45 protein-coding genes, 1 tRNA gene and 2 pseudogenes are annotated in these 57,671 nt (G+C 70.6%); 26 read left to right on the plus strand and 22 right to left on the minus strand.

Annotated features, from left to right (window positions below; genetic code table 11):
• Together ACFHVL_RS19715 and ACFHVL_RS19720 are read left to right on the plus strand one after the other, a co-directional pair.
• On the plus strand, positions 1 to 1,010 hold a 1,010-nt coding region (locus ACFHVL_RS19715; RefSeq protein WP_416629668.1), incomplete at its 5' end, for a hypothetical protein.
• A 72-nt stretch (positions 1,011 to 1,082) separates the two neighbouring features.
• Complete coding sequence (locus ACFHVL_RS19720) at positions 1,083 to 2,825, plus strand: ArnT family glycosyltransferase (RefSeq protein WP_416629670.1); 1,743 nt, start codon at positions 1,083 to 1,085, stop codon at positions 2,823 to 2,825.
• A gap of 172 nt (positions 2,826 to 2,997) precedes the next feature.
• On the opposite strand, the gene ACFHVL_RS19725 is transcribed toward ACFHVL_RS19720, so the two are convergent.
• Positions 2,998 to 3,420, minus strand: coding sequence for an HIT family protein (locus tag ACFHVL_RS19725; protein ID WP_416629672.1), 423 nt, complete (start codon positions 3,418 to 3,420; stop codon positions 2,998 to 3,000).
• A gap of 18 nt (positions 3,421 to 3,438) precedes the next feature.
• Positions 3,439 to 4,011 carry a hypothetical protein gene (locus tag ACFHVL_RS19730; protein ID WP_416629673.1) on the minus strand — a complete coding sequence of 191 codons (573 nt, stop codon included), beginning with the start codon at positions 4,009 to 4,011 and terminating at the stop codon, positions 3,439 to 3,441.
• Between the two features lie 155 nt (positions 4,012 to 4,166).
• Here ACFHVL_RS19730 and ACFHVL_RS19735 point away from each other — a divergent pair, with 155 nt between their 5' ends.
• Positions 4,167 to 4,736, plus strand: a complete 570-nt coding sequence (locus tag ACFHVL_RS19735; protein ID WP_416629674.1) for a hypothetical protein — start codon at positions 4,167 to 4,169, stop codon at positions 4,734 to 4,736.
• On the opposite strand, the gene ACFHVL_RS19740 is transcribed toward ACFHVL_RS19735, so the two are convergent.
• Complete coding sequence (locus ACFHVL_RS19740) at positions 4,625 to 5,026, minus strand: hypothetical protein (protein WP_416629675.1); 402 nt, start codon at positions 5,024 to 5,026, stop codon at positions 4,625 to 4,627. The two genes, ACFHVL_RS19735 and ACFHVL_RS19740, sit on opposite strands and share 112 nt — an antisense overlap.
• A gap of 58 nt (positions 5,027 to 5,084) precedes the next feature.
• On the opposite strand from ACFHVL_RS19740, the gene ACFHVL_RS19745 reads away from it, so the two are divergent.
• Positions 5,085 to 8,477: a CHAT domain-containing protein gene (locus ACFHVL_RS19745; RefSeq protein WP_416629677.1), complete on the plus strand. Its 3,393-nt coding sequence runs from the start codon at positions 5,085 to 5,087 to the stop codon at positions 8,475 to 8,477.
• A gap of 242 nt (positions 8,478 to 8,719) precedes the next feature.
• Here the strand turns inward: ACFHVL_RS19745 and ACFHVL_RS19750 are convergent, their stop codons facing one another.
• Positions 8,720 to 10,012, minus strand: coding sequence for an endonuclease/exonuclease/phosphatase family protein (locus tag ACFHVL_RS19750; protein ID WP_416629678.1), 1,293 nt, complete (start codon positions 10,010 to 10,012; stop codon positions 8,720 to 8,722).
• Between the two features lie 278 nt (positions 10,013 to 10,290).
• On the opposite strand from ACFHVL_RS19750, the gene pyk reads away from it, so the two are divergent.
• The 4 genes from pyk (at position 10,291) to ACFHVL_RS19770 (ending at position 14,287) form a co-directional block, all read left to right on the plus strand.
• The gene (pyk, locus tag ACFHVL_RS19755; RefSeq protein WP_416629680.1) at positions 10,291 to 11,739 is read left to right on the plus strand and encodes a pyruvate kinase; all 1,449 of its coding nucleotides are present in this window, start codon (positions 10,291 to 10,293) and stop codon (positions 11,737 to 11,739) included.
• Positions 11,740 to 11,798: 59 nt separating this feature from the next.
• Positions 11,799 to 12,686, plus strand: coding sequence for an acyl-CoA thioesterase (locus tag ACFHVL_RS19760; protein WP_416629681.1), 888 nt, complete (start codon positions 11,799 to 11,801; stop codon positions 12,684 to 12,686).
• Positions 12,687 to 12,763: 77 nt separating this feature from the next.
• The gene (locus ACFHVL_RS19765; RefSeq protein ID WP_416629683.1) at positions 12,764 to 13,225 is read left to right on the plus strand and encodes an RrF2 family transcriptional regulator; all 462 of its coding nucleotides are present in this window, start codon (positions 12,764 to 12,766) and stop codon (positions 13,223 to 13,225) included.
• Positions 13,226 to 13,363: 138 nt separating this feature from the next.
• Complete coding sequence (locus ACFHVL_RS19770) at positions 13,364 to 14,287, plus strand: sulfite exporter TauE/SafE family protein (protein ID WP_416629684.1); 924 nt, start codon at positions 13,364 to 13,366, stop codon at positions 14,285 to 14,287.
• Positions 14,288 to 14,319: 32 nt separating this feature from the next.
• On the opposite strand, the gene ACFHVL_RS19775 is transcribed toward ACFHVL_RS19770, so the two are convergent.
• From ACFHVL_RS19775 to ACFHVL_RS19790, 4 genes are all read right to left on the minus strand, one after another.
• Positions 14,320 to 15,864, minus strand: coding sequence for a pyridoxal-dependent decarboxylase (locus tag ACFHVL_RS19775; protein ID WP_416629686.1), 1,545 nt, complete (start codon positions 15,862 to 15,864; stop codon positions 14,320 to 14,322).
• A gap of 12 nt (positions 15,865 to 15,876) precedes the next feature.
• On the minus strand, positions 15,877 to 17,007 hold the full coding sequence (locus ACFHVL_RS19780; protein ID WP_416629751.1) for a substrate-binding domain-containing protein: 1,131 nt from the start codon (positions 17,005 to 17,007) through the stop codon (positions 15,877 to 15,879).
• Between the two features lie 62 nt (positions 17,008 to 17,069).
• Positions 17,070 to 19,988: a glycoside hydrolase family 3 C-terminal domain-containing protein gene (locus tag ACFHVL_RS19785; RefSeq protein WP_416629687.1), complete on the minus strand. Its 2,919-nt coding sequence runs from the start codon at positions 19,986 to 19,988 to the stop codon at positions 17,070 to 17,072.
• A gap of 560 nt (positions 19,989 to 20,548) precedes the next feature.
• Positions 20,549 to 21,778, minus strand: coding sequence for an ROK family transcriptional regulator (locus ACFHVL_RS19790; protein ID WP_416629688.1), 1,230 nt, complete (start codon positions 21,776 to 21,778; stop codon positions 20,549 to 20,551).
• 273 nt (positions 21,779 to 22,051) lie between these two features.
• Here ACFHVL_RS19790 and ACFHVL_RS19795 point away from each other — a divergent pair, with 273 nt between their 5' ends.
• Genes ACFHVL_RS19795 through ACFHVL_RS19805 form a run of 3 tightly spaced genes read left to right on the plus strand, consistent with a single transcriptional unit; the run spans position 22,052 to position 25,745 of the window.
• Positions 22,052 to 23,731, plus strand: a complete 1,680-nt coding sequence (locus tag ACFHVL_RS19795) for an extracellular solute-binding protein (protein WP_416629689.1) — start codon at positions 22,052 to 22,054, stop codon at positions 23,729 to 23,731.
• Positions 23,728 to 24,768 (plus strand): ABC transporter permease, encoded by a 1,041-nt coding sequence (locus ACFHVL_RS19800; protein WP_416629690.1) that lies wholly within the window; start codon positions 23,728 to 23,730, stop codon positions 24,766 to 24,768. Before ACFHVL_RS19795 ends, ACFHVL_RS19800 begins: the two co-directional genes overlap by 4 nt.
• Complete coding sequence (locus tag ACFHVL_RS19805) at positions 24,765 to 25,745, plus strand: carbohydrate ABC transporter permease (RefSeq protein ID WP_416629691.1); 981 nt, start codon at positions 24,765 to 24,767, stop codon at positions 25,743 to 25,745. Before ACFHVL_RS19800 ends, ACFHVL_RS19805 begins: the two co-directional genes overlap by 4 nt.
• Positions 25,746 to 25,801: 56 nt before the next feature.
• On the opposite strand, the gene ACFHVL_RS19810 is transcribed toward ACFHVL_RS19805, so the two are convergent.
• Positions 25,802 to 28,108 (minus strand): TIM-barrel domain-containing protein, encoded by a 2,307-nt coding sequence (locus ACFHVL_RS19810; protein ID WP_416629692.1) that lies wholly within the window; start codon positions 28,106 to 28,108, stop codon positions 25,802 to 25,804.
• 117 nt (positions 28,109 to 28,225) lie between these two features.
• Between ACFHVL_RS19810 and ACFHVL_RS19815 the strand changes: the two genes are divergently transcribed.
• Together ACFHVL_RS19815 and ACFHVL_RS19820 are read left to right on the plus strand one after the other, a co-directional pair.
• A complete protein-coding gene (locus ACFHVL_RS19815) occupies positions 28,226 to 30,280 on the plus strand; it encodes a beta-galactosidase (protein WP_416629693.1) in 2,055 nt (684 codons plus the stop codon).
• Between the two features lie 168 nt (positions 30,281 to 30,448).
• Positions 30,449 to 32,776, plus strand: coding sequence for a cellulose binding domain-containing protein (locus tag ACFHVL_RS19820; RefSeq protein ID WP_416629694.1), 2,328 nt, complete (start codon positions 30,449 to 30,451; stop codon positions 32,774 to 32,776).
• A 182-nt stretch (positions 32,777 to 32,958) separates the two neighbouring features.
• Here ACFHVL_RS19820 and ACFHVL_RS19825 read toward each other — a convergent pair whose 3' ends face one another.
• Complete coding sequence (locus tag ACFHVL_RS19825) at positions 32,959 to 33,954, minus strand: LLM class flavin-dependent oxidoreductase (RefSeq protein WP_416629695.1); 996 nt, start codon at positions 33,952 to 33,954, stop codon at positions 32,959 to 32,961.
• Positions 33,955 to 34,001: 47 nt separating this feature from the next.
• Complete coding sequence (locus ACFHVL_RS19830) at positions 34,002 to 35,849, minus strand: carbohydrate-binding module family 20 domain-containing protein (protein WP_416629696.1); 1,848 nt, start codon at positions 35,847 to 35,849, stop codon at positions 34,002 to 34,004.
• A gap of 180 nt (positions 35,850 to 36,029) precedes the next feature.
• Here ACFHVL_RS19830 and manD point away from each other — a divergent pair, with 180 nt between their 5' ends.
• Positions 36,030 to 37,238 (plus strand): D-mannonate dehydratase ManD, encoded by a 1,209-nt coding sequence (manD, locus tag ACFHVL_RS19835; protein ID WP_416629697.1) that lies wholly within the window; start codon positions 36,030 to 36,032, stop codon positions 37,236 to 37,238.
• A 29-nt stretch (positions 37,239 to 37,267) separates the two neighbouring features.
• On the opposite strand, the gene ACFHVL_RS19840 is transcribed toward manD, so the two are convergent.
• The 5 genes from ACFHVL_RS19840 to ACFHVL_RS19860 all read right to left on the minus strand — a co-directional run bounded on the left by ACFHVL_RS19840 (position 37,268) and on the right by ACFHVL_RS19860 (position 40,931).
• Positions 37,268 to 37,597: a hypothetical protein gene (locus tag ACFHVL_RS19840; protein ID WP_416629698.1), complete on the minus strand. Its 330-nt coding sequence runs from the start codon at positions 37,595 to 37,597 to the stop codon at positions 37,268 to 37,270.
• Positions 37,598 to 37,822: 225 nt separating this feature from the next.
• A complete protein-coding gene (locus ACFHVL_RS19845; protein WP_416629699.1) occupies positions 37,823 to 39,781 on the minus strand; it encodes a M48 family metallopeptidase in 1,959 nt (652 codons plus the stop codon).
• 4 nt (positions 39,782 to 39,785) lie between these two features.
• Positions 39,786 to 40,319 carry a LemA family protein gene (locus ACFHVL_RS19850; protein ID WP_416629701.1) on the minus strand — a complete coding sequence of 178 codons (534 nt, stop codon included), beginning with the start codon at positions 40,317 to 40,319 and terminating at the stop codon, positions 39,786 to 39,788.
• Between the two features lie 197 nt (positions 40,320 to 40,516).
• Positions 40,517 to 40,675 (minus strand): hypothetical protein, encoded by a 159-nt coding sequence (locus ACFHVL_RS19855; protein ID WP_416629702.1) that lies wholly within the window; start codon positions 40,673 to 40,675, stop codon positions 40,517 to 40,519.
• Positions 40,676 to 40,854: 179 nt separating this feature from the next.
• Positions 40,855 to 40,931, minus strand: a tRNA-Leu gene (locus ACFHVL_RS19860).
• A 105-nt stretch (positions 40,932 to 41,036) separates the two neighbouring features.
• Here ACFHVL_RS19860 and ACFHVL_RS19865 point away from each other — a divergent pair.
• Complete coding sequence (locus tag ACFHVL_RS19865) at positions 41,037 to 41,654, plus strand: ANTAR domain-containing response regulator (RefSeq protein WP_416629704.1); 618 nt, start codon at positions 41,037 to 41,039, stop codon at positions 41,652 to 41,654.
• 75 nt (positions 41,655 to 41,729) lie between these two features.
• On the opposite strand, the gene ACFHVL_RS19870 is transcribed toward ACFHVL_RS19865, so the two are convergent.
• Both ACFHVL_RS19870 and ACFHVL_RS19875 read right to left on the minus strand, forming a co-directional pair.
• Complete coding sequence (locus ACFHVL_RS19870) at positions 41,730 to 42,020, minus strand: transposase (protein WP_416629706.1); 291 nt, start codon at positions 42,018 to 42,020, stop codon at positions 41,730 to 41,732.
• Positions 42,021 to 42,131: 111 nt separating this feature from the next.
• Positions 42,132 to 42,302 (minus strand): hypothetical protein, encoded by a 171-nt coding sequence (locus ACFHVL_RS19875; protein WP_416629708.1) that lies wholly within the window; start codon positions 42,300 to 42,302, stop codon positions 42,132 to 42,134.
• 313 nt (positions 42,303 to 42,615) lie between these two features.
• Between ACFHVL_RS19875 and ACFHVL_RS19880 the strand changes: the two genes are divergently transcribed.
• From ACFHVL_RS19880 to ACFHVL_RS19930, 11 genes are all read left to right on the plus strand, one after another.
• Positions 42,616 to 43,740, plus strand: a complete 1,125-nt coding sequence (locus tag ACFHVL_RS19880) for a branched-chain amino acid ABC transporter substrate-binding protein (RefSeq protein WP_416629752.1) — start codon at positions 42,616 to 42,618, stop codon at positions 43,738 to 43,740.
• A 98-nt stretch (positions 43,741 to 43,838) separates the two neighbouring features.
• On the plus strand, positions 43,839 to 44,789 hold the full coding sequence (locus ACFHVL_RS19885) for a branched-chain amino acid ABC transporter permease (RefSeq protein WP_416629709.1): 951 nt from the start codon (positions 43,839 to 43,841) through the stop codon (positions 44,787 to 44,789).
• Entirely contained in the window at positions 44,786 to 45,895 is a 1,110-nt protein-coding gene (locus ACFHVL_RS19890; RefSeq protein ID WP_416629711.1) for a branched-chain amino acid ABC transporter permease, read from the plus strand. The genes ACFHVL_RS19885 and ACFHVL_RS19890 overlap by 4 nt, the downstream gene beginning before the upstream one ends.
• Positions 45,888 to 46,706 (plus strand): ABC transporter ATP-binding protein, encoded by an 819-nt coding sequence (locus ACFHVL_RS19895; RefSeq protein WP_416629713.1) that lies wholly within the window; start codon positions 45,888 to 45,890, stop codon positions 46,704 to 46,706. The genes ACFHVL_RS19890 and ACFHVL_RS19895 overlap by 8 nt, the downstream gene beginning before the upstream one ends.
• Positions 46,696 to 47,406 carry an ABC transporter ATP-binding protein gene (locus ACFHVL_RS19900; protein ID WP_416629715.1) on the plus strand — a complete coding sequence of 237 codons (711 nt, stop codon included), beginning with the start codon at positions 46,696 to 46,698 and terminating at the stop codon, positions 47,404 to 47,406. Before ACFHVL_RS19895 ends, ACFHVL_RS19900 begins: the two co-directional genes overlap by 11 nt.
• A gap of 36 nt (positions 47,407 to 47,442) precedes the next feature.
• Positions 47,443 to 48,342: an ABC transporter substrate-binding protein gene (locus tag ACFHVL_RS19905; protein WP_416629716.1), complete on the plus strand. Its 900-nt coding sequence runs from the start codon at positions 47,443 to 47,445 to the stop codon at positions 48,340 to 48,342.
• Positions 48,343 to 48,359: 17 nt separating this feature from the next.
• Positions 48,360 to 49,379 carry an amino acid ABC transporter permease gene (locus tag ACFHVL_RS19910; protein WP_416629718.1) on the plus strand — a complete coding sequence of 340 codons (1,020 nt, stop codon included), beginning with the start codon at positions 48,360 to 48,362 and terminating at the stop codon, positions 49,377 to 49,379.
• Complete coding sequence (locus tag ACFHVL_RS19915) at positions 49,376 to 50,161, plus strand: amino acid ABC transporter ATP-binding protein (RefSeq protein ID WP_416629720.1); 786 nt, start codon at positions 49,376 to 49,378, stop codon at positions 50,159 to 50,161. Before ACFHVL_RS19910 ends, ACFHVL_RS19915 begins: the two co-directional genes overlap by 4 nt.
• 69 nt (positions 50,162 to 50,230) lie before the next feature.
• Positions 50,231 to 52,918 carry a DNA polymerase I gene (gene polA / locus ACFHVL_RS19920; protein ID WP_416629722.1) on the plus strand — a complete coding sequence of 896 codons (2,688 nt, stop codon included), beginning with the start codon at positions 50,231 to 50,233 and terminating at the stop codon, positions 52,916 to 52,918.
• A gap of 56 nt (positions 52,919 to 52,974) precedes the next feature.
• Positions 52,975 to 54,588 (plus strand): peptide chain release factor 3, encoded by a 1,614-nt coding sequence (locus tag ACFHVL_RS19925; protein WP_416629723.1) that lies wholly within the window; start codon positions 52,975 to 52,977, stop codon positions 54,586 to 54,588.
• Positions 54,589 to 54,617: 29 nt separating this feature from the next.
• Entirely contained in the window at positions 54,618 to 55,352 is a 735-nt protein-coding gene (locus tag ACFHVL_RS19930; protein ID WP_416629724.1) for a spermidine synthase, read from the plus strand.
• A gap of 26 nt (positions 55,353 to 55,378) precedes the next feature.
• Here ACFHVL_RS19930 and ACFHVL_RS19935 read toward each other — a convergent pair.
• From ACFHVL_RS19935 to ACFHVL_RS19950, 4 genes and pseudogenes are all read right to left on the minus strand, one after another.
• Positions 55,379 to 55,741: pseudogene (locus ACFHVL_RS19935) on the minus strand (DUF3140 domain-containing protein); the annotation flags it as partial.
• Between the two features lie 7 nt (positions 55,742 to 55,748).
• Complete coding sequence (locus ACFHVL_RS19940) at positions 55,749 to 56,018, minus strand: DUF2945 domain-containing protein (protein ID WP_416629725.1); 270 nt, start codon at positions 56,016 to 56,018, stop codon at positions 55,749 to 55,751.
• 50 nt (positions 56,019 to 56,068) lie between these two features.
• Positions 56,069 to 56,704 (minus strand): Uma2 family endonuclease, encoded by a 636-nt coding sequence (locus ACFHVL_RS19945; RefSeq protein WP_416629726.1) that lies wholly within the window; start codon positions 56,702 to 56,704, stop codon positions 56,069 to 56,071.
• Between the two features lie 85 nt (positions 56,705 to 56,789).
• Positions 56,790 to 57,623 (minus strand): annotated as a pseudogene (locus tag ACFHVL_RS19950) (class I SAM-dependent methyltransferase); the annotation flags it as partial.
• Between the last annotated feature and the right edge of the window lie 48 nt (positions 57,624 to 57,671).

Consider the following 57,671-nt stretch of genomic DNA (forward strand, 5'->3'; position numbering starts at 1 on the left):
CGCAACTCGCCTCGTGTCCGGTTCTCAACACGGACAGAACCTCTCAAGCCGGAACAACGCCGGGGCCGTGGGGCGCCACCATCACCGCCGACGACCTGAACGGCGACATCTATCCGCATCTGTACCGGGTGTCACCGACCAACGCAGACGAGGTGGCTGTCGGCCTGCGACATCTCCAGAACCTGGTGGATCCGGCGGAGGCCAACGCATACCTGTTGACTGTCGGCGGTCAGAACGACACCTATGTCGCGACATTGAAGGACGCGTTCCGATCGACGTTCCAGGACGATTTCTCGACCCGGACCCTCGATCCGAGCGAAACCGGTCACCACCAGGCGCTGGAAGGGTTGGCTGGTGACCTCTGCGCTCCCGGTCCACCCGTGGTCGCCTATTTCGCGGGCCGGTCCAGCTCGCTACGGATCTTCCTCATGTCGCTGGCAGAGCAGTGCCCGCAGAATCACTCGGTGACCGTCCTCTCCGGCGACGACGCCAGTGCCCTGGTCGGGCGCATCGCACCCGAGCAGACCACGGTGCCTGATGGAAAGGCGATCAGGTTCTTCTACACCGGGCTGACCCACCCGGAACAATGGGAGACGGAGCCGGTGGAGCTGGGCAACCTCCGGGAGATCCTGACCGACAGGACGCGGTACGCGACCGCCGATCTCGCCGCCGGTGGAGCCATCATGGCCTACGACGCGGTGACGGTGGCTGTTCGGGCCCTCTTCAACGTCGCACCGTTGAACAACGAGCTGGACAAGCTCGATTCGCTCCGAAACGGTTTCGCGCAGATCAACGACGATTCACCGTACTGCGGTGCGTCCGGTCCCATCGCGCTGGAGGCGAATCGACCTGAAGCGGCCGGAAACACTGTCAACAAGCCCATCCCCGTCATCGAGATCACCCTCGCCGGGATCGCGCAGGTCCAGATGCTGCTGTCCCCGGTGGAGCCGGAGAACGGCGGCGTCTCCTGGGACGGGAAGTGCGGGGATCAGCAGGGTGTGGAGAACTGACCGCTGGGGCGTCTGCGAGCCGTGACGCACGGTAGGGCCGTCCCGGCGACTGGCGCGGTAGGCTACCTGCCCGTGAGTCTTCTGCGCTGGCCTTCGCGAGCCCTCGACCGGGACGCGCCCGTCACTGTCGGTGGCGGTCCGACCGCGGCGGCGCCGGAACCGGGTTGGCGCGGGTGGTCGCGGCGCCACCAGCGCTGGTGGTATCCGCTCGTGGTGTTCGTGCTGCTGGCGCAGATGGCGTTCGCGATGGTGACCACCGCGGTCGCCCAGGCCCCGACCATCGACGAGCCGGTGTACGTGGGTGCGGCGGCGCTCTACTGGCAGGGCGGTGGCCTGCAGGCCAACCCGGAGCATCCACCGCTGGGCAAACTGATCATCGGGGCCGGCCTGGTGTTCGCCGAGCCACGCATCGATCCGCAGTTCCAGGGGAACCAGACCGATCTCGGCCGGCACGTGCTGTACGAAGCGGGAAACGACGCCGATCTGTTGTTGCTGCTGGCCCGGTTGCCGATGATCCTGCTGACCCTCGCGTTCGGGTTGGTGGTCTTCGCGTTCGCCCGCGACATCACCGGCCGGGCCGGTGCCCTGATCGCTCTGGCGGTGTACGCGTTCACGCCCGACGTGATCGCGCACGGCTCGCTGGCCACCCTGGACGTGCCTACCGCCGGGTTCCTGCTGGCCTCGACCTGGCTGCTGTGGCGGGCCCGGCGGCGGCCGTGGGTCTACCTGCCGTTGGCCGGACTGGCGCTCGGCGCGGCGCTGGCCACCAAGATGAGCGCGCTGGCGGCGGTCCCGGTGTTGCTGCCGTTGGCCGCCTGGTCGGTCTGGCACGCCCGCCCGGCCTGGCCGACCCGGCCGTCGTCACCCCGGGTCCGGCGGTTCGTCGTCGCCGGTGTGGCCGCGACCGCGATGGGGCTGCTCGCGATCATGACCGTGTGGGTCAGCTACCTCGTCGTCGACGTGCGGCTGCAGACCGTGCCGCCTGGCTCGGTGGCGGCGATCGACGGGCTCCGTGGGACAGTGATCGATTGGCTGCCGTTTCCCGAGCCGTTCCGCGACGGTATGCGGATCCAGTTCGGTTTCGAGGACTGGGAATGGGGCGGGTACCTGTTCGGCGAGACGTACTCCGGCCACCGGTGGTATTACCTGCCGGCCGCGCTGCTGGTGAAGACCCCGCTCGGCGCGCTGGTGCTCTGGCTCGTCGGCGCGGTCGCGATGCTGGCGGTGCCCCGGCTGCGCCCGGCCGCCGCGTACCTGCTGCTGCCGGCGGGGGTGCTGCTGGCGGTGGCGATGACCGGCTCCCGCGACCTGGGCGCGCGGTACGCGGTCTTCATCCCGGTGTTCCTGGCAGTGGCCGCTGCCGCCCTGACGGCCGTACGGTGGCCGGCCGGGCGCGTGCGGCCCGCCCGGATCGCGGCGGTGACCCTGGTCGCGCTGGTCGCGATCAGCTCGGTCCGCGCCTTCCCGTTCTATCTTCCGTACGCCAACGAGGCGTTCGGCGGCCCGGCCGGCACCTACCGCCACCTGCACGACTCGAATGTGGACTGGGGGCAGGATCTGGAGCGGTTGGCGGACCGGCTGCGCCAGCGGTACCCGGACGAGCAGGTGTGGCTGGCGTACAAGGGCGCCGGCGTGCCGGAGTACTACGGCATCGTGGCGGCCGACCCGCATGAGGTGCCACCGGCGCAGGTACGCGGCCTGCTGGTGGTGTCGAACACCTGGGTCGCCACGGCCGGCGGCGAGCTGCGCGAGCTGATCGACGGCAGCGAGCCGATCGACCAGGTCGGTCACTCGATGACAATCTTCCGCCGTTGACCGCTGCAGCCGGCCCGACACCAGCTCCAGATCGCGGATCTGCCGACTCGGCAGCGGCTGCGCCATGTGCAGCCGCCGTTCGGCGGCCGTGACCTGCTGATGGTCAACCTCCAGTACGGGGCGACCGAGCCGGTGCCGCCGTACACGGTGGTGCGCCCGACCACCCGCTGAGTCAGGCGGTCGGGGGCAGGGCTGCGGCGATCCGGTCGGCGTACCGCTGGGCTTCGGCGGCGTCGGCGTAGCGGGTACGCGGCCAGAAGAAGCCGCGCAGCCCGTCGCCCTTGGTCCGGGGCACCACATGGGTGTGCAGGTGCGGCACCGACTGGGACACCCGATTGTTGATCGCCACGAAGGAACCGCCCGCGTCGAGTCCTGTCTCCACCGCCGCCGCCACCCGCTGCACCAGCGCGAAGTAGTCCGGCAGCGTGGTCGGCGGCAGGTCGGTCAGCGTGACCAGGTGTGGACGTGGCGAGACCAGCACATGCCCACGGAACACCGGACGGGTGTCCAGGAACGCCACCCCGGCCGAGGATTCGGCGACCCGCCAGGCGGGGGCGTCACCGGTCACGATCCGGCAGAACACGCATCCGCTCACCGTCGCAGGGTAGCCCGGCTACTGCTCGACGAGCAGGCTCCACCGTACGTCCGGGCCGGTCTCGACCCGGACGCTGGTCGGCCCGCCGAGATGGTCCTGATCGAGATTGCGGGTCAGATACACCTCATCGGTGGGGCATTCGAGGTCGAACCGCGGCCCCGGCTCCAGGATGAGCGCCAGGTCGCCGGGGCCGTCGTCGGCGATGCAATCGAGGGTGATCCACAGCCTGCCGGGGTGCAACTCGACGGTGTCGACCGCCGCCGGCCCACGGGTGGCGGTGACCGCGACCACCGGCTCGTTGCTGGTGGCCGGGTCCGGCAGCGCCGCCAGCGTCGGTGCCGGGCTCGCCTGCGCCGGTGGCTGGTCGGTCGGTGCCGGTGCCGGTGCCGTCGGCCCGGCCGGCGGGGCGTCGGCCGGCCCGGCCGTGCAGCCGGTGAGCGCCACCGCGCAGCCGACCACCAGCAGGCCGACCGCCGGCGCGGTGGTCGAGCCCGGTGCGCGGCGGCGGTCACCGCGCTCACCGGTACGCCTGGCGGGTAGCGACGTCCGTAGCCACCCACAGAGGATCATGGAACTGACGAAGAGTGCCATCGCGCCGATCGTCATGGTGACCGTCCCCAGGTGTCGGTGTCCGTGATTGGACAAGCAACGTACCGCAGTTGTCCCAGGTGTCGGCAGCCCCACAGGGGACGTTCGGTTTGAACACGGTCGCTACCGTGATTGACCTACCTGAGAGAAGGGACGAGATGTCCTTGCTGGACCAGGTGTCGACGATTCTCGCGGTCGCCGTCGGTGGAGTGCTGACCTACGTCGGCACAGGGCTGACCGAGCGTAACCGGTGGCGTCGAGAGCTCTCCGTGCGCTGGGACGAGCGTCGACTGGCCGCCTACGTCGATTTCGCCGCCACCGCGAAGCACATCGCGCTGCTCACCTCACGCGTACTGGCCAGCCGGGGAGTGGTCACCGCGATCAGCCCGATCGGCCGCGACGAAGGCTTGGCCCTGCTCGGGCAGGCCGAGTCCGACCGGTCGGTGCGCTTCGAGTCGATTCTGCTGCTGGCCGACGAGCCGACGATCGCCGCCGCGCAGGCGTTGACCGAGACGCTGTGGCGGCTGGAAGGGTTCGCCGCAGGCGAGGAACCGGTCGACGAGCAGACCTGGCGCGACGGCTTCGCCGACTACCGTCGCGCCCGCGCCGAGTTCTATCAGCAGGCCCGCGCCGACATGGGGGTCTGCTCGGCGCGGATCCCGCTGACGGCGGTCGCTGCGCCGGGCGCCCGGCCACCGGGCTCGTTGGCCGCCACCGGCACCGACTGACATACCGGCTGGCCGGCTGCGGTGACATACCCCGGTCGGGTCGAACCGCCCCGGTGCACCGCCACGGCGCGCGCCGCCGACTGGAAGCTGGTCCTGGCGACACCGACGACCGCAGTGCCCAGTGCGTCGTGGACGTGTCGGCCCAGACCCGGCCGCCCGTGCGGATCCAGGTCGACGTAGCCGTCGACGACCAGCACGTCGAGCGGTGTGGCGGCCACCACGAGCGCCGCGCGGGCACCACCGTCGGGCGGATAGTGCACGTCGACCGCCCCGTACCGTCGCTGCCGCATCGCGCCATTGTGCCGGCCGGCACCCGAACGGTTGACCACCGAGGGCAGACTGTCCGCTGTGACCGAACGTGGACCCAGCGTCGATCTTCGCGTGGACGGGCGCGAGCTGCTCGCCCAGGGACGGTACGCCGAAGCGCTCGCCGCAGCCTCGACGCCCTCGCCCACCGCCCAGGACTATCCGGCGGCCCGGTTGCTCGGTCTGCGTACCCTGCTGGAGCAGGCCCGCTTCGGCGACCTCGCCGACTGGCTCGCGGTCACCGACCCGGTTGCGTTCGCCGCGCCCGGGATCGGCGCGGAGCTCACCTGCTGGCGCGCGTACGCGGGGATGCGCACCCTGACCGGCGACGACCCGGCCGGTACGGCGGACCGTCTACTTGTCGGACTGCCTGCCGACACCGAGGTGGACCCGGCGGCGGAGCAGGTCGTCGCCGCCGACCTCGCCGCCCGGGTGATCCGGCTGCGGGTCGTCTACGCCGAGTCGCCGGTCACCGCGCTGCCCGCCGCCGCCGACGCGTTCGCCGGGGTCGCCACCGCGTACCGGCGGCTCGGCCGGCACCACGATTCCTGGCAGGCGACCTTGGCACAGGCCGCCGCGCTGCGGGCGATCGCCTACCAGCCGACCGGCCCGGTGCTGCACCTGCTCGACGGCCTCGTCGCGCGGACCGGCGCGGCCGGTGACCGGCTCGCCCAGGCCGAGGCCCGCATCGCCCGGTTGGAGCTGACCACCACCGAGCTGCTGGCCACCCCGGGTGCGGTCGACCTCACCGCCGCGATCGCCGAGACCGAAACGATCGAGCGGTTGCTCGTCGACGGCGGTCATGTCTGTCCCGCTGCCCGCGCCGGCTGGCCGCTCACCTCGGCGCTGCTGCGGCACGGTGCCGAGCCGGCCGTCGAGCTGGCCCGACAGTGCGCCGAGCAGTTCGCCGAAGCCGGGGCCGACCATATGGCGCACGAGGTGTGGTGGGCCCTGCACCAGTGGCACGCCTGGCGTGGTGAAACCGCCGAGCAGCGGGCCGCGGCGGAGCACGCCGGGCGGACCGGCGCCGGTCAGAGCTGGCAGACGTTCGACCTGATCGACACCGTCGGCACCGCCGATGGACTGTTCCGTGCCGGGCAGGACGGCAAGGCCCGCGGTCTGGTTGCCGACGCGCTGCGGCGTGCGCCGCACCGCGCCGCCCGCACGGCGCTGCGGGTGATGCTGGCCGCCAACCTGTCGTCGGTCGGCCGCGACGTCGACGCCCGGGCGACGCTCGACGCGGCCCGCGCCGACCTGGCGCAGGTCGGACCGACTTCGCTGAGCGCCCAGGTGTCGGCCCAACTCGCCGCCCTGTCCGCCGGCACCGACCCGGCCGCCGCGCTGCGCCGGTGCGGCGAAGCCGTCGAGTCGGCGTCGGCGCTGGCGGACCACGCCGAAGCCGGCCGGCTGCTGGCGCAGCGGCTGCTGCTGCGGGCCCAGCTCCGGTACGCCGCCGGCCTGCGCCCGGTCGTCGACACCGACGGCGAGGACGACTTCGCCGCCGCGATCGCCGAGGTCGAACCGTTGACGACGATCGAGGGCCGGCGGGCGCTCGCCGCCGCGCATCAGATCCGTGGCCAGGTGGCGTTCCTCGACGACGACCCGCCGACCTGGTCGCGGCACTTCGCCGCCGCCAAGGGTGTCGCCCGCGCCTACCAGTTGCGCCCCGAACTCGGCCTCACCCTGGCGTACGAGGCGATGACCGGGTTCGTTCTCGCCCGCCGGTTGCGCGATCCGGCGGCGTTCGACGAGGTTTCCGCCGTTCTGCGCGAGGCGCACCGGGCGTTTCGCGAGGCCGACCTGAACGCGGTGGCCTGGCGGGCCCGCTGGCTGGCCGCCGACGCGCAGATGGAAGCGGCCGAGCACGATGCGGACCCGGACCGGGCGGCGCGGCGGCTCGCCGAGGCGGCGGCCGGATTCGAGGAGACCGTCTGGGAGATCGACGTGCTGCGGGGGGCCGCGGCCGGGACGGACCCCACCAACCCGTTGGAGGACCAACTCACCCGGATCGGTTTCGGCGTCGACAAACAGCAGGTCTACCGGGCCGGATTCAAACTCGCCGTCGACCACCTCGCGGACGCGGCGCTGGCGTCACGGTGGCTGGAGCGGATGAAGGGCCGGGCGTTGCTCGACGCCCTCGCGGCGGCGGCCGTGGCACCCCAGCCCGGCACCGACCACCGGCTGCTCGCCGCCGAGCGTGAGCTGCACGCCGAGACCCGCCAGGCCACCCGGTACGCCCAGCTGGCCGAGCTGCATCGCCGGTTGGACCAGCTACTCGACCAACTGGCCGCCGATCCGGCGACCGCCGGGTACGCTGCGCTGCGCCGCAGCCAGCCACCGGACTGGCCGCAGGTCCGGGCCGCGTTGGCCGCCGAGTGGGCGCAGCCGTCGGGGCGTCGGCTCGTCGTCGCGCAGTACCACTGCCCGGCGGACGGGCCGGCGATGCTGATCGGGTCGGCCGCCGACTGGGAGACGCCCCGGCTGGTCCGGCTCGACGTGGACCTGCCGGCGCTGACCGACTTCGCCGCCGGCGTGTTCCGTACCTCCGGCGGGGTGCGGATGCTGTTGCAGGACAGCCCGGACGGCGGGTACGCCGACTGGGCCCGGTTCGCCGGGCTGGTTGCGCCGCTGACCGACTGGGCCGGACCGGACGATGTGGTCTACCTGGTGCCGCACGGAGTCCTGCACGATCTGCCGTTGCACAGCCTGCCGGTCGACGGCCGGCCCGGCGGGTTGCCGCTGGGGCACCGCAACCCGGTCTGCTACACGCCGAGCCTGTCGGTGCTGCTGCACACCCTGGGCCGGCCGGGTCGGCGTGCGACGGCGCTGCCGGCCCCGGCCCCGCCGGTCGTCGCGCCGGCCCCGGGGCGGCATGCGGTGATCTTCGGCGATCCGGGCGGTGACCTGCCGTGGGCGTCGGCCGAGGCGACGGCCGTCGCCGAGACGTTGGGCATCGGCGACGTCGTCGGTGCCGGGGCGGTGACCCGCGACGCCGTGCTGGCCGCGCTGCGCGACGCCGCCACCGTCCACTTCGCCGGTCACGCCCGGGCGTCACTCACCGATGGACTCACCGCCGGGGTCGCCCTCGCCGGCGGGGAGGTGCTGACCGCGGCACAGGTGCTGGCCGCCCCGGTCGGCGCGGACCTGGTGGTGCTCAGCGGATGTGAGACCGGGGTCAGCCAGCGGCGGCCCGGTGACGAACTGCTCGGTCTGGTCCGGGCGCTGCTGCACGGCGGGGCCCGGGCACTGGTGACCAGTCAGTGGCGGGTCGGCGACCACTCGGCGCAGCAACTGCTCACCGCGTTCCACCGGCACGACCGGACCTGCCATCGGGCGGACGCGATGCGTCAGGCGATGATGGACACCGCGGCGCTGCCGGAGCGGGCACATTTCTACCACTGGGCCGGGTTCGTACTCACCGGCGACTGGAGGTGACCAGGTGGACGAGTGGCTCGACGTGCGGCACCGCCGGTTCGATGGCCGTGACGCTGGACGCCGACGACGACGCGTTGGCCGAGCGGGGGACGCTACCCGGCGACCCGGTGTCACCCGGATCCGGACCTCCGTCGATCGACCAGGAGCTGCCCCCGCGCGGGCAGGTCGTCCTCGACGAGGCGTTGCGGGCGCTGCTGCGGGAGAACCGGCTGTCGCTGGGGCGCGGCGAGCCGATCGTGGCATCATCGATGGATGTCGAGCCACACCAGCCGGTGGTCGGAGGTGGGGAAGCCACCCGGCAGCGTCGGGTCGTAGTCACCGACCAGCCGGAACAGCGGATCGCCCGGCACCGGCCAGAACACCCCCGCACCGCGTACCGGCAGCCCTCGGCGGGGCAGCAGGTAGTCGACCCGTAGGTTGCCCGGCGTACCGTCGGCGAAGTCGGCGGTGTCCAGGCGCGGATCGCCCCGCTGGGTCAGGTTCGCGCCGCCCTGGCGGTCGGCGGCGGCCGGCCCGCCCGTGCTGGCCGGTGGGCGTCGGTCGTCGACCAGCGGATGCCCGGTGACCTGCTGGGCGGCACCGGGGATGCTGTCACCGTCGAACGGGTCGGAGTTGAGGTCTCCGGCGATGACGAACCGCGCACCCGGGCGTAGCCCGCCCCGGCGGCCCCGGTCGTCGTAGACGTAGCCGGACCGGGCCGGCGAGACGTAGTCGGCCCAGAACCGGATCTCGTCGTGGTTGCGCCGGCCGTTGCGGTCCTCCGGCCCGTCGAACACCGGCGGTGTCGGATGGCTGGCCAGCAGATGCACGGTCCGCCCGCCGACGCGCACCGGCACGTCCCAGTGGCTCTTGGACGACAGCCGTACGTCGGCCAGCGCCCCGGGGGTGAACCAGTCGGCCGGCTCCGGGGTCGCCGGGTCGTCGGGCAGCAGGGCGCCCGGCATGTCCGCCCACCGGAACGTCTGGAACGTGCGCAGTGACCGCAGGTCGATCGGGTAGCGGGAGTAGACCGCCATGCCGTACTGGCCGGGGAAGGTCCCGAATCCGTACGCGTCGTCGGGGCCGCCGACCGTACCGTCGCGGTTGAGGTCGTGCCCGGAGGGCACGCCGGTGTTCGACGGGGCGCTGAAACGGTACGGGTAGTGGATCGCCGCCGCCCCGCCCTGCCCCCGGGACAGATAGTTGTGGTGGAACAGCTCCACCGCGCGCCCGGCGGCGTCGTGGTCGAATTCGTTGATCAGCAGCACGTCGGGGCGGACCCGCTGGATCACCTCGGCGACGTTGGCCGCCTGCGCGTCGCCGGGGCTGGACAGATCGTCGACCAGGCCGCCGTCGACCGCCCGGTTGAGCGAGGCGTTGAAGGTGGCGAACCGGACGTCACCGCCGCCGGGTCCGCCGGGTCCGTGCCTCCCGGCGCCGTGCCCTCCAGCGCCGGGCCCGTCGCCGGTCGCCGCCGTCGCCGGTGCGGGACCTGCCACCAGCGCGGCAACGATCGCCGTCGCCGTCACCGTCCGGGTCCGAATCCGCTGCGTCATCCCGCCGCCTTCCGCTCGTGTGCGGACCAGTTAACCGGATCAATGTGACGGGCCGGCGAATCATCGCCGAACGTACGGGCGTCGGCCGTCCGGGCGTACCGCGATGGTCAACAGGCGCGCTACCCTGAGTCGCGCGGTCGTCGATGCCCGCCTGGTCCATCACCACCGAGCCGCCGGCCAGTACGATGTCCCGCGGAGCGTCGGGCGCTGGTGGGCACTTTCGTTCGGACATCTGACAGGGTCGGCCGGTCGGCCGGTTCAGGGGAGAGACTAGCCTCATGGGCGTGACACGCCGCGCAAAGATCGTTTGTACGCTTGGCCCTGCGACATCGTCCCCGGAGCGCATCCGGGGTCTGGTCGAGGCGGGGATGGATGTGGCCCGGCTGAACTTCAGCCACGGAAGCCACGACGACCACCACCAGGTGTACCGCCTGGTCCGGGAGGCCGCTGAGGCCTCCGGACGGGCCGTCGCCGTTCTCGCCGACCTGCAGGGCCCCAAGATCCGTCTCGGCCGGTTCGCCGACGGGCCACACGAGTGGCGCACCGGCGACTCGGTCGTCATCACCAGCGAGGACATCCTCGGCACCCGGGAGCGGGTCTCCTGCACCTACGGCAAGCTGCCGCAGGAGGTACGCCCCGGTGACCGGCTGCTGATCGACGACGGCAAGGTCGCCGTCGAGGTCAGCGCGGTCGACGGACCCGACATCCGGGTGCTGGTCGTCGAGGGCGGGCCGGTCTCCAACAACAAGGGTGTCTCGCTGCCGAACGTCGCGGTCAGCGTGCCGGCCATGTCGGACAAGGACGCCGAGGACCTGCGGTTCGCGCTCAGGCTCGGTGCCGACATGATCGCGTTGTCCTTCGTCCGCTCGCCGGAGGACATCAAGCTGGTCCACGCGATCATGGACGAGGAGGGCGTGCGTCGCCCGGTTCTCGCCAAGGTCGAGAAGCCCGAGGCGGTCACCCACCTGGAGGCCATCGTCGACGCGTTCGACGGGGTGATGGTCGCCCGGGGCGACCTCGGTGTGGAGTTGCCGCTCGACGAGGTGCCGCTGGTGCAGAAGCGGGCCGTGCAGCTGTGCCGGGAGAACGCCAAACCGGTCATCGTGGCGACCCAGATGCTCGACTCGATGATCGAGAACTCCCGTCCCACCCGGGCGGAGGCCTCGGACGTGGCGAATGCCGTGCTCGACGGCACGGACGCGGTGATGCTCTCCGGTGAGACCAGCGTCGGCAAGTATCCCGTCCTCACCGTCAGCACCATGGCCAAGATCGTCACGACGACCGAGAACGGCTCGATCTCGGTGCCCCGGCTGCAGCACGACCCTCGTACCCACGGGGGTGCACTGACCTCGGCCGCGTCGCAGATCGCCCGGGCGATCAACGCCAGGGCGCTGGTCGCCTTCACCCAGACCGGCGACACCGTGCGCCGGCTCTCCCGGCTGCACTGCGACCTGCCGCTGCTGGCCTTCACCCCGGTGGCCGAGGTGCGTGACCAGCTCGCGCTGTCCTGGGGGGTGGAAACCTTCCTGATGCCGTTCGTGCAGCACACCGACGACATGTTTCGCCAGGTCGACCAGGCGATGCTCGGTCTCGGCCTGGCCACCCCCGGCGAGTACGTGGTGATCGTCGCCGGTAGCCCGGTCGGCACCCCCGGCTCGACCAACACCCTGCGGGTGCACCAGCTCGGCAGCCTCGTCGACGTCGCGGCGGCCCGGGCATTGCAGTGACGGCAGGTGCTCAACCGCCGGTCGGGCGGCCCCCGGCCGGCGGTGATTCCCACCCCGAGGTGCCGGCGGATTCCGGGCCAGTCAGCGGCCAGGCCGCCGTCGACCACCTGCTGGAAGTTCTCGACCTGGCGCGGACCGGCCCGGCGGCGTTTCGCGGGATCAGTCCGAAGGTCGGGCCGCAGCGGGTCTTCGGCGGGCAGGTCGCCGGCCAGGCGCTGGTGGCCGCCGGTCGCACCGTCGACTCCGAGCGGCTGGTCCACTCCCTGCACGGCTACTTCGTCCGACCCGGCGACGGCACCGAGCCGATCGACTACGTGGTGGAGGACATCCGGGACGGTCGGTCCTTCTCGGTCCGTCGTTCGGTGGCGTACCAGCACGGCAAGCCGATCTTCTTCATGTCCGCGTCGTTCCACCGGCCCGAGGACGGTCTGGAGCATCAGGCCCCGCAGCCGCCCGACGTGCCGGCGCCGGACGCCGTGCCGACGATGGCGCAGCGACTCGCCCGATACCCCGAGCGGCTCGGCGTCTGGGCGGTGATTCCCCGCCCGATGGACGTCCGGTACGTCGGCGAGCCGGGCCTGGTCGCGCCGGGCGACCGGCCCGCCGACCCGTACCAGCGGGTCTGGATCCGGGTGGACGGCAAACTGCCCGATGACCCGTTGCTGCACGCCTGCGTGCTCACGTACGCCTCCGACCTGACTCTGCTCGACTCGGTGTTGTCCGTGCACGGCGAGGTGTGGGGGCCGGGGGGAGTGGTGGGGGCGAGCCTGGACCACGCGCTGTGGTTCCATCGGCCGTTTCGCGCCGACGAGTGGTTCCTCTACGATTGCTGGAGTCCGTCCGCTGCTGGTGGGCGGGGTCTGGCCACTGGTCGGATGTTCACCCGCGACGGCCGGCACATCGCCAGTGCGGTCCAGGAAGGCCTGGTCCGCCGGATCGGCCACTGACCTGATGGGCAGGGCCGGTTCAGGTCGAGGCCGGCCGGCCGGTATGAAACTGGAAACCGTGCCGTAACCTCACAGGTATGCGCCTTTCCGCTCGGGTCGACTATGCGCTTCGTGCCGTCGCCGAGCTGGCGCTGGCGGCGACCTCGCCGCCGAGGGCGGTGCTCACCGCCGAACAGGTCGCCCGGTCCCAGGGCATTCCGCCCAAGTTCCTGGAGAGCATCCTGCTGCAGTTGCGCCGGGCTGGCGTGGTGCAGTCGCAGCGTGGGCCCGACGGCGGCTACTGGCTCGCCCGCCCCGCCGAGGAGATCAACCTCGCGGAGATCATCCGGGTGATCGACGGTCCGTTGGCGAACGTGCGCGGGCATCGGCCGGAGGACCTCGGCTATCAGGGACCCGCCGCGGCGCTGCAGGAGGTCTGGATCGCGCTCCGGGCCAGTGAGCGGGAGATCCTCGAGTCGGTCTCGGTCGCCGATGTCGCCACCGGGAAACTCCCGGACCGGGTGCGTGACCTGACCGCGGATCCTCGCGCCTGGAGCTGATCCGTTCCACCGCGTCGCCGGCGTGCCGACGGATGGTCGGTACGCGTCGTGCCGGCCCGCGACCGACTGTTGACATCAGGCCGTCGCCGCACAATACTCTACTAAGTCTGTAGGTTTGATCGTAGAAGTAGGTGGAGTGTGCGTAGGCTACTGATCCTCGCGTTGGTGGGACTGGTCGCGCAGTTGGTCGACGGCGCGTTGGGGATGGCCTACGGTGTCACCTCGACCACCCTGCTGTTGGTCGCCGGGGTGGCGCCGGCCTCGGCCAGTGCCTCGGTGCACCTGGCTGAGATCGGCACCACCCTCGCCTCCGGTACGGCGCACTGGCGATTCGGCAACGTCGACTGGCGGGTGGTGGCGCGCATCGCCGTACCGGGCGCGGTGGGCGCGTTCGCCGGGGCCACCGTGCTGAGTTCGATCTCCACCGAGACCGCCGCTCCGTGGATGGCCGGCATCCTGCTCGCGCTCGGCACCTACCTGCTGATCCGCTTCGCCCGACCGGTCGCGGCCCGGCCCGGCGGCCGGCCGCTGCGTACCCGGTTCCTCGCCCCGCTCGGGTTGACCGCCGGGTTCATCGACGCCACCGGTGGCGGAGGCTGGGGCCCGGTCGCCACCCCGGCGCTGCTGGTGTCCGGGCGGATGGCGCCCCGCAAGGTGATCGGTTCGGTCGACACCTCGGAGTTCCTGATAGCCGTGGCGGCCAGCATCGGGTTCCTGATCGGCCTCGGCTCGCAGGGCTTCATCTTCCCGATCGTCGGAGCGCTGCTCGTCGGCGGCCTGATCGCCGCGCCGATCGCCGCCTACCTGGTGCGGATCGTGCCAGCGCAGCTGCTCGGTGCCGCCGTCGGCGGGCTCATCGTGCTGACCAACTCCCGTACCCTGCTGCGGGTCTTCGAGGTGTCCGACGGCGTCCGCTACGCCGTCTACCTGGCGGTGGTCGCTGCCTGGGCGGTCGCCTTCTGGCTGGCGCTACGGGTGCTGCGGCGTACCACCCGATCCGAGCCCACCCCCACCCCTCATGATCACGACGATCTTGCGCTTATCGATGCACAAAAGGGGTAGGAGCTCTCGACAACCGCAAGATCGTCGGTGACTCAGGGGCTGAGCAGGTCGGTGGCCGCCTCGGTGATCAGGTCCCAAGCCGCCGCGACGTGGCGCCGTTCGGTACGCGGCGCGCCCACCGCCAGTCGCAGGGTGAACCGACCGGCGACGCGGGTGTGGGTCAGGAACACCTGGCCGCTCGCGTTGATCCGGTCCAGCAGCGCCTCGTTGACCTGATCCATCAGCTCCTGGCCCCGCGCCGTATCGACCTGGCCCGGCTGATCGCGCAACCGGAAGCAGACCAATGAGAACGGTCCCGGCATCACCACCTCGAACCGGTCGTCGGCGCGTACCTGCCCGGCGAACCAGGCCGCGTGCGCCACCCCGCTACGGACGTGCGTCCGCAGGCCCTGCACGCCGTAGCTGCGCAGCACGAACCACAACTTCAACGCGCGGAACCGCCGACCTAACGGCACCTGCCAGTCCCGGTAGTCGATCACCGCGCCCGAGTCGGTGACGGCGTTGCGCAGATACTCCGGCATCACCGTCAACGCCTCGACCAACTCTGCCCGGTCGGCCACCCAGAACGCGTCACAGTCGAAGCCGGTGAGCAGCCACTTGTGCGGATCGAAGCAGTACGAGTCCGCCCGATCAAGCCCGGCGTGCGTCCAGCGCAACTCCGGACAGACCGCAGCCGCACCGGCATAGGCGGCGTCCACGTGCAGCCACACCCCGTACTCGGCACAGATCTCGCCGATCGCCTCGACCGGGTCGATAGCGGTGGTGGAGGTGGTGCCGATGGTGGCCACCACGATCGCCGGGCGGCGGCCGGCCGCCAGGTCCGCGTCCAGTGCGGCACGCAGCGCGTCCGGGCACATCGCCAGCGTCCGCGGATCGACTTCGACCAGTTGTACGCCCCGCTCGCCGATACCCGCGATCCGGGCCGCCTTCTCGATCGACGAGTGCCCCTGCGTCGAGGTGTAGACGGTGTATCCGGCGGTGGTGGTGCCGGAGTCCCGCCAGGTGCCGCCGCTCGCCCGGTGCACCGCGACCAGGGTGGCCACCAGCGTCGCCGACGACGCCGAGTCCTGGATGACGCCGCCGCCGGCACGGTGGGAACGGAACTGGTCCGGCAGGTCCAGCAGTTGGGCCAGCCAGTCCAGCATCACGGTCTCCACCTCGGTGCACGCCGGGCTGGTGGTCCACAGCATGCCCTGGACTCCGAGCCCGGCGCTGACCAGGTCGCCCAGCACACTCGGCGCCGACGTGTTGGCCGGGAAGTAGCCGAAGAAGCCGGGATGCTGCCAGTGAGTCAGGCCGGGGACCACCACCCGGTCCAGGTCGGCGAGGATCACGTCGAATGACTCGCCCTGCTCCGGCGGCGCCGCCGGCAGCGCTCGGGTGACCGTGCCAGGCGGCGTCGCCGTCTGCACCGGGTGCTTCTCCAGCGACTGCCAGTAGTCGGCGATCCAGTCGACGACCGCGTGTCCGGCCCGGCGGAACTCGTCCGCCGACAGGTGGGTGCCGCCCGGCGTCTGGTCCGATCCGGCCGGGTGCCCGGCCGGCGTCTGGTCCGATCCCTGCGCACGTGCTGCCATCTGCCGAGTCGATCAAGAATCGGTACGGCAGGCAAGCACTTCTCGTGGGTCAGTCGGTGCGGGTCGGCCGCCACCGGCGCTGGCGGCCCGCGACATTGGGCGGCCCGGGCGCGGCCCGGTGGCGATGCTGGCCGGCGGGACGCTCGCCGGCGCCGTACTGGCCCGTACGGTCAGCCTCGGGTCGAGCAGAGTGGCACCGGGGACGGTCTCCCCGGCGACCTTGCGCATCAGCAGGCTCACCGCCTGGCGGCCGACCTCCTCCGCTGGGATCAGCACCGAGGTCAACGTCGGGCCGGAGCGCTCGGCCACCTCGTCCGGGCAGATCGCCACCACCGAGATGTCATCGGGTACCCGCCGGCCGAACGTCGGCAACGCGGCCATCACATGACCGACGGCGGCCTCGTTGTGGACCACCAGCCCGGTCAGCCCGGGATGGCGGTGCAGCAACCCGGCCAACTCGCTGCGCACCGCGTCGTAGCTCTCCTCGCAGGGTTGGGTGACGGCGAGAACGTCGTGTCGGGCCGCTGCCTCGGTGCATCCGGCCCGGGTCCGGTGGGCGAAGCCGGTCTCCCGTTCGTAGACCACCGCCGGCGCGCCGAGCAGGGCGATCTGACGGTGCCCGAGTGTGACCAGGTGCTCCACGCATGCCGTCCCGGCACGGTAGAAGTCCAGGTCCACGCAGGTCAGCCCGTCTGCGTCGGCAGGGAAGCCGATCAGCACGCTGGGGCGTTCGAGCTCGCGTAGCATCGGCACTCGGGAGTCGCGCATCTCGACATCCATCACCACGATGCCGTCGACCATGGCGCTTGCTGCGATCCGGCGTAGCCCGGACGGTCCTTCGTCCGCGGTGACCAGCAGGACGTCGTGGTCGAACTGCCGGGCGGTGGTCACCACACTGGTGGCGAACTGCATCAGCACCGGCAGGTGCATCCCGGAACGCAGCGGCAGGACCAGGGCGATCACGTTCGCCCGCCGGCTGGCCAGCGCGCGGGCGCCGGCGTGCGGGTGGTAGCCGAGCACCTGGATGCTGGCCAGCACCCGTTCCCGGGTGGTCGTCGAGATCGCCCGCTTGCCACTGAGTACGTAGGACACTGTGCTGACCGCGACGCCGGCGTGCCGGGCCACGTCGGCGATCGTCACCATGTCGGCGCGCTTGCCGGCGGCGGGTGTCGGATCGCCGTTGGTCAACCCTGACGGAGTGGACACTAGGCTCCTCCATCCTTGTCCTCACCCGGGCCACTTCCGACGGCACCAGCGAAACTCAGGTAGCTCACCGTAGCGCCTGCGGTGCTGAACAGCAGATACAGGTCTCGTATTCCGGACAGACCATGCAATTCCGTCCGTACCTCGGCCCAGTTGTCCCGGCCCCCCGTCGCGGGTACCGGCAGCGTACCGGCCACCGGCCCGATCAGCGGATCGTCCAGCCGCAGGGTCACCGTCGACCCGCCGGACTGCGGGTCAGCGGCGTGATGAGCGACCCGGGCGGTGACCGCCGTCGGCCCGCAGCCGAAGTCGACGCCGGCGAACGCGAGCCAGCCACCGTCCTCGGCCGCGACGACCGTGGCCCGCCCGCCCGCGTGGTCGGTCGGGACCATGCCGGCGTAGTCGTCGTTGTCCGCCGCCCACAGCGGACCGGCCATCGGGTCGCGTGGGCCGATCTGCTCACCGCGTACCACCAGGGTCGTGGTCGCCAGCAGATCGGCGCTGGATCGGCCGACGGCCACGGTGTGCCGGGCATCCTCCACCACCAGCCGGTTCTGGGTGACGTCCCAGGTCGCCAGGTCGGCTGCGGCCAGCCGCAGCCGGAGGGTCGTCTCCGCCGCCGGCGCCAACCTGATCTTGCCGAAGCCGCGGAGCTGGCGTAGCGGTTGCTTCGCCCGGGAGTGCCGTTGCCGGGTGTAGAGCTGCACCACCTCGGTTCCGTGGCGGGCACCCGTGTTGCGTACCGTGACGCTCACCTCGACCTCCCCGTCGGCCGCCACCTCGTCGGCAGAGAGCACCAGGTCACGATACTCGAAGGTACTGAAGCTCAGTCCGTGGCCGAACGGATACAGAGGGTCACCGCGATAGTAGAGGTACGTGGCGTCCGAGGCGATGATGTCGTAGTCGAGCAGGTCGGGCAGGTCCGCCGCGCTGCGGTACCAGGTCTGGGTCAACCGCCCACCCGGATCGGCGTCGCCGCAGAGCACCTCTGCCAGCCCGGTGCCATGCTCCTGGCCACCGTGCGACGACCAGACGATCGCCGGCACGTGCCGGTCGGCCCAGTCCACCGCGTACGGGTAGCTGCTCGTCAGCACCAGCACGGTACGCGGGTTCGCCGCGTACACCGCCCGCAGCAGCTTGTCCTGCGCTTCGGGCAGCGTCAGGTCGGTGCGGTCCTGGGTCTCCCGACCGCAGACCATCGGGTGGTTGCCGAGCACCACCACCGCCACGTCGGCGTCGCGGGCCAGCGCAGCCGCTTCCCGGGCGCCGTCGCTGACCGGTTCGACGGTGAAGGATGTGGCCGCGTCGACGCTGGTGGCGGCGGCGCGCAACGACCCGTCGGGGTCGATCACGACGTACCGGTCCCGGGCTAGGTGGTGCAGCGCCTGCCGGCCACTGCCGGCGCGTACCAACCGGAACGTCTCGTTGACCACCCAGCCGCCGGGCCCGGTACGGTCGTTGATCAGCACGCCGTCGTCGCCGGCAGCCAGGTAGCGGCCGTTGGCCACACTGCGCAGTGCGACCACACCGTCGCCCCAGCTGAAGACGTCGAACCAGCTGTCCGGGACCGCCTCCGGGGCGGTGGCCAGCAGCGGGCCGCCCGCCGGCGCGTCGCTGGCCCGCAGGTAGGTGGTGCCGGCGCCGACCCGCAGCGCGACCCGGTCGACGCCCTCGTGGTGGGTGACGGTCGTCCCGGCCAGCCGGGTGGCGAGTCCGGCGCGCGGGGTGACCGCGTACGGCAGGGTGCCGGAGTACCAGTCGGTGTGGGCGGTGTCGGCCAGCGGGCCGACCACCGCGATCCGCCGGATGCCGGCCGGGTCCAGTGGCAGCAACGGCGTCCCACCGGCCTGCGTCGGCTCGTTGCGCAGCAGCACCACCGATTCACGGACCGCTGCCCGGGCGAACTCCTGGTGCGCCGGGCAGTTGACGACGGCGGTGCCCGTCGCCGCGTACGGGTTGGCCTCGACCGGGTCCAGGTCGCCGAGCCGGATCCGCACGGCGAGGATGCGCCGGACCGCGTCGTCGATGTCTGCCTCGGTGAGTAGCCCTTGGGCCAGCGCGGCGCTGATCCGTCCGATCGTCGGGGCCGAGTCGGCGTCGTCCTCGGTGAAGCTGTCGATCCCGGCCCGCAGCGCCGCCGCGTAGCCGGTGACGTGGTCCGGGTGGTAGCCCTGGGTGCCGGCGATGTTGGTGGCCGCACCCGCGTCGCCGACGACCAGGACGTCGTCGGCGCTCCACCGGCGCAGCTCGTCGTTGATGAGTGGGCTGAGATGCGCCGGACGTCCGTTGACCAGGTTGTACGAGGCCATCACGCCGACCGCCGCGCCGGCGGCGATCGGTGCCCGGAAGGCGGGCAGTTCGTACTCGTGCAACACCCGGGGCGGCAGGTTGCTGCTGGTGGTGGCCCGGTCGGTCTCGTTGTTGTAGCCGAGGAAGTGTTTCAGGGTGGGCGCGGTCCGCAGGTAGCGTGGGTGGTCGCCGCGCAACCCGAGCGCGTACGCGGTGGCCAGTTCGCCGGTCAGCCACGGGTCCTCGGCGTACCCCTCCTCGTTGCGACCCCAGCGCGGATCACGCAGCGGGTTGACCACGGGAGCCCACACGTTCAACCCGGCACCGCCGGGGTCCTTGTGGTGCAGGGCGCGTACCTCGTCACCGACCGCCTCGCCGATCTTCCTCAGCAGGTCCGGATCCCAGGTGGAGCCGAGTCCGATCGCCTGGGGGAAGACGGTTGCCGGCCCGAGCCAGGCCACGCCGTGCAGGGCCTCGGTGCCGGTGCGGAAGCCGGGCAGCCCGAGCCGGGGCACCGGCGGCTGGTGCTGGTGCAGCAGGCCGATCTTCTCGTCCAGGGTCAGCCGGTCGAGCAGGTCGGTGACCCGGGCGCGGAGGGGCTGTTCGGGGTCGCGGAACGGGCTGTCGCTCATGTGGATCGCCTTCCGGGGTCGGCAATGGGCGCCCGTTTCGGGAGAGACCCTGGCGGCTGGTGAGTCGCTCAGGTCACCCGTGCCGCGGGCACGCGGGGGCGCGAAGTGGAGACAGGTCGCCTGCCCGGGAAGCGTTGGCTCGAAGCGCTTCGACGACCGGCTGAAAAATGCTCCACCGTTGACACGGTTTCACACGTGTTAACCGCGGAGCCCTTCGAGGTTGACATCCGTCAGTACGAGCGGTCAAGGCCCCACCGCGACGAATTGACGTCAGTCAGCCGCCGTCATCGTCCCCGCCGCCTGCTGCACTGTCCCCGCCGCCTGCCGGCCACCCCAGTCGCTGAAGTCCAGCGACCGGAGATCGCCGACGGCTTCCCACCAGAGGAGTGGGTCGCGCAGTGCCGCCAGCTCCCCGGACGTCGGGGTGAAGGCCCGGCCGGTCGGCGTGGATGTCGAGGTACCGCTGTTGAGCCAGCTCGAACACGGCCGAGGCCAGGGCCCGGCCGGCTTCGGACACCGTGCCGTCGAGCAGTACGCAGGGCCGACGTCACCGGTGGGGATCAGCTGGTGGTTTTGGCCGTCGGGGTGGGCATCCGGCCGTCGTCGATCGCGGCGATGGCCCGGGCCGCGCCGCCGATCGCCGCCGCGCCGCCGGCCAGCGTGGACGCCGCCAGCTGGGTGCCACCGGCCTGCGGCGCCATCGTACGGGCGGCGAGCTGGGCCTGCGCGGCCGGCAGCAGCCACGGCACGAGTGGTACGAAGTAGCCGCCGAGCAGCACCACTTCCGGGTTGACCAGATTGGCCAGGATCGACACCCCGGTGCCGAGATGCCGGCCGATCTCCGCCAGCGCGGTCAACGTGGCCGGATCCTCGGCGCGGGCGGCCGCCCGCACCCGGTCGATCTCCGGAGCGAAGTCGGTGACCGGGCCGTCGGCCTCGGCGTCCGGCAGCACCCGGCGGACCAGGGCAGGGATGCCGGCGAGTGCCTCCAGGCAGCCGTTGGCGCCGCACCTACACGGCGGGCCGGCCGGATCGAGCTGGAGGTGGCCGATCTCGCCGGTGAAGCCGCGGGCACCGTGCAACAGTCGACCGTCGACGACCAGGCCGGCACCGATGCCCGCGCCGCCGGTGAGGTGCACCAGATTGGCCGTGCCGGCGTGCTGGCCGTGCCGCTGTTCGGCCAGCGCGGCCAGCTGGGCGTCGTTGTCCACCACGACCTCGTAGTCCGGGTTGCGCAGTGCCCGCTGCAGGTCGGCGCGCAGGTCGACGTCGCTCCAGCCGAGTTCGGGACAGCGGCAGACCCGACCGTCGTGGTCGACCAGGCCGGGCACGCCGACGGTCAGCCCGAGCACCTGTCGGCCCTGGCGCACGACCCGGGCGGCGGCCCGGCTGGCCAGCGCGGCCACCGTGCTGGCGGCCCTGCCCGGGGTGGCGGCCAGGCCGGTGAAGGCGCGCTGCCAGGAGAGCACCTCGCCGCCGGCGAGGTCGAGGGCCACCGCGGTGAGATGGTCGGCGCTGATCTCGATGCCGATCGCGGCGTAGGCGTCGCCGTCGATCACCAGCATGGCGGCGGGCCGGCCGATGCGGTGTTCGGTGAGTCCGGTCTCGCGGATCAGCCGCCGGTCGATCAGGTCGGCGACCAGGCTGGACACGGTGGCCTTGTTGAGCCCGGTGGCGGCCGCGATGTCCGCCCGGGAGCAGGGCGCGTGGACCCGGACGTAGCGCAACACGACGGCGAGGTTGGTGGCGCGTACATCGGTGAGGTCCGCCGGCTGCGGGCCGCTCTGCATGGTGATCACGTTACGCCCCGGGTGCCAGCCGGACGGGCCCGCCCACGGGCGGCTGGGAGCGTATCGGGAGGGCTCTGCCGCAGGGTCGGCGGCAGCTGATGGTTCCCGTCACGTAGGCCTCCCTTGTGGCGCCTGTCACCGTCGGCTACTTTGTTTAGTCACCAGACGAACTAACTCTAGCGTGCGAACCGCACCCCACACATCCCCATTCCGGGCTGGTTCGTCCCGCACCTCACCGGGACGCCTGCCTGCCGATACCGAAGGGAGCGCGCCGTGGATCGATCCCTCGCGGGCGCGGCCACCAATCGACGTCGATTCCTTGGCCTGGTCGGCCTGGGCGCCACCGCGATGGCCGGTGGCGGGTTTCTTTCCGGCTGCAGCCGGCCGGCCGGCACCCAGGGCACGGCGACCAACGTCGACGCGGTCAGCGCCGTGCTGCCCAGGTACCAGCCGGTCGACCTGATCACCCCGGACATCGCCGGGGTCCGGCCGATCGCCGACGGCTACCTCCAGTACCCGGCGCGGCTGGTCAAGGCGGTCACCGAGACGCCGGGCAACAGCAGCGAGCCGATCACCGCGATGACTCCCTGGTGGGGGCCGACCCCGCCCGGCCTGGACCGCAACGCCTACCTGCAGGCGGTCAACGAGCGGCTCGGCGTGCCGATCGACTTCAGCGTCCAGGACGGCAACACCTACGCCGACAAGCTCAGCGCCATCCTCGGCGCCCGCGACGTGCCGGACCTGCTCTGCGCGCCGAACTGGGAGATCGACAAGATCCCGCGGTTCTCCGACGCTGTGTCGGCACTGTTCGAGGACCTGACCGACCACCTGGCCGGCGACGCCGCGTTGGCCTATCCGCACTTGGCCAGCTTCCCGACCGGTGCCTGGCAGTACGCGGTCTGGGGCGGCCGGCTGGCGGCGGTGCCCTGGCCGACCGATGGCCCGTTCCCGTACGCCCTGTTCTACCGCAAGGACCTCACCGACGCCGCCGGCGTGCAGGCCCCGAAGAACATCGACGAGCTGTACGAGTTCGGCAAGGCGATGACCGATCCGGGCAACGGCGTCTGGGCGTTCGGCCCGGTGTTCGACATGGTGCAGATGTTCTACGGCGTGCCCGGCTCGCAGGGCGGCTGGCGCCATAGGGACGGCGGTGGCTTGGAGTTCAAGTACGAGACCGAGGAGTACCGCGCGGCCCTGGAGTTCACCACGAAACTGTTCACCGAGGGCCTGGTGCACCCGGACGTCGTGGAGAGCAAGGGCTCCGATACCAAGCAACTGTTCAACAGCGGTCGGCTTGTCTGCTTCCAGGACGGCGTCGGCGCCTGGCGCGGCATGTACTCCGAACAGCGGCAGATCACCCCGACTTTCGACATGCAGCCGGTGCCGATCTTCTCCGCCACCGGCGGCGGCGACCCGATCGCCTGGGGCGAGGAGAAGCCGGTCTTCTACACCTTCATCAAGAAGGGGCTCAGCGCCGCGCGTACCGAGGAGCTGCTGCGGGTGCTGAACTGGTGCGCCGCGCCGTTCGGCTCCGAGGAGTACCACCTGCGGCAGTACGGGGTGGCCGGTGAACACCACACGATCGGTGACGACGGCAGCCCGGTGATGACCGAACTCGGCCGGCAGGAGATCGCCGACCAGTACACCTTCCTCGCCGGCCGCTACCCGGCCATCGTGCAGACCGCCGACGTCCCCGGCTTCGTCGAGGATCTGCTGGGCTACTCCAACGAGACGGTGAAGTACCTGGAACCGAACCCGTGGGCCGGGATCAAGCTGGAGCTCCCGGCCAACTACTCCCGGGTGCTTCAACCGACCGAGGACAAGATCCGCGACGTGCTGCGCGGTCGCCGGCCGACCAGCGACCTGGACCAGATCATCAGCGAATGGCGCAGCAGCGGCGGCGACGAGGGTCGTGACTTCTTCGCCCAGGCGCTCGAAGACAACGGTCGATGACTTCCACCGATGCTCCGGTGGCAGCCGGCGCCGCCGGGCCCACCGGGCCCGGCGGCGCCGCCGTTGGACCCGCCGGCTCCAGAACCGACCGGAGCCGGCGGCGTCCCGGCAGGGTGCCGCTGCGGGCCCGGCTACGCCGGGACTGGCCGCTGCTGGTGATGGCCGCACCGGCCGCGCTACTGCTGCTGGTCTTCCACTACCTGCCCACCCTGGGCAACGTCATCGCCTTTCAGGACTACAACCCGTGGGTCGGTGACAACGCGTTCGAGGCGTTCGTCTACAGCGAGTGGATCGGGTTCGGCAACTTCGAGACCCTCTTCGGCGACCCGGCCTTCTGGGACGCGGTGGTGAACACGCTGACGATCACCGCGTTCCAGTTGGTCTTCTTCTTTCCCCTGCCGATCCTGTTGGCGATCCTGCTGCACAGCATCATGTCGACCCGGGTGCGCGGGTTCATCCAGAGCATCGTCTACCTGCCGCACTTCTTCAGCTGGGTGCTGGTGGTCACCTTCTTCATGCAGATGCTCGGTGGGGCCGGGCTGCTCGCCCAGCGGATGCGCGACGCCGGGCTAGAACCGTTCAACGTCATGGGCAACCCGGACACCTTCATCGTGCTGGTCACCGCCGAGTCGGTGTGGAAGGACGTCGGCTGGGGCGCGATCATCTTCCTCGCCGCGCTCAGTGCCATCGACCAGAACCTGTACGAGGCGGCGGCGGCCGACGGCGCGGGCCGCTGGCGGCGGCTGTGGCACATCACCCTGCCCGGGCTGCGCCCGGTGATCATTCTGCTGCTGATCCTGCGGCTCGGTGACGCGCTCACCGTCGGTTTCGAGCAGTTCATCCTGCAACGTGAGGCGGTCGGCCGGCAGGCCGCCGAAGTGCTCGACACCTACGTCTACTACCAGGCGATCATCCCGCAGCAGTGGGGAATGGGCGCCGCCGCCGGCCTGTTCAAGGGCGTCATCGGGCTGGTGCTGATCATCGCCGCGAACAAGTTCGCCCATCGCCTCGGCGAGCAGGGAGTGTATTCCAGGTGAGCATCGCACGTACGCTGGCCGCCGGGCGGCGACCCAGGCTCGACCCGGTGAACCAGCCGACCCGACGGCGGCGCCCCAGCGTCGGCCGACCGGTCTGGGAGGAGCCACCGGGCCCGGTCGGCCAGGGGGTCAAGGGGCTCGTCCTCGCCGCGATGGTGCTCGCCGTTGTCTTCCCGATGTGGTCGGTCCTGGTGACCAGCCTGGCGTCGCGGGAGACCATCAACGCCACCGGTGGGATGGTGGTGATTCCCCGGGAGATCGACCTGTCGGCCTATGTGAACATCTTCTCCGGCGGTCAGATCAGCCGGGCGGTGTGGGTCAGCACCCTGGTCACCGTGGCCGGCACGACGTTCAGCCTGGTCCTGACGGTACTGGCGGCGTACGGACTGTCCCGCAAGGACTCGCTCGCGCACCGCCCGCTGCTGTTTCTCTTCCTGCTCACCTTCCTGATCTATCCCGGCATGGTGCCGAGCTACCTGGTGGTGACCGGGCTGGGCCTGAAGAACAGCCTGTGGGCGCTGATCCTGCCCACCGCGATCAGCGTGTTCAACCTGGTGGTCATCCGGGCGTTCTTCATGAACGTGCCGGGAGAGCTGGTCGACGCGGCCCGCATCGACGGCGCCGGGGAGTTCCGGATCTTGTGGCAGATCATGCTGCCGCTGTCCAGAGCGGTGATCGCCGTCGTCGGCCTGTTCTACGCGGTCGGCTACTGGAACGCGTACTTCAACGCGGTGCTCTACATCGACGACAACGACAAGTGGCCGATCCAACGGGTGTTGCAGAGCTACATCCTGGCCGGGCAGTCGCCGTCGGTCACCGGCGCGCCGGTGAACATCCCCGGGGTCACCGCCTATCCGCCGACCCTGGCAGTCAAGATGGCGGTGGTGGTGATCACCGTACTGCCGGCGGTGGTGATCTTCCCGTTCGTGCAGCGGCACTTCACCAAGGGCGTCATCACCGGCGCGATCAAGGGTTGACCGGTCCGTCGCGCGTCGGTGCCGACCCGGCCCACGGCGGGCCGGCGCCGCGCTGGTCAGAGCCGTACGCCGTCGAGCAGCACAGTGGCCGGTGGATCGCTGCCGGCCACCGGAGCGCACACGACCCGGCGTACCCGCAGCGGGCCGTCCACCGACACCCGCAACGTGTCCCCGTCGCGGACCGCCCGGATCGTGGTGTCCCCGTCGACGTCGCTCACCATCGTCTCGGCGCTGACGCCACCCCAGCTGACCACCGTCACCTCGGTGAACGGGCCGTCGCCGACGACGTCACCCACCTCGGTGGTCGCGATCAGCGCGCCATGGCGTACGTAGAGCGGGATCCGGTGCAGCGGGGTGCGTACCCGCAGGTGGCGGCCGCCGCAGTGCACCTCGCCGGTCCAGTGGTCGACCCAGTCGCCGGCCGGCAGGTAGACCTGCCGCTGCCCGTCCGGACTGATCATCGGGGCCACCAGCAGGTCGGTGCCGAGCCGGTACTCCAACTCGGCGCCCCAGGCGGCCGGGTCGTCCGGCGAGTCGACCAGCAGCGCCCGCATCATCGGTGCGCCGGTCCTCGCGGCGGTCACCGCCGCCGAGTAGAGGTAGGGCATCAGCCGGTAGCGCAGCCGGATCGCCTCGACCACGTCTCGGGCGGCGTCGTCGGGAAAGTCCCAGGGCAGCCGGCTGGTGGTGCCGTGGAACCGCACCAGTGGCGACAGCGCGCCGAGCTGCGCCCACCGTACGTACAGGTCCGGGGTCGGGGTGCCGTGGAAGCCGCCGGCGTCGTGACTCCAGAACGGTACGCCGGAGAGTCCGTGCGACAGACCGCCGCGCAGCGTGCTCGCCAGCCCGGGATAGGTGGCGTTGACGTCGCCGCTCCACTGAGCCGAGTGCCGCTGCCCACCGAGGAACGACGAACGGGCCCAGACCATGCCGTGCCCGGTGACCTCCTGGGTCACCGCCGACACCGCGTCGTTGAACAGCAGCGTGTAGACGTTGTGCAGCTCCAGCCCGGTCATCCCGTTGTGGGCCACCGCGTCGGCCGGCACCCCCTCGGCGAAGTCGGTCTTGAACACCATCGCACCCTGACGCAGCAGATCCCGCAGCAGCCCGGTGAACCACTCGGTGGCCGCCGGGTTGGTGAAGTCGACGATGCCGCAGACCGGGTAGGAGCCGTGCCAGACGTCGGCGATGTAGGTGGAGCCGTCGGCCCGGCGCAGGAAGTAGCCGGCGGCGTCGGCCTGGGCGAAGACCGGACTGCCGGTCATGAGGTACGGGTTCATCCAGAGGCTGACCTTGAAGCCCTGCTCGGTGAGGGTGGCCAGCATGCCGGCCGGATCGGGGAAGTTGGCCGCGTCCCAGGCCATGTCCGACCAGGCGCCGTCGGCCTGCCAGTAGCAGTCCAGGTGCAGTACGTCGCACGGGATGCCGTCAGCTCGGATGCGCCGGGCCCGGTCGAGGACCTTCTCCTGGGTGTCGACGTAGAAGCCGGACGAGATCCAGGTGCCGAACGCCCACTTCGGCGGCAACGCCGGCCGGCTGGTCAGCCCGTCGTAGCGGTCCAGGATCTGGGCCGGAGTCGGGCCGGCGATGACGTAGTAGTCGATCAGGTCGTCCGGTACCAGGATCTGTACGCAGCTGTGCGTTGACGCGCAGATGTCGAACTCGACCGGCATTCCGCTGTCGACCAGCACGCCGTAGCCCCGGTCGGACAGGTAGAGCGGGATGTTCTTGTGCGAGCGGTCCGACTCCGCGCCGAAGGCGTCGAAGTTCCACATCAGAGCCCGCTGGCCGCGTTTGTCCAGCCGGGTGAACTTCTCGCCGAGACCGACGAACCGTTCGTCGCCGGGGGCGTCGAAACACTCGTGGTACGCGGCGACCGTGCCGTCGACCAGGGACCGCCCGAACGGCAGGGTCCGCAACCGGCCGCTGATGTCGCGCTCACCGCGATTCTGGCTCACCAGCACCCGGCCCTGGGGGTCGAGGAAACGCAGGTGCCACGGGTCGAGGCGGAGCTCGGCCACCACTGGTCCGGCGTCGATGCGGATCAGGTCGTCGCTGGCGGTGATCCTCGCCGGTTGCACCGACGCGGCGATCAGCGGCAGCGCCCGCGCGGAGCGGCTGCGGGCGTGCGGGTCGGCGCTGAGCCGTACCCGGATCACCCCTTCGGCGGCGGCGCTCACCGACACCGTCAACGAGTCGCCGTCGGCGGTGCTGCCCTTGCAGGTCACCCCGCTCGTGTCGGCGCTGAGCACCTCGGCGCGCACCAGCGCGGACAGGCCCTGCTCGCCCGGCGCGCGGACCGGAAGGTCGGGCGGGTCGGCGACGAAGGTCTCGTGGGGGACCAGGGGCGGACGGTACGGCATGCGGTCTCCTCGACTGGTCCGGCGCTCGATGCTCCCTGATGGATCCACCGGCATGGGGGCGACTAAATTAGTTTCTTTGCTAACCCAACAAACTGTCAACGGCGAAGGGGGCCACCGATGCGCTGGCCGACAGGACTCGACGGGCTCTGCTACGGCGGGGACTACAACCCCGAACAGTGGCCGGAGTCCACCTGGCGCGACGACGTGTCCCTGATGCGCCAGGCCAGGGTCAACCTGGTGACCGTCGGGGTGTTCGCCTGGTCCCGGCTCGAACCACGACCGGGGCAGTACACCGCCGACTGGCTGGACCGGCTGCTCGACCTGCTGCACGGCGGCGGGATCAAGGTGGCGCTGGCCACGCCGACCGCCTCGCCACCACCGTGGTTCTCCCTGGCCCACCCCGACGCGTTGCCGGTCACCGCCGACGGAGTGCGGCTGCACCACGGCAGCCGGGACACCTACTGCGCGGCCACCCCGGCGTACCGCGACGCCGCCCGTACTATCGCGACGATGCTCGCCGAGCGCTACCGCGACCATCCGGCGCTGGCGATGTGGCACGTGCACAACGAGTACGGCACCATCTGCCACTGCCCGCACACGGCCGAAGCGTTCCGGCGCTGGCTGCGGGACCGCTACGGCGACCTGGCCGCTCTCAACGACGCGTGGACCGGTGCGTTCTGGAGCCAGTGCTACTCCGACTGGGCCCAGGTCGACACCCCGCGTGCCACCCAGTACCTGTCCAACCCGACCCAGGCGCTGGACTTCCGGCGGTTCTGGTCCGACGAGCTGCTCGCCGCGTACCTCGACCAGCGCGACCTGCTACGCCGGATCACCCCGCAGGTGCCGGTCACCACCAACTACGTGCTCGGCGACTGGGTGCCGGTCGACCACGCCCGGTGGTCGCGCGAGGTCGACCTGGTGGCGATCGACCACTATCCGGGCGAGACCGACCGGCGGGCCGAGGAGCAGACCGCGCTCGCCGGCGACCTGGCCCGGTCGTGGTCCGGGCGTCGACCGTGGCTGCTGATGGAGAGCGCACCCAACCTCATCCACCGGTACGCCGAGGGCGTCGCGTACGCCAAGGAGCCGGACCGAATGCTGCGGCACAGCATCGCCCACATCGCCCGGGGGTCCCGAGGGGCGATGTTCTTCCAGTGGCGGGCGTCGCGCGGCGGCGCCGAGGCGTTTCACTCGGCGATGGTGCCGCACGCCGGGGCGGACAGCCGGACGTTCCAGACGACGGTGCGCCTCGGCAAGCTACTGGAGCGACTGGCGGAGACCGACGAGGGGGAGGTGCCTGCCCAGGTCGCGATCGGTTGGGACGCCGCCAGCGGCTGGGCGCTGCAACACCCCGGGCTGCCGTCGCGGCACATCGAGTACGCCGACGAGGTGGCCGCCGCGCACCGGGCGTTGTGGCGCTGCGGCATCCTCACCGACTTCGTCTGCCCGGCGGCGGGGCAGCTGGACCTGACCGGTTACCGGATGCTGGTGCTGCCCGCCCTCTACCTGATGAGTGATGAGTTCGCCGACGAGCTCGGTCGGTGGGTGCACGCCGGCGGGCACCTGGTGGTCAGCTACCTGTCCGGGGTGGCGGACCAGTACGCCCGGGTGCGGCTCGGCGGATACCCGGGCGCGCTGCGGGACCTGCTCGGCGTCCGCGCGGAGGAGTTCCTGCCACTTGGGCCCGGCGCCACAGTGGCGCTGACCGGTGGTCGGTCCGGTCGGCTCTGGCAGGAGCGGTGCGCCACGTACGGCGCCGATCCGGTGCTGGCGTACCGCGACGGGCCGCTCGCCGGTGCGCCAGCGGTGACCCGCCGGCGGGTGGGTGCCGGCACCGCCTGGTACCTGTCAACCCGGCTGGACGACGACGCCTACCGGGGCCTGTTGGCAGTGGCGGCGGCCGAGGCCCGGGTCGCGCCGGTGCTGCCCGGGGCACCGGCCGGTGTCGAAGCGGTACGCAGGGTGTCTGGTGACCGGCGCTGGTTGTTCCTGTTCAACCACGGGTCCACCGCCGCCGAGGTCGACGCCTGGGGCGATGATCTGGCCAGCGGCCGGCCGGCGGGTGGTCCGGTGACCGTCGAAGCCGGTGGGGTGGTGGTGCTGCGCGAGCAGGCCCGAGTACGGCGTGGGCTCCGGCGGATCGGCCGAGTTTCAGTGATCGGCGACGATTGATAGGAGGAAAGCGGTTGCCCTAGCATTGGGGCTGCACGGGAGCCAACCGTCGACGCTCGCTCGTGAAGCGGTCGAGCCGATCCGCACACGCCACCGGCGTACCTACCCGGCCGGGCAATGCCGGGCTGTCCGCCGGGCCGGCGGTGCCCGTACGCTCTCGGAGATCCCATGCACAATCTCCACCGTCCATCGTCCAGCCTCCGTACCTCCCACCGGTCCCTGCTCGCCGCCGCGACGGTCGTCACACTGACCGTCGGCGCGGGGGTGTTGACCACCGTCGCCGCCACCTCTGCCGCCGCGGCCGCCGGTTGCGCCGTGGACTACCGCGTCACCAGCGAGTGGCCCGGCGGATTCGGCGCCAGCGTCACCATCCGCAACCTCGGCGATCCGGTTTCGTCGTGGCGGCTGACCTGGAGCTTCGGTGCCGGGCAGACCATCACCCAGGCCTGGAACGCCACCATCAGCTCCAGCGGTGCCCAGGTGAGCGCCGACAACGTCAGCTACAACGGCAACCTGGCTACCAACGCCAGCACCGAGTTCGGCTTCAACGGCAGCTGGACCGGCAGCAACCCGGTGCCGACGAGCTTCGCCCTCAACGGGACCACCTGCACCGGCGGCGTCGCGCCGACCACCGGCGGGCCACCACCCACGACAGGGCCACCACCGACGACAGCGCCGCCGCCCACCACGGCACCGCCGCCGCCCACGACCCCACCGCCACCGACCTCCCCGCCACCGCCCGGCCCGGGAGCCAAGCAGATGGAGAACCTCGACCGGGGCGTGATCAGCGTCCGCTCCGGCGCCGGCAACCTGGTCTCCTGGCGGCTGCTCGGCACCGAGGCGGCCAACCTCGGATTCCACGTCTACCGCGGCACCACCCGGGTCACCTCGTCACCGGTGACCACCTCGACCAACTACTACGACTCCGGCGCCGCGTCGAATGCCAGCTACACCGTGCGCGCGGTGGTCGACGGCACCGAGCAGGCCCCGTCGCCGGCATCACTCACCTTCGCCAACGGCTATCTCGACGTGCCGCTGCAGGTGCCGCCGGGCGGCACCACCCCGTCCGGGGGTGCCTACACCTACTCCGCGAACGATGCCAGCGTCGGTGACCTCGACGGCGACGGCCAGTACGAGATCGTGCTCAAGTGGGACCCCTCCAACGCCAAGGACAACTCACAGTCCGGCTACACCGGCAACGTCTACGTCGACGCGTACGAGCTGTCCGGGACCCGGTTGTGGCGCATCGATCTCGGTCGCAACATCCGGGCAGGCGCCCACTACACCCAGTTCCAGGTCTACGACTACGACGGTGACGGTCGCGCCGAGGTGGCGATGAAGACCGCCGACGGCACCCGCGACGGTCGCGGCACCGCGATCGGCTCCACCAGCGCCGACTATCGCAACTCGTCGGGCTACGTGTTGTCCGGGCCGGAGTTCCTGACCATGTTCAACGGCCAGACCGGGGCGGCGATGTCCACCGTCAACTACCTGCCCGCCCGGGGCACCGTCTCGTCCTGGGGCGACTCGTACGGCAACCGGGTGGACCGGTTCCTGGCCGGCACGGCGTACCTGGACGGCCAGCGTCCGTCGCTGATCATGTCGCGGGGCTACTACACCCGTACGGTCATCGCCGCCTGGGACTTCCGGGGCGGGAGCCTGACCCAGCGCTGGGTGTTCGACTCCAACAACTCCGGCAACGGCGGCTACGCCGGGCAGGGCAACCACGCGTTGTCGATCGCCGACGTGGACCGTGACGGTCGCGACGAGATCGTCTTCGGTGGTGCCACCATCGACGACAACGGCCGTGGGCTGTGGAACTCCAGCCTCAACCACGGCGACGCCGGCCACGTCGGTGACCTCGATCCGGGCCGGGCCGGGCTGGAGTACTTCAAGGTGCAGGAGGACGGCGCCAAGCCGTCGTCGGCGCTGATCGACGCGCGGACCGGTCAGATCATCTGGCAGACCCCGACCGGTGGCGACAACGGCCGGGGGGTGTCGGCGGACATCTGGGCCGGCAGTGCCGGCGCCGAGTCGTGGTCGTCGGCGGTCGGTGAGCTGCGCTCGCCGTCGGGTGGCAACGTCGGACGCAAGCCGTCGTCGATCAACTTCGTGATCTGGTGGGACGGCGACCCGGTACGTGAACTGCTGGATCAGACCCGGATCGACAAGTACGGCACCTCCGGCGACACCCGGCTGCTCACCGGCTCCGACGTGGCGTCCAACAACGGTACGAAGGCCACCCCGGCGCTGTCGGCCGACCTGCTCGGCGACTGGCGGGAGGAGGTGATCTGGCGGACCGGCGACTCGCGAGCGTTGCGGATCTACGCCACGCCGCACTCCACCGACCGCCGTGTCCACACCCTGATGCACGACCCGCAGTACCGGGTGGCGATCGCCTGGCAGAACACCGCCTACAACCAGCCGCCGCACCCGTCGTTCTTCATCGGCAACAACATGGCGACCCCACCGACGCCGAACGTCTACCTGCGCTGAGCTGATCTTGCGGCTTGCGCTGCAGACAAACGCAGGCGGGGGACCGGAACCCAGTCCCCCGCCTGCGGACGCGACGACATCCACCCCACGCGTGATCTCGTGCGTCGAACCATCACCTGCCAAGAAGAGTGCCAGCCGTGGATCGCGCGGCGGTGACCAGCTGATGAAGGTCCTGTTTCCGGCTATTGATCATCATCCGGGTCGGCCACCACCAGTTCGAACGAGCGGGCGCGGTCGTCGATGTCATAGACCAACGTGGTCAACATCAGCTCGTCGGCCTGGGTCTGCTCGCGTAGCGCGGTCAATGCCCTACGGACGGTGGTCGGCGAGCCGATCGCCTGGCCGTCGCGGCGCTGTCGGACGAACTCCCGCTCGAACTCGGTGTACGGGTAGTCCGCAGCCTCCTGCGGGCTGGCCAGCGGCTCGGGCCGTCCGGAGCGCAGCCGCAGAAACGACAGCCCGGCCGGGCCGGACAACCACTCTGCCCGCTCGTCGGTCTCGGCACAGACCACGTTGACGGCCACCATCGCGTACGGCTTGTCCAACCAGACCGAGGGACGGAAGTGCTGCCGGTACAGGGCCAGCGCCGGCAGCGTGTTCGCCGGGCTGAAATGGTGCGCGAAGGAGAACGGCAGGCCGAGGGTGCCGGCGAGCTGGGCGCTGAACCCGCTGGAGCCGAGCAGCCAGATCGCCGGCATCTCGCCCGCGCCCGGCGTGGCGGTGATCGGCCCCGGATCGCCCCGGAAGAAGCCGATCAGGGCGGCCAGCTCCTGCGGGAACGCCTCGGCGTTCAGGCCGGCCATCGTCCGACGTAGCGCCAGTGCCGTGGCCTGATCGGTGCCGGGTGCCCGGCCGATACCCAGGTCGATGCGGCCCGGGTGCAGCGCCTCCAACGTGCCGAACTGCTCGGCGACCACCAGCGGCGGATGGTTGGGCAGCATTACCCCGCCGGAGCCGACCCGGATCGTCGAGGTGGCCGCCGCGAGGTGGGCGAGCAGCACGGGTGGCGCGGCGCTGGCGATGGCCGGCATGTTGTGGTGTTCGGCCACCCAGAACCGGTGGTAGCCGAGCTGTTCGGTCCGGCGGGCGAGTGCGGTGGTGTGTGCCAGCGCCTCGCCGGTGCTACCGGCGGCGGCGACCGGGGCCAGGTCGAGGACGGAGAGCGGTACGTCGATCACACTCCAGCCCAACCCGGCACCCGGCCGCGATCTTCCCGTACGGCGAATCAGCTCCGCCAGGTGTCGCTCAGGGTGACCGTCCCGCTGGCCGGTGCGGTCGCGGTGCGGTTGCCGCCGTTCTCCCAGGTCACCGTTCCGGCGGCGTCGCGGCGCAGATACTTGTAGGCGAACGTGGTGCCGGCCGGCAGGCTGACCGTGCCTCGCCAGACCGGGTAGCTGGCCGACGACAGCGGCACCGCCCGGGCCGGGTCCCAGCCGCCGAGCGTGCTGTGGTCACCGACGACGAAGATGTTCTGCCCCCAGACGGTGCTGGCGGTCACTGCGAACGCGGCCGTGCTGGCTCCGCTCGGCGGCGGCGAGCTGGTCGTGCCACCGGTCGGCGACGGGGCCGGCCCGGCCGGGGCGCCGACGTGGATCGCGACGGCGTCGTTCGCCGGCACGCTGGCGGTGAACCGGCCGGTCGCGTCGACGGTCACGGTCGGCCCGGTGCAGCCGCCGCCCGGCGTCGGATCGCCGTGCTGCACGTCGCAGTAGCTGCCGGCGGGCAACGACGTCTGAAAGGTGCGGGTCAGCGCCGACCCCTCCTTGTTGATCGCCACGTACGCCCGGTCGCCGCGGCCGAACGCGATCTGGTTGTTGCCGTTGTCCCACCAGTTGACGACGCCGGTGCCGTGCGCGGCGGTGCGGAACTTGACCATGTTGGCGATCTGCCGCCACGCGTGCTGGCAGCGCCAGCCATCGGCGTAGCAGGCGACGACGGTGCCGCCGTTGGGTGGGCCGGCGTCGAAGTTGGTGAAGTCGTAGCCGGAGTGCACGTGCGGCGACCCGTAGTTCCAGGCCAGGGTGAAGACGCTGGCCAGGGTGTACGCCGAGCCGTTGGTGTGGTTGAGGGTGTCGCCGCCACGCTCGGTGTCGTGGTTGTCGACGAAGACCCCGGCCCGGTCGCCGGGCAGGTAGCCCCAGGCCGGTCCGATGTCGCGCAGATAGGCGAGCCGTTCGTCGAGGAAGATCCGGCGCAGGTCCCGGGCGTAGCGGAACTCCTGCACGTCGCCGCTGCCGAGGTACTCCTCGGGCTGCACGGCCTCGCCGCCGCCGTGGATGACCTCCTGCACCCAGTAGGCGTTGGGGTTGCTCATCTTCGACCGGATGGCGGCCAGGTCGGTGGCGGCGATGTGCTTGGCCGCGTCGATGCGGAAACCGTCCACGCCGAGGGAGAGCAGGTCCGACAGGTACGCGGCGATCCGGGTCCGTACGTAGTCGCTGCCAGTGTGCAGGTCGGACAGGTCGACGAGCTCGCACTCCTGCACGTCGTAGCGGCTGCGGTAGTCGGCGATCCGGCTGCGGCAGGAGTGGAAGTCCTGCTCCTGGTAGACGCCGGGATAGTTGTACTTGGTGTACGCCGTACCGCCGCTGCCGGTGCCCTGCCCGGCACTCATGTGGTTGACGACGGCGTCGACGATCACCTTCACCCCGGCGCCGTGGCAGGTGTCGATCATCGCCTTGAACGCGGTCCGGTCACCGAGGCGGCCGGCGATGGCGTAGCTGACCGGTTGGTACGCGGTCCACCACTGGCCACCCTGGATGTGTTCCTGTGGCGGGGAGACCTGGACGTAGCCGTAGCCGAGCGGGCCGAGGGTGTCGCGGCACTCGCGGGCGATCGAGTCGAACCGCCAGGAGAACAGTACGGCCGTGACGTCGCGGTCGCCCTGCGGCGCGGCGTCGGCGGCAGTGCTCCGGGTGGTGGCGCCGGCGGTGACCACGGCACCGCTGAGCAGCAGGGTGAGCACGGCGAGGCCGGCGAGCAACCGCCGCCGACGGCGGATGGGGTGTCTACTGGTCGGGGGGCCGGGTCGGGGCTCGGGTGGGCGGCTACCCGGGACGGTGTCGTGGGGCACGGCGGTTCCTCCAAGCGGGTGACGTCCGCAAGCTCCGCCTTCTTTGCTGTAAGAAGTTTGAAACTTGCTGGAAACTCTTGCGGTCAAGTTAGAGATCGATGAACTCCGAGTCAAGAGTTCGGCTAACCTCTGCGGCGTACCGGTGGCAGCCCGCCGCCGTCGACGCGAGGAGTCTGGCTGATGCGGATCGTGGACGCCCGGGTGATCGTGACCTGTCCGGGACGCAACTTCGTCACCCTGAAGATCGTCACTGAAGACGGAGTGACCGGAGTCGGCGACGCCACGCTCAACGGCCGCGAACTCGCCGTCGCCAGCTACCTGCGCGACCACGTCGTACCGACGCTGATCGGGCGCGACGCCGCCCGGATCGAGGACACCTGGCAGTACCTGTACCGGGGCGCCTACTGGCGGCGCGGACCGGTCACGATGAGCGCGATCGCCGCAGTGGACACCGCACTGTGGGACATCAAAGGAAAGGTTGCCGGGCTGCCGGTCTACCAGTTGCTCGGCGGCCGGTGCCGCGACGGCGTCACCGTCTACGGCCACGCCAACGCCGAGACCGTCCCCGAGGTGCTCGCCGAGGTGGCCCGCTACGTCGACCTCGGCTACCGGGCGGTCCGGGTGCAGACCGCCGTCCCGGGCCTGCCAGCCACCTACGGCGTCGGCAAGGACCGGATGTTCTACGAGCCGGCCGACGCCGCTGTCCCCACCGAGACCACCTGGTCCACCGAACGCTACCTGGTCCACACCCCGCAGGTCTTCGCCGCGGTACGCGACGAGTTCGGCCCGCACCTGAAGCTGCTGCACGATGCGCACCACCGGCTCACCCCGATCGAGGCCGCCCGGCTCGGCAAGGACCTGGAGCCGTACCGGCTGACCTGGCTGGAGGACCCGGTCCCGGCCGAGCTGCAGGAGGGCTTCCGGCTGATCCGCCAGCACACCACCACGCCGATCGCCGTCGGCGAGGTCTTCAACTCCATCTTCGACTGCCAGCAGCTGATCAAGGAACAACTGATCGACTACATCCGGACCACGGTGGTACGCGCCGGCGGCATCAGCCACCTGCGCCGGATCTTCGACCTGGCCGCGCTGCACCACGTCCGCAGCGGATCGCACGGCGCCACCGACCTGTCGCCGGTCTGCATGGCGGCGGCGCTGCACGTCGACCTGAGCATCCCCAACTTCGGCCTGCAGGAGTACATGCGGCACACCGAGGCCACCGACGCGGTCTTCCCGCACTCGTATCATTTCGCCGACGGCTACCTGCATCCCGGCGAGGAACCCGGGCTCGGCGTCGACATCGACGAGTCCGCGGCCGCCCGGTACCCGTACCAGCCGGCGTCGCTGCCGGTGAACCGACTCACCGACGGCAGCATGCACAACTGGTGACACCCGCGCGGACCAGCGAAGCGTACGTTTCACCGGTACGGGACGCCCGCGATCCCCGGCCGTGGCGACGAACGCCGCCAGCTCGGCCTGCGCAGCCGCGCCGGACGAGGGTGACCTGGTGGGTGCCCGGGTGCCTCCAGGGCTGCTGCGTTCGCCCGCCGTCGGGGCAGCTCAAGGAACGTGCCGAGGTCGGCGACGTCGGCGACGTACAGCACGCTGTCGGGCAGACTGACGGTACGGCGTACCTTCGCGATCCGTACTTCGGGGCGGAAGCCTATCGCCAGGATGGCGTCGTGCATCTGCCCCCGGTAGACCACCGCCGTCTCGAGGCCGGTGCCCGCATCGCTTCCGCTCTTCATCCGCCAACATCGAGGTGAGGCTGAGAGACCCTAAAACGCAGACGTAAGGTATCTCAGCCTCACCTCGATGAGGCGCTGCGCGGCCTGCGACAGCCGGCAAGCCGGTCAAAGCAGCGGCCCGACGACAGCCCTCGGCTCAGCCGACGCGCAGGGCGGCGGTAACCCCGCCAACTCCCGCAGGGCTCCTGTCTCTGCGTCCGCGCCCAGGCCGGCTGCGTGTGCTGGTCAGGCCGGTACCGGCACCGGCAGCGGCGGCAGCGGGCTGTGCAGGATCAGGCAGATGGTCCGCAGCAGCTCGATCTCCGGGACGGTCATCACGCCGTCGTGGCTGATCACGGCGACGGCGCCGGTGACCAGCCGGGCCTTTTCCGCCGGCCGCAGCCCGTCGAGCTGCGGCCAGGCCGACTCCAACTCCAGCACACCGTTGGCCGGTGCGGAGAACCGTACGTCGGACTGGGGGAGGGTCTGCGCCGTACCGGCGGCGAAGGCCCGCTCGGCGGTGGCCGGGTCCGGGTGCCCGGCCTGGGCGAGGACGCTGAACAGCGTCCCCACCTCCCGTCGCGCGCCGCGTAACGTACCCCGGCCGTTGCCCGACCGCGACGAGGGCGTGAGCGACTCCCGAAGCTCGTCGCCGACCAGCCGGGACAGGCAGTATTCGAAGACGCTGATCCGTCCGTCGGCCCGGACCAGGGTGGCCATCGCGTCGGCGACCGCGTCCCGCTCGGCCGGCGGGCGGGCGGTCAACGCCGGGAAGGCGACCTCGGCCAGCGGCAGCCGCAGTAGCGGATGCAGCCCGGCGGTGGCGTGACCGGCCTGCCAGGTCGTGTCGGCGAGCGCCTTGCCGTGCCGTTCGAAGATCTCCGCGTGCTGCCGGGCGCGCACCTGCGGATCGGCCGACAACAGCAGCCCGAGGATCAACGGGACCACGGCGTCCGGCCGGTGCGCCTGATCCAGCAGCGCCGACGGGATTCGGGAGAGCAGGTCGGCGGCGTGCGGGTAGGCGGCCGGCGGTGTGGCGCCGATCCGGTCGAGGACCTCCGCCGGATCGACCCGGACCCGGGCGTCGGCGTCGGGCAGGGCACCGTTGCCGGTCGGGCCGTCTCCGGTGGCTCGGGGTGCCCGGTCTCCGGTGAGCCCGAGGGCTCGGTCTTCGGCCAGGCCGGACGGCGGTGCCGCCGCCCAGCGCTGAGACAGCGCGGCCAACTCGGCCGGGTCGAAGCTGGGGTCGAGCGCCTTGATCCGTTCCGGTAGCGGCGGGTGCGTGGCGAACAGCGCCGACAGCCGTGCTCCGGAGCCGAAGAGCATGTGGCCGACCTCTTCGGACTTCGGGTTCGCCAGCTTCGACCCGGCCGGCAGCCCGCCGATCTTCTTCAACGCGCCGGCCAGCCCGGCGGTCTGCCGGGTGAACTGCACGGCCGAGGCGTCCGCCAGGTACTCGCGCTGGCGGGACACCGACGCCTTGATCAGCCGACCGACCAGCACTCCGATGTAGCCGGCGGCCACCATGGCCAGCCCGATCAGCGGCAGCGGGTTGCCGCCCTTGTTGTCACCACGGGAGCGTCCGCCGCTGACGAAGCCGGTGCGCAGCAGCCCGCGCCCGATCACCGCCAGGAACAGGATGCCGAAGAGCAGGCCCATCAGCCGGATGTTGAGCCGCATGTCGCCGTTGACGACATGGCTGAACTCGTGCGCGATGACGCCCTGCAACTCGTCACGATTGAGCCGCTCCAGGGTGCCCCGGGTCACCGCGATGGCCGCGTCCGAGGTGGACCAGCCGGCGGCGAAGGCGTTGATCCCCTCCTCGTGCGGCAGCAGGTAGACCTCGGGCACCGGTACGCCGGACGCGATGGAGATTTCCTCGACCACGTTGCGCAGCCGGCGCAGCTGCGGATCGGTGGTGTCCGGCGGCACCAGCACCCCGCCCAGTTCACGGGCGACCCGGCCGCCGCCCCCGCGCAGCGTGACGGTCCGGAACAGCGCGGCCAGGCCGATAACCGCGACGGTCAGCAGGCTGGTGACCGTCAGCAGCCCGGCGAGCTGGGCCGGAGGCATCGAGGCACCGTCGAAGACGACGACCGCGGCGAGGGCCACGACGGCGACGATGCCGATGACGGCGACCACGAAGAGTCCGACCAGGCGGGCGGAGACCCGTCGCACCTGGCGTTGACGTTCGAAGAAGTTCATCTCGTCAGAAGTTCACCTGGGGGGCCTGCCGCTGCTGCGGATCCTCGACCTCGAACGGTGCGGCCGGGCCGAAGGAAAACATGTTCGCCACCATGCTGCCGGGGAACCGCTCCCGCTTGTTGTTGTAGTTCATGACGGCGTCGTTGTACGCCTGCCGGGCGAAGGCGACCCGGTTCTCGGTGGAGGTCAGCTCCTCGGTCAGCTGCATCATGTTCTGGTTGGCCTTGAGGTCCGGGTACGCCTCGGAGAGCGCGAAGAGCCGGCCCAGGCTCTGGGTCAGCATGTTCTCCGCGCCGGCGAGCTGCTGCATCGCGGCCGGGTCGCCGGGGTTGCCGGTGGCGGCGGACTGGGCGTTGACGGCCCCGCTACGGGCGGCGATCACCGCTTCGAGCGTCTCGCGCTCGTGCTTCATGTACCCCTTGGCGACCTCGACGAGGTTGGGAATGAGGTCGTGTCGGCGGGTCAACTGGACGTCGATCTGGGAGAACGCGTTGCGGAACGCGTTGCGCGCGGTGACCAGGCCGTTGTAAACAGCCACGCCGTATCCGGCAAAAGCCACCACAACTATAGATATCAGGCAAAACAGTGCAATGACTAGTTCCATCTTCCCTGCTCTCCGCTGTGCCGGCAGCAGTGGCAACGCGCCGCCGGACCCTGTCGGCCGGCCCGAGCGTACGCCACCTGCTCAACCAGCGACCGGCGATCGAGGCGGGGCCAGGCCGCTTCGACCACCGGTCAGACGCGGGTGCGGCCCCGGTCGACCAGGCCCAGCGCGAGTACCACCGCGAGGCCGACCAGACCGATGACCAACAGGATCCGGAGGGCTTCCAGGATCGCGCCGAGCAGCAGCAGTACTGCCGCGACGATGCCGACGACGATGAGCAGGGTACGCATGAAGGCCTCCCGGTCCGAGGGGTGCGCGGTCTCGAACCAGCCTTCCCGTCCGGCGTCAGGTTGAACCTCGGACCCGGCTACCGGGCATCGTCGACTCCGGACAACTCGACAGGCTGTCTTCCCGCCGGACGGGTGGGTGGCCCTGACCGCAGAACCGCTGTCAGGGCGCTCCAGGTGGGTGGTGCCCCCGGTGGGATTCGAACCCACACTGTCGGAGGTTTGAGCTCCGCCTCTCTACCGGTTGGAGTACGGGGACCTTTGTCGGGTCTGGGGCCTGGCTGTGCCAAGCCTACCTACTACGCTGAAGGCGGTGACACCCAACCCGGTGGGTGTCGGGTGGCAAGTGTGGGGGTAGGGGTTCGTGGCCGACACGCAGGCGGGTGCCGAGCGCAGGCGGGTACTGATCGCAGAGGACGAGGCACTGATCCGGCTCGATCTGGCGGAGATGCTCGTCGAGGAGGGCTACGACGTCGTCGGGGAGGCCGGCGACGGTGAGACGGCGGTGCGACTCGCCGAGGAACTCAAGCCCGACCTGGTGATCCTCGACATCAAGATGCCAATCATGGATGGCCTGGCGGCGGCCGAGCGGATCGCGGGCGGGCGGATCGCCCCGGTGGTGATCCTCACCGCCTTCAGCCAGCGTGATCTGGTGGAGCGGGCGCGGGCGGCTGGCGCGATGGCGTACCTGGTGAAGCCGTTCCAGAAGAGCGACCTGGTGCCGGCGATCGAGATCGCCCTGTCCCGGTACAGCGAGGTCGCCGCGCTGGAGTCCGAGGTCGCCGGGTTGACCGACCGGCTGGAGACCCGCAAGGTCGTCGAGCGGGCCAAGGGCATGCTGATGACCTCGTACGGCATGACGGAACCGCAGGCGTTCAAGTGGATTCAGCGGATGGCGATGGACCATCGGATGACGATGCGCGACGTCGCGGAGCGGATCCTGGCCGAAACCCCTGGTGACAACCCGACGCCGCCGGCGTAGTGACCGCCCCGCCGATCGCCGTCCAGCGATCGGCGGTAGCTCGCTGCAGAGGTTGAAAGGTTGACGTCTGCTCGGTCATGGTGGTTCTGGATCGAGGGTCAATCCGGTGTAGGCGAGGAAGCCCGCGAGCAGGTCGGGTTGCTGCTGGCACGCGCGTAGCCGTTGCCTGACGAGGTCAGCGAGGTGGTCGACGCCGTGGACGGCGATGTTGGCGATCCCGCGTTTCGTCCACGCCCCGACGCCCTCGGTCGGGTTGAGGTCCGGCGCGTAGGTGGGCAGCCGTACGACCGTCAGCCAGTCACGGGCCGCGATGAGGGCACGCATCCGCAGGCTGACGTGCGTGTTCAGGTCGTCCCGGACCAGCACGGTCGGCGCGGCGAGGCGCTGATGGACCTGTCGAGGAACGCGAGGTAGTCGTCCTCGCTGAAACTGCCGCGTTCACCTGCCCGCCCACGGTGCAGCCGGACACGCGCCACATCAACCGTCCACGCTGTCGAGGTCGCAGGCAGACCTCACCGCCGTCGCCGCCCACACCGACTGCTCCGAAACCCGCAGCTCAGGTGCGAACTCTGCGGTCGGCCGGTCCTCGACGAACATGGCCACGGCCCGTTCCTGGACCGCTTGCCGCCGCGCATCGACCCGGATCACGCCGACAAGCCGACGAACATCAACCCTTCAAGCTCTGTAGCTGCCTGACCAGAGAGAACGTGCCCGGTCGAGGCGTCGTGTTACAGCCGAGGGAGTTCCGGGATCGCCGTACGTAACGTTTTCGTCAACGGCCCTTCTCTGACCTTACGGGGTGCCCGGAAGGTGGGATAGCGTCCCGCCCCAAGGCCGGCATAGCGGCCGGGTGCGTGCTTCCCGCAAGAGCCAATCGGCAGTGGGTGGTTCGGGCCAATTGGATCTAGGAGGGTTTCGAGCCTTGAAGCGTAATCTTGTCCGCCTGCTCGGCGGCGTCGCCATGGCGGCGCTCGTCGCGAGCGGCGCCGCCTGCAGCAGCGGCGACGGCGACACCACGGAAGCTGGCGGCGATGGGTGTGGTTACAAGATCGCCTTTTTCGGGGCGCTGACCGGTCCTTCGGCGGCGCTGGGCATCAACGAGCGCAACGGTGCCGCGCTCGCGGTGGAGCAGTACAACGAGGAGAACCCGGACTGCACCGTCGAGCTGGTCGGCCTGGACTCGCAGGGCAGCCCGGACCAGGCGCCCGGTCTGGCCCAGCGCGCCATCGACGACGAGAAGATGCTCGGCATCGTCGGCCCGGCGTACTCGGGTGAGTCGGAGGCGGCCGGTCCGCTGTTCGCCGAGGCCGGTCTGGTCACCATCACCCCGTCGGCGACCCGGCCGAGCCTGGCCGAGCAGGGTTGGCCGACCTTCTTCCGGGGCGTCGGCAACGACCTGAGCCAGGGCCCGGGCGCCGGCATCTACCTGCGCGACGTGTTGGGTGCCAAGAAGGTCTTCGTCATCGACGACCAGTCGGCGTACGGTGCCGGTCTGGCCGACGAGGTCAAGAACCTTCTCGGTGACCTGGTTGTCGACTCCGACAAGGTCCAGGGCGAGGGCAAGCAGGTCGACTTCTCCGCCACCGTGACGAAGGTGCGCTCCGCCGACGTGGATGCAATCTTCTTCGGTGGGTACTACCAGGAGGCCGGTCTGATCCGCAAGCAGCTCACTGACGCCGGCATCACCGCCGTCATGGTCGCCGGCGACGGCGTCAACGACAATGCGTTCATCGACTCCGCCGGCGCGGCCGCGGCTGAGGGCACCATCCTCACCTGCCCGTGCCAGCCGGCCACCGAGGCTCGGGGAAGCTTCGCCGCCGACTTCGAGGCGCTGCACGGCACCTTGCCGGGCACCTACAGCGACACCGCCTACGACGCGGCGCACATCCTGCTCGAAGGCATCGGCGAGGGCAACACCACCCGTAAGTCCCTGCTCAAGTTCGTGAAGGGCTACGAGGGCGAAGGCGTCGCGGCCAACTACAAGTTCGACGACAAGGGTGAGCTCGACGCGGCCCAGGTCGTGGTCTGGGCGTTCAAGGTTGTCAACGGTGAGGTCGTGCCGGACCAGGAGATCCCCAAGTCCTGATTTGTTCGAATCGGCAGTTCAGCTTTTAGCGGGTGCGGCCGGGAGCTCGCTCCCGGCCGCATCCGACTCTTTTCCCAGCCCTCGATGGAGCACCCTCCTTGAATGTCAATGGATTGCTCTCGAACTTCGGAGAGCTCACCGTTACCGGCTTGACCCAGGGTGCCATCTATGCCTTGGTCGCGCTAGGTTACACACTGGTCTACGGCGTACTGCGACTCATCAACTTCGCCCACTCCGAGGTCTTCATCGCCGGTGCCTTCGCCGCGCTGTGGACCTGGACAGCTCTCGGACTCACCCAGAACTCCGAGGTCAGCGGGGTCGGCTCGATCATCTTCTATCTGCTGATCGCGCTGGTTGTGGCCGCGATAGCTTCGGCGGCCACCGCGACCCTGATCGAACGGGTGGCGTACCGGCCACTGCGCCAACGCAACGCCCCGCCGTTGGCATTCCTGATCACCGCCATCGGTGCCTCGATCGTGCTGGCCGAGGCGTTCGGCATCTACACCCGCCGGTTGCCACAGGGTCTACCGACGATCGTAAGCAACGTCCCGTTGTTCGAGATCGCCGATGTGCCGATCACCATGGTGCAGCTGCTGACCGTGGGTGCGGCCCTGGTGATGATGGTCGGCCTGGACTTTTTCATCAACCGCAGCCGGGTCGGTCGGGGTGTCCGGGCGGTCGCCCAGGACCCGAACACCGCTGCCCTGATGGGGGTCAACAAGGACCGGGTCATCATGACCATCTTCATCCTGGGCGGTGTGATGGCCGGTGTCGCCGGCGTGCTCTTCAACGTACGGATCGGCGTGCTGACCTACAGCGTGGGCTTCCTGCTCGGGCTCAAGGCCTTCACCGCCGCGGTGCTCGGTGGGATCGGTAATCTGCGTGGCGCGTTGCTCGGCGGTCTCCTGCTCGGTGTCGTCGAGAACTACGCGTCCGGACTCTTCGGTACGCAGTGGAAAGACTTTGCTGCCTTCGCCGTCCTGGTCATCCTGCTGATGTTCCGGCCGACCGGTCTGCTCGGCGAGTCACTGGGGAGGGCACGGGTATGACAGGCATACGAGCCAAGCTGCACCATGCGCGTGGCGAGTTCTCCGACCGCTGGCACCACATGCCGAAGTGGGCCCGTTGGGCGCTGATCGCCGCTGTGGTGGTGTTCTTCTACGCGCTGCCGAACAAGGAGTTCTACCAGTACCTCGGACCGATCCCGACCACCGAGTCGAACTTCGCCCAGGTGCTGTTCACCGTCTCCATCTACGTGCTGCTGGCGGTCGGGCTCAACATCGTGGTTGGCTTTACCGGCCTGCTGGACCTCGGCTACTTCGGGTTCTTCGCGGTCGGTGCCTACACCGTCGCGGTGCTCACCTCGCCCAGCAGCGATCTCAAGACGCTGTGGCCGTGGCTGGCGGCGGTGCCGCTGGCGATCGGCATCACAATGATCTCCGGTCTGCTGCTCGGTACCCCGACCTTGCGGTTGCGCGGCGACTACCTGGCGATCGTCACCCTCGGTTTCGCCGAGATGATCCGGATCGCCGCGGTGAGCTCCGAGTTCCTCAAGGGCCAGCGGGGCCTCAACCAGATTCCGCACCCGCCGGGCGAGTTCGCCGACGGCGAACCGGTCTTCGGGGTTCTCGATGCCCGTCCGTACTACTGGCTGGTCCTCACCCTGATCATCGTCGTGGTGATCCTGGTCGGCAACCTCAGCCGTAGTCGGGTCGGCCGGGCCTGGATCTCGATCCGTGAGGACGAGGACGCCGCCCAGTTGATGGGCGTGCCGACGTTCAAGTTCAAGCTGTGGGCGTTCGCCATGGGCGCGGCGATCGGCGGGCTCGCCGGGGCGCTGTTCGCTGGCAAACAGAACTTTGTCAGCTCGCAGAACTTCGAACTGCTCAACTCGATCATCATCCTGGCTGCGGTGATCCTCGGCGGCTCCGGCAACATCGTCGGCGCGATCGTTGGTGGCGGCCTGGTCGCGTACCTGATCGAACGTTTCCGCGGCATCGAGCTGTTCGGTGTCGAACTCTACGAGTACCGGTTCCTGGTCTTCGGCCTGACCCTCGTGATCATGATGATCTTCCGGCCGCAGGGCCTGATCGCCAACAGACGCAGAGCCGCCGAATTCAAGGATCGCCGCAAGGAGGTGATCGTCGGTGGTTGATCCGACGACCGAGACCAGCCCGCCGACCAGCCCGACCCGGGAGCCGCTGCTGGAGGTCGACCATGTCACGCTGCGCTTCGGCGGTGTGGTGGCCCTCAACGACGTGGACTTCACCCTGTACAAGGGCGAGATCCTCGGCCTGATCGGTCCGAACGGGGCCGGCAAGACGACCTGCTTCAACGCGATGACCGGTATCTACCAGCCCACCGAGGGTGAGATCCGGTTCCGCGGCCAGCGGATCGTCGGCAAGAAGCGTCACCAGATCACCAAGATGGGCATGGCCCGGACGTTCCAGAACATCCGGCTCTTCCCGGAGATGACCGCGCTGGAGAACGTCCAGGTCGGTGCCGACGCCCATCACAAGACCAGCGTCATCTCCGCGATGCTGCGGCTGCCGCGACACTGGCGCGAGGAGCGTGACGGCCGGGAGAAGGCCCGTGCGCTGCTGGACTTCGTGGGGATCGGCCCGCGGATCGACGAGATGGCCCGCAACCTGTCGTACGGCGAACAGCGGCGCCTGGAAATTGCCCGGGCGTTGGCGACCGATCCGGTACTGCTCTGCCTGGACGAGCCGGCGGCCGGATTCAACCCGGCGGAGAAGGAGGAGCTGCTCCAGCTGATCCGCCAGATCCGTGACCGGGGCGTCACCGTGCTGCTGATCGAGCACGACATGCGCCTGGTCATGGGGGTGACCGACCGGATCGTGGTGTTGGAGTTCGGAAAGAAGATTGCCGACGGGCTGCCCGCCGATGTGCGGGACGACCACCGGGTGATCGCCGCCTACCTGGGAGTGCCGGACGATGCTGCTTGAGATCGAGGACGTCAGCCTGCTCTACGGGCGGATCCAGGCGCTGCACGGCATCAGCCTGACGGTCGACGAGGGCGAGATCGTCGCCCTGATCGGCGCCAACGGCGCCGGCAAGTCCACCACCATGCGGGCGATTTCCGGGATCCGGCCAATCGCCGCCGGCAAGATCACCTTCGAGGGCGAGGACATCTCCAAGCTCCGGGCCGACCTGCGGGTACGCCGTGGGCTCTGCCAGGCACCGGAAGGCCGGGGGATCTTCCCCGGTATGACGGTGCTGGAGAACCTGGACATGGGGGCGTACACCCGACGCGACCGGGCCGGCATCGCCGCCGACCTGGAACGGGTCCTAGGTCTGTTCCCCCGGCTGGCCGAGCGGAGCAAGCAGCACGGCGGCACCCTGTCCGGTGGCGAGCAGCAGATGCTCGCCGTCGGCCGGGCGCTGATGAGCCGGCCGAAGCTGCTGCTGCTCGACGAGCCCTCGATGGGGCTCGCACCGATGCTGATCCAGCAGATCTTCGACATCATCGTGGAGATCAACCAGCAGGGCACCACCGTCCTGCTGGTCGAGCAGAACGCCCAGCAGGCGCTGTCGCGCGCCCACCGGGCGTACGTGCTGGAGACTGGCCGGATCGTCAAGGCCGGCACCGGCGCGGAACTGCTGCACGACCCGGCCGTCAAGGAGGCGTACCTGGGTGTCGCCTGACCCGGCACCGGTACGACCCGACCCCTCGGAGGAATCGTGACAATCGCCCATCAGCGTACCCGGCGGGCTGCCGCCGGGGTGCTCGGCGCGCTCGCTCTCGTGCTCACCCTCGGTGCCTGCGGCGAGCAGGACAGCGTCGAGCAACCGGGCGGCGGCGCGCCGAGCGCCGCACCGGACGACGACCTGGCCGCGCTCGTCCCGGACGAGATCAAGGCCGACGGCAAGATCCTGGTCGGGGTCGATGCGACCTACGCCCCGGCGGAGTTCCTCGACACCGACGGCGCCACCGTGGTCGGTTTCGACGTCGACCTGTTCAACACGGTCGCCGGCAAGCTCGGCCTGACCACCGAGTACGTGCCGAGCCAGTTCGACGACATCCTCCCCGGGGTGATGTCCGGCAAGTACGAGATCGGGGTCTCCTCGTTCACCATCAACGACGAGCGCAAAGCTCAGGTGAACTTGGTGTCCTACTTCGCGGCCGGCACCCAGTGGGCGTCGCGCACCGGCGAACCGGTCGACCCGGACGCCGCCTGCGGCAAGCGGGTGGCGGTGCAGGCCGGCACGGTGCAGGTGGAGGACATCGAGGCCCGGTCGGCGGCCTGCACCGCCGCCGGCGACCCCGAGATCACCATCGAACAGTTCCAGGGCCAGGACCAGGCGACCGCCTCGGTGGTCTCCGCCAAGAACGATGCGATGCTGGCCGACTCGCCGGTCTGCGCGTACGCGGTGCAGCAGACCAATGGGGAGCTGGAGCTGTCCGGCGACATCTACGACTCTGCCCCGTACGGCTACGTGGTGGCCAAGGAGCAGGTCGAGTTCGCCGAGGCGGTGGCCCAGGCGCTCGCAGCGGTCATCGCCGATGGCAGCTACGAGCAGGCGCTGGGCAACTGGGGCGTCGAGGCGGGCGGGATCACCGACCCGGCCGTGAATCCCTGAGTAGCAGCTGCTGACCGATGTCTGCGGACAACCCCTCATCCGTCCCGGACGGCGTCGAGCCGTCCGGGACGGACCAGGCCCAGGCCAAGCCAGCCGGGACGGTGGGCCGGCCCGGCTCCGAGCCCGCCGGGGCACTCCGGACCCGCCCGGAGCCGATCAAGGCGGTGCCGGTGCGCCGGCCGGGCCGCTGGGTGGCGATCGGCGTCCTCGCCGTGCTCGCCGCGATGTTCATCCACCTGCTGGTCACCAACGACCGGTTTCAGTGGTCGTTCATGGTCGACAACATGTTCCGGCCGCCGATCGTCGAAGGCGTCCGGACCACCATCACGATGACGCTGCTCGCCATGGTGATCGGCATCGCCCTCGGTGTCGTGGTCGCCGTGATGCGGCTGTCCGGAAACCCGATCCTGGCCGGGGTCGCCTGGCTGTACACCTGGTTCTTCCGGGCGGTGCCCCGGGTGGTGCTGCTGGTGCTCTTCGGCAACCTCGGCATCCTCTGGGATCGGCTGGAATTCGGGCTGCCGTTCGACCGTCAGCTCGGTGCCCTGTTCGGCGTCACCAATTTCGAGGCCCGGATCTGGGGCTTCGACGCGCGGACGGCGATCAGTGGCTTCGTCGCCGGGCTGCTCGGGTTGGCGCTGTCCGAGGCGGCGTACATGGCGGAGATCGTCCGCGCCGGTATCCAGTCGGTCGACCCGGGTCAGGCCGAGGCCTGTGCCGCGCTCGGCATGAGGCAGGGGCTGACGCTGCGCCGGGTGGTGTTGCCGCAGGCGATGCGGGTGATCGTGCCGCCGACCGGAAACGAGACGACCGCCATGCTCAAGGACACCTCGTTGCTGGCTTTCGTACCGGTCACCAACGAGTTGTTCTTCCAACTGTCGGCGGTCGGTTCCCGTACCTTCCAGGTGTTCCCGATGCTGGTCGCCGCGTGCCTGTGGTATCTGGCGCTGACCAGCGTGTTGACGGTCGGCCAGTCGTTCCTCGAACGGCGGTTCTCCCGCGGTTCCGCCGCCGCGGCCAGCGGAGGTACGCGATGACCGCGCCGGCCGCCGGGCCCGACGACCAGATGGTGTACGCCGAGAACGTGCACAAGTCGTTCGGGTCGCTCGACGTGCTCAACGGGGTGGACCTGGCGGTGCGCCCCGGTGAGGTGTGCTGCGTGATCGGGCCGTCCGGGTCCGGAAAGTCGACCTTCCTGCGCTGTATCAACCATCTGGAGAAGATCGACGGCGGTCGGATCTGGGTGGACGGGTCGCTGGTCGGCTACCGCGAGCGGGGCGGCAAGCTGCACGAACTGCCGGACCGGGAGGTGGCCGCGCAGCGGCAGGCGATCGGCATGGTGTTCCAGCGGTTCAACCTCTTCCCGCACATGAGCGCTCTGGCCAACGTGATGGAGGCCCCGCTACGGGTCCGCCGGCAGCCGAAGGCCGCGGTCCGCGAGCAGGCGCTGGCGCTGCTGGACCGGGTCGGCCTGGCCGACAAGGCGCAAGCCTATCCGGGGCGGCTCTCCGGCGGTCAGCAGCAGCGGGTGGCGATCGCCCGCGCGTTGGCCATGCGGCCGAAGCTGATGCTCTTCGACGAGCCGACCAGCGCGCTGGATCCGGAGCTGGTCGGTGAGGTGCTGGACGTGATGCGGGACCTGGCCCGCGACGGGATGACGATGATCGTGGTGACCCACGAGATCGGCTTCGCTCGGGAGGTCGGCGACTCGTTGATCTTCATGGACGGCGGGGTGGTGGTTGAGGCCGGCGAGCCCCGGCAGGTCCTCGTCGACCCACGGCACGAACGCACTCGGGCATTCCTCAGTAAGGTCCTCTGAGCTGGCGGGCAGAACCCGGCCGCGAGCCGCCGGGGGCGCTGTCACACCCCACGACTAGAGTCGCTTGACGTGACCGACGACGCGACCCGACTGCTGCTTCTCGACGGCCATTCCCTGGCCTACCGGGCGTTCTTCGCCCTGCCCGTGGAGAATTTCTCCACCAGCACCGGTCAGCCCACCAACGCGGTCTACGGCTTCACCTCGATGCTGATCAACGTGCTGCGCGACGAGCGGCCGACCCACATCGTGGTCGCCTTCGACCTTTCCCGTCGGTCGTTTCGCACCGAGCAGTACGCCGAGTACAAAGCCGGCCGTTCGGAGAGCCCGGCTGACTTCGCCGGCCAGGTCAGCCTGGTCCAGGAGGTTCTCGACGCGCTGCGGATCCCGTTCGTCACCAAGGAGAACTACGAGGCGGACGACATCATCGCCACGCTGGCCTGCGAGGGCCGCGACGCCGGGATGGACGTGCTGATCTGTACCGGCGACCGGGACGCCTTCCAGCTGATCGACGACCGGATCACCGTGCTGTACCCGCGCAAGGGCGTCTCCGACCTTGCCCGGATGGATCCGGCGGCGGTCACCGCCCGCTACGGGGTCGGCCCGCAGCACTACCGCGACCTGGCCGCCCTGGTCGGCGAGTCCAGCGACAACCTGCCCGGGGTGCCCGGGGTCGGGCCGAAGACCGCCGCCAAGTGGATCAGCCAGTACGGCGGGCTGGACGGCGTCATCGCCCAGGTCGACCAGATCAAGGGCAAGGCGGGGGAGAATCTGCGCGAGCGCCTCGCCGACGTGCTGCGCAACTACGAGCTCAACCGGCTGGTCGCCGACCTGGAGCTGCCGGTGGCCACCGCCGACGCCAAGTGGGCCGGCTGGGACCGCGAGGCCGTCCACCAGGTCTTCGACAGCCTGCAGTTCCGCATTCTGCGGGACCGCCTCTACCAGTACCTCGACGCCGTCGAGCCGGAGGCCGAAGCCGGCTTCGACCTCGCCGGTGAGATCCTCGGCGCGGGCGCCGTCGGGCCCTGGCTGGCCGGCAACGCCCCGGCGGGGGCAAGCGTCGGTGTCGCGGTCGCCGGCACCTTCGGTCGGGGCACCGGAGCGCTGACCGCGGTGGCGGTGGCCACCGCCGACGGCGCGGCGGCCTGGTTCGACCCGGCCGGCCTGGACGCCGACGACGAGGCGGCGGTCGCCGGGTGGCTCGCCGACGAGCAGCGGCGCAAGGTGCTGCACGACAGCAAACCGGCCAGGCTGGCGTTCGCCGCGCACGGCTGGTCGTTGACCGGCATCGACCGGGACACCGCGCTCGCCGCCTACCTGGCCCGCCCCGACCAGCGCTCGTACGACCTGATCGACCTGGCGCTGCGTTACCTGCACCGGGAGCTGCGGGTCGACGCCCCCGACGACGGCCAGCTCACCCTGGACGGGTTCGGACCGCAGGGTGAGGTCGAGCAGAATTTGATGCTGCGGGCCCGGGCCACTCTCGATCTGGCCGACGCGATCGACACCGAGCTGGCCCGTGACGGCGACGCATCGACCCGGCTGCTCGCCGACGTGGAGCTGCCTCTGGTGGAGGTGCTGGCCGGGATGGAGCAGGCCGGCATCGCCGCCGACACCGACTACCTGACCGAGCTGGAGGCGTTGTTCGCCGCCGAGGTCAAAGCCGCCGCGCAGGCCGCGTACGAGGTGATCGGCCGCGAGTTCAACCTGGGCTCGCCCAAGCAGTTGCAGGAGATCCTCTTCACCGATCTCGGCCTGCCCAAGACCAAGAAGATCAAGACCGGCTACACGACCGACGCCGACGCGCTGCAGTGGCTGTTCGTGCAGACCGAGCATCCGCTGCTGGCGCACCTGCTGCGGCACCGTGACGTGGCCCGGCTCAAGTCGACGGTGGACGGGCTGCTCAAGTCGATCTCCGACGACGGGCGGATCCACACCACCTTCAACCAGACGGTGGCGGCCACCGGCCGGCTCTCCTCGACCGACCCGAACCTGCAGAACATCCCGATCCGTACCGAGGAGGGCCGGCGCATCCGGCGGGCGTTCGTGGTCGGTGCCGGCTACGAGTCGCTGCTGACCGCCGACTACAGCCAGATCGAGATGCGGATCATGGCGCACCTGTCCCGCGACGAGGCGCTGATCGAGGCGTTCAACTCCGGGGAGGACTTCCACGCGGTGACCGCGTCGTCGGTGTTCCAGCTGCCGCTGGAGTCGGTCAGCGCCGAGCAGCGCCGCCGGATCAAGGCGATGAACTACGGGCTGGCGTACGGATTGAGCGCGTTCGGGCTGTCCCAACAGCTCGGCATCGGCACCGACGAGGCCAAGAAGCTGATGGAGGAGTACTTCAGCCGCTTCGGCGGGGTCCGGGACTACCTGCAGACGCTGGTCGCCCAGGCCCGCCAGGACGGCTACACCTCCACCGTGCTGGGTCGTCGCCGCTACCTGCCGGACCTGGTCAGCGACAACCGGCAGCGCCGGGAGATGGCGGAGCGGATGGCCCTCAACGCCCCGATCCAGGGCTCCGCCGCCGACCTGATCAAGGTGGCGATGCTGCACATCGACACCGCGCTGCGGGCTTCCACCTTGCGGTCGCGGATGTTGCTGCAGGTCCACGACGAGCTGGTGTTCGAGGTGGCCCCGGGGGAGCGGGCCGACCTGGAGGAGCTGGTCCGCCGGGAGATGGGCGGCGCGTACCCGCTGTCGGTGCCGCTGGAGGTCTCCGTCGGTGTCGGCACCAACTGGCACGGTGCCGAGCACTGACCCGCAGCGGTAGGCCACCGACCGGGCGAAGCCTCCCGCTGCGTTAGGGTTCCGAGGTGTCTGTGATCTCGACCAGTGCCAGCGCCGCGAACGACGTCGCCACCGAGGCGGCCCGGCGGCGTACCTTCGCGGTGATCTCGCATCCGGACGCGGGCAAGTCGACGATCACCGAGGCGCTGGCGTTGCACGCCCGGGCGATCAACTCCGCCGGTGCGGTGCACGGCAAGGGTGACCGCCGCGGCGTGGTGTCGGACTGGATGGCGATGGAGCAGCAGCGGGGGATCTCGATCACCTCGGCCGCTCTGCAGTTCACCTACCGCGACGTGGTGATCAATCTGGTCGACACGCCGGGGCACGCGGACTTCTCCGAGGACACCTACCGGGTGTTGACGGCGGTCGACTGCGCGGTGATGCTGCTCGACGCGGCGAAGGGCCTGGAACCGCAGACGTTGAAGCTGTTCGAGGTGTGTCGACACCGCCGGGTGCCGGTGATCACGTTCATCAACAAGTGGGACCGCCCGGGGTTGGAAGCCCTCGAGTTGTTGGACGAGGTCGAGCAGCGGATCGGGTTGCGGTGTACCCCGTTGACCTGGCCGGTGGGGGTGGCGGGCCAGTTCCACGGGGTGGCCGATCAGCGCACCGGCGAGATGGTGGCGTTCACCCGTACGCCCGGTGGGGCGACCGCGGTGATCGAGGAGGAGTTGCCGGCGGACGCCGCCGCGGCCCGGTACGGCGAGGACTGGGTGCGGGCGGTCGAGGAGCTGGACCTGCTGACCGCGACCGGTGCCGTCCACGACTCGGCGGCGTTCGTGGCGGCGGCGACGACTCCGGTGCTGTTCGGCGCGGCGGTCACCAACGCCGGGGTGCGTCAGCTGCTCGACGTGCTGGTGGACACCGCGCCGGCACCGGCGGCCCGGCCGGACACCACCGGCAGTCCGCGCCCGCTGGACGCCCCGTTCTCGGGTTTCGTGTTCAAGACCCAGGCCAACATGAACCCGGCGCATCGCGACCAGGTGGCGTTCGTCCGGGTGTGTTCGGGTCGGTTCGAACGCGGCATGGTGGTCACCCACGCGGGCACCGGCCGCCCGTTCGCCACCAAGTACGCCCAGCAGGTGTTCGGCCGCGACCGGGACACCATCGACGAGGCTTTCCCGGGTGACGTGGTCGGTCTGGTCAACGCGACCGCGTTGGGGATCGGCGACAGCCTGTACGCCGCCGGCCCGGCGGTGACGTTCCCGCCGTTGCCGTCGTTCGCCCCGGAGCATTTCGTGGCGATCCGGGCGACGGATTCGTCGAAGTTCAAGCGGTTCCGTCGGGGGATCGAGCAGCTCGACGGTGAGGGCGTGGTGCAGGTGCTGCGCTCGGACCGTCGCGGGGAGCAGTCCCCGGTGCTGGCGGCGGTCGGGCCGATGCAGTTCGAGGTCGCCACCCACCGGCTGGCCGCCGAGTTCGGCGTGCCGACCGCGATCGACCATCTGCCGTACACGTTGGCGCGGCGGACCGACGCGGCCAGCGCGGCCGCGCTCAACGCCGCACCCGGCGTCGAGGTGATGACCCGGGTCCGCGACGGGGAGCTGCTGGCGCTGTTCCCGGACAAGTGGCGGCTGTCGACCGTCCGCAACCGCGACCCTGACCTGGTGCTCGAACCGCTGCTCGCCGACGCCCAGTGACCTCGGCCCACACCGACCGGGAGGTTGCGATGCCGGCACGTTTCGCCGAACTGGACTGGCGGGAGACCCCGATGGGGGAGATCAGCCTGCGGCGACGGCACGACCCGACGGTCGACCGCGACGTGTACGAGGTGAAACTTGGCGACGAGTTCCTGATGTCCAGCCTGTTCACCGTCGCCGAGGAGGAGCTGGCCCGGCTGGCCCTCGACGCGGTGCGCGCCGACACCGACGCGGTGCCTGCCGACCTTGACGTGGTGGTCGGTGGGCTGGGCCTCGGCTACACCGCCACGACCGTGCTGGACTATTCCTCGGTGCGGTCGCTGATCGTGGTGGACGCCATCGACGCGGTCATCGACTGGCACCGGCGTGGCCTGGTGCCGGCCGGGCTGCGGCTGGCCGCAGATCCGCGGTGCCAGCTGCTGCACGGCGACTTCTTCGCCCTGGCCGGACAACCCGCCGGGTTGGACCCGGTCGAACCCGGGCGGCGGTTCCACGCGATCATCGTCGACATCGACCACTCGCCCCGCCACCTGCTGCACCCCGGGCATGCCGACTTCTACCAGCCGGCCGGGCTGCGTCAGCTGGCGGCGCACCTGCATCCCGGCGGGGTCTTCGCGCTCTGGTCGAACGACCCGCCGGAGGACGAGTTCGTTGCCGGGCTCGCCGACGTCTTTGCCACCGCCCGCGCCGAGGTGGTCAGCTTCGCCAACCCGTTGCAGGGCGGCACCTCGGCGAACACCGTCTACCTGGCCACCGTCGCCTGACCCGGGGCGACCCGGCGGGATGCTCACCCCTGCAGCGGATCGTGGCCCCAGTTCATCAGCGAGTGCCGCCACCGGGTGTCGGTGACGTCGCCGGACGGGCGTTGGGCCAGATGCCGGTGTACGTACCCGACGACCTTGCGCATGTGCGCGTAGTCGTCGTCGGACAGCGCCTCCCGCCTGGTCCGCAGCAGGCTGACGATCCGTCGGCCGGAGGCATGCCCGACCGACTCGCCGCCGTCGTTGTGCTGCCCGGCGGCCTTCGACTCCGGGGTGCGCAGCCATCTCGTCAACTCGTCCGGGCTCATGTTGACCGCCTCGACGAACGCCCGGTACGCCTGCGCGGCGTCGTCGCGACTGCGGTCGGTCCGGTGACCGCTCTGTCGGGTCATGGTGGGTTCACGTGTCACGGCGCAGCGCCTGCGGCTTGTGGACCGCGTCGCGGCCCGACTTGTCGCTGCGGACCCGGTACTGCGGGTGCTCGGGGTCGGCGACCACCGTACGGCCGGCGGCCTGCCGCCGGGAGGTGATCTCTTCTTCCACCGTGCCGGGCACGGTCACTCCGTGGCTGCGCCAGTTGACCCGGTCACCCGGGCGCGGGTGTTCGACCGGCTGGCCGGGGCGCTGTTCGGGGCGGTCGCCCTCGCGGGGCCGATTGTTTCTCGCCATGCCGCGCGGTTACCCACCGGCTGGTCGGCAAACCGCACGGCGGGCACGGTCTACGGGGTGATCTCGCCGATCGGCAGCTTCACCGGGAACGGGGTGTCGAGTTCGAGCAGGTCGGCGGTCTGCGCGACGAGGGCGTACTCCCGCTCGCCGCTGGCACCGGGCCGGTCGCCGAGCCGGTACGCGTAGATCCGCACCGGGTCCTGCTCGACGCGCCAGTAGTGGCCGATGCCGACGGCGGCGTACCCGGCCGGCTTGTCGAACCGGTCCCGGCGCCGGGTCGCCGGGGAGACCACCTCGACGACCAGCAGCACCTCGTCCGGGGTGAGGTAGTGCCGGTCGCCGCTGCCGCCCTCGGCGCGGTGCACCAGCACATCCGGCTCGTAGGTGTTGCGTGGCCCGACCGCGACCCCGACCGCCTGGGTGGCCCGGTAGCCGTCCGGCATGTGTCGATGCAGCCACAGCCACAGCAGACTGGCGATGCTCTGATGGCCGAGGGTGGGGGAGGGAACCACGGTGACGACTCCGTCGAGGAGTTCGACGCGGGGGGCGTCGGCGGGCAGGGCGAGGACGTCTTCGATGCTGTAGTCAGCCAACCGCTGCCGGACCGGGTCCGGCTGCCACGGTGCTGCTGCGCTCCACGCCCCGCCAGGCGGCGCTGCGGCAGGGTGGATCGGCTCGGCGCTCACCCGGTCAGCGTACCGCCGCCGCGGCCGCCCCGTTGGCTGCCGGCGGCGCGTCGCCGGGCCTGTCGGCGAGTTCGCCTGCGTCGGTGGGCCTGTCGGCGACGAAGATGGCGGTGCCGGGGAACAGCCGGCCACGCAGCGGACTCCACTGCCCCCAGATCTGCTCATGCCCGTCCGGCCAGGGCGGCTCGACGATGTCGCGCAGGACGAAACCGGCGCCGACGAGTTCGCGGACCCGGTCGCCGACGGTGCGGTGCTGCTCGACGTAGCTGGGCACCCCGTCGTCGTCGGTCTCCACGTACGGCCGGCGGTCGAAGTAGGAGTGCACCGCGACCAGCCCGGGTTCACCCGGGTCGTCAAGGAAGATCCAGCGCATCGGGTGGGTGACGGAGAAGACCCAGCGTCCGCCGGGGCGCAGCACCCGGTGCACCTCGCGCATCGCGGCGGCCGAGTCGGCGACGAACGGCACCGCGCCGAACGCGGTCCAGACCGTGTCGAAGGCGTCGTCGGCGAACGGCAGGGCGAGCGCGTCGGCCTGGATCAGCGGCACCCGTACGCCGGTGCGGTCGGCCCCGGCTTCAGCCTGGCGCAGCATGCCGGCGGACAGGTCCAGGGCGACGCAGTCGGCGCCCTGGCCGGCCAGCCAGCGGCTGCCGCCGGCGGCGCCGCAGCCCAGCTCCAGAACCCGCCGGCCGGCGACGTCGCCGAGCAGCCCGGCGTCGGCCTCCAACAGGCCTTCCGGACACCAGCGCAGGTCGGCGTCGCCGAGGAAGTCGCCGTGCTCGGCCTGGTAGTCGTCGGCGTCGGTGTCCCACCAGCGGCGGTTCGCCTGGCGGGCCTCGTCGTCGGTGACCGCGTGTCTGGTCACTCTGGGTGCGTCCGTGCTCGGCCCGTCGTCGTACGCGGCTGCGGCGGTGTTCACGGCGGGGAGGGTAACCTCCCGGTCCGCGTGGGAGCGTGACCAGGGGTG

The sequence above is a fragment of the Micromonospora sp. LOL_023 genome (assembly GCF_048060115.1).
GTDB lineage: Bacteria > Actinomycetota > Actinomycetes > Mycobacteriales > Micromonosporaceae > Micromonospora_E.

Bases quoted from the DNA above. Each gene is read 5' to 3' on its own strand.
- ACFHVL_RS19730 (WP_416629673.1), bottom strand. From the start codon at position 4,011: ATGGCACTCTTCGTCAGTTCCATGATCCTCTGTGGGTGGCTACGGACG.
- ACFHVL_RS19735 (WP_416629674.1), top strand. From the start codon at position 4,167: ATGTCCTTGCTGGACCAGGTGTCGACGATTCTCGCGGTCGCCGTCGGT.
- ACFHVL_RS19740 (WP_416629675.1), bottom strand. From the start codon at position 5,026: ATGCGGCAGCGACGGTACGGGGCGGTCGACGTGCACTATCCGCCCGAC.
- ACFHVL_RS19750 (WP_416629678.1), bottom strand. From the start codon at position 10,012: ATGACGCAGCGGATTCGGACCCGGACGGTGACGGCGACGGCGATCGTT.
- pyk (WP_416629680.1), top strand. From the start codon at position 10,291: ATGGGCGTGACACGCCGCGCAAAGATCGTTTGTACGCTTGGCCCTGCG.
- ACFHVL_RS19765 (WP_416629683.1), top strand. From the start codon at position 12,764: ATGCGCCTTTCCGCTCGGGTCGACTATGCGCTTCGTGCCGTCGCCGAG.
- ACFHVL_RS19775 (WP_416629686.1), bottom strand. From the start codon at position 15,864: ATGGCAGCACGTGCGCAGGGATCGGACCAGACGCCGGCCGGGCACCCG.
- ACFHVL_RS19780 (WP_416629751.1), bottom strand. From the start codon at position 17,007: ATGGTGACGATCGCCGACGTGGCCCGGCACGCCGGCGTCGCGGTCAGC.
- ACFHVL_RS19785 (WP_416629687.1), bottom strand. From the start codon at position 19,988: ATGAGCGACAGCCCGTTCCGCGACCCCGAACAGCCCCTCCGCGCCCGG.
- ACFHVL_RS19790 (WP_416629688.1), bottom strand. From the start codon at position 21,778: ATGCAGAGCGGCCCGCAGCCGGCGGACCTCACCGATGTACGCGCCACC.
- ACFHVL_RS19800 (WP_416629690.1), top strand. From the start codon at position 23,728: ATGACTTCCACCGATGCTCCGGTGGCAGCCGGCGCCGCCGGGCCCACC.
- ACFHVL_RS19810 (WP_416629692.1), bottom strand. From the start codon at position 28,108: ATGCCGTACCGTCCGCCCCTGGTCCCCCACGAGACCTTCGTCGCCGAC.
- ACFHVL_RS19815 (WP_416629693.1), top strand. From the start codon at position 28,226: ATGCGCTGGCCGACAGGACTCGACGGGCTCTGCTACGGCGGGGACTAC.
- ACFHVL_RS19820 (WP_416629694.1), top strand. From the start codon at position 30,449: ATGCACAATCTCCACCGTCCATCGTCCAGCCTCCGTACCTCCCACCGG.
- manD (WP_416629697.1), top strand. From the start codon at position 36,030: ATGCGGATCGTGGACGCCCGGGTGATCGTGACCTGTCCGGGACGCAAC.
- ACFHVL_RS19840 (WP_416629698.1), bottom strand. From the start codon at position 37,597: ATGAAGAGCGGAAGCGATGCGGGCACCGGCCTCGAGACGGCGGTGGTC.
- ACFHVL_RS19845 (WP_416629699.1), bottom strand. From the start codon at position 39,781: ATGAACTTCTTCGAACGTCAACGCCAGGTGCGACGGGTCTCCGCCCGC.
- ACFHVL_RS19855 (WP_416629702.1), bottom strand. From the start codon at position 40,675: ATGCGTACCCTGCTCATCGTCGTCGGCATCGTCGCGGCAGTACTGCTG.
- ACFHVL_RS19880 (WP_416629752.1), top strand. From the start codon at position 42,616: ATGGCGGCGCTCGTCGCGAGCGGCGCCGCCTGCAGCAGCGGCGACGGC.
- ACFHVL_RS19890 (WP_416629711.1), top strand. From the start codon at position 44,786: ATGACAGGCATACGAGCCAAGCTGCACCATGCGCGTGGCGAGTTCTCC.
- ACFHVL_RS19900 (WP_416629715.1), top strand. From the start codon at position 46,696: ATGCTGCTTGAGATCGAGGACGTCAGCCTGCTCTACGGGCGGATCCAG.
- ACFHVL_RS19910 (WP_416629718.1), top strand. From the start codon at position 48,360: ATGTCTGCGGACAACCCCTCATCCGTCCCGGACGGCGTCGAGCCGTCC.
- ACFHVL_RS19915 (WP_416629720.1), top strand. From the start codon at position 49,376: ATGACCGCGCCGGCCGCCGGGCCCGACGACCAGATGGTGTACGCCGAG.
- ACFHVL_RS19930 (WP_416629724.1), top strand. From the start codon at position 54,618: ATGCCGGCACGTTTCGCCGAACTGGACTGGCGGGAGACCCCGATGGGG.
- ACFHVL_RS19940 (WP_416629725.1), bottom strand. From the start codon at position 56,018: ATGGCGAGAAACAATCGGCCCCGCGAGGGCGACCGCCCCGAACAGCGC.